The sequence below is a fragment of the Clostridium sp. AF19-22AC genome, from assembly GCF_003479085.1.
GTDB classification, from domain to species: Bacteria; Bacillota; Clostridia; order Lachnospirales; family Lachnospiraceae; genus Faecalicatena_A; species Faecalicatena_A orotica.
Window position 1 is genome coordinate 173,015 of sequence record NZ_QUGN01000007.1, and the last position, 57,671, is coordinate 230,685.

Annotated in this window: 62 protein-coding genes and 1 tRNA gene (2 of these 63 running past the window's edge); 57 read left to right on the forward strand and 6 right to left on the reverse strand. The window is 43.5% G+C overall.

What is annotated here, in order from left to right; translation table 11 throughout:
• The 35 genes from rplB to DWX43_RS10535 form a co-directional block, all read left to right on the forward strand.
• Positions 1-355, forward strand: partial view of a 50S ribosomal protein L2 gene (gene rplB, locus DWX43_RS10365; RefSeq protein ID WP_118620234.1) — the 3' portion only. Its footprint begins 488 nt before the window's first position; the window shows 355 of its 843 coding nt (coding positions 489-843); its start codon lies off the left edge, out of view; the stop codon is at positions 353-355.
• 26 nt (positions 356-381) lie between these two features.
• Positions 382-663, forward strand: a complete 282-nt coding sequence (gene rpsS / locus DWX43_RS10370) for a 30S ribosomal protein S19 (RefSeq protein ID WP_109732260.1) — start codon at positions 382-384, stop codon at positions 661-663.
• Between the two features lie 30 nt (positions 664-693).
• Positions 694-1,080: a 50S ribosomal protein L22 gene (gene rplV, locus DWX43_RS10375; protein ID WP_109732261.1), complete on the forward strand. Its 387-nt coding sequence runs from the start codon at positions 694-696 to the stop codon at positions 1,078-1,080.
• A 14-nt stretch (positions 1,081-1,094) separates the two neighbouring features.
• The gene (gene rpsC, locus DWX43_RS10380) at positions 1,095-1,751 is read left to right on the forward strand and encodes a 30S ribosomal protein S3 (protein WP_109732262.1); all 657 of its coding nucleotides are present in this window, start codon (positions 1,095-1,097) and stop codon (positions 1,749-1,751) included.
• Positions 1,751-2,188 carry a 50S ribosomal protein L16 gene (gene rplP, locus DWX43_RS10385; RefSeq protein WP_109732263.1) on the forward strand — a complete coding sequence of 146 codons (438 nt, stop codon included), beginning with the start codon at positions 1,751-1,753 and terminating at the stop codon, positions 2,186-2,188. Before rpsC ends, rplP begins: the two co-directional genes overlap by 1 nt.
• Positions 2,178-2,378, forward strand: a complete 201-nt coding sequence (gene rpmC, locus DWX43_RS10390; RefSeq protein WP_109732264.1) for a 50S ribosomal protein L29 — start codon at positions 2,178-2,180, stop codon at positions 2,376-2,378. The genes rplP and rpmC overlap by 11 nt, the downstream gene beginning before the upstream one ends.
• A gap of 176 nt (positions 2,379-2,554) precedes the next feature.
• Positions 2,555-2,812, forward strand: coding sequence for a 30S ribosomal protein S17 (gene rpsQ, locus DWX43_RS10395; protein WP_109732265.1), 258 nt, complete (start codon positions 2,555-2,557; stop codon positions 2,810-2,812).
• 93 nt (positions 2,813-2,905) lie between these two features.
• Positions 2,906-3,274, forward strand: coding sequence for a 50S ribosomal protein L14 (gene rplN / locus DWX43_RS10400; protein WP_009001867.1), 369 nt, complete (start codon positions 2,906-2,908; stop codon positions 3,272-3,274).
• A gap of 13 nt (positions 3,275-3,287) precedes the next feature.
• The gene (gene rplX / locus DWX43_RS10405; protein WP_109732266.1) at positions 3,288-3,599 is read left to right on the forward strand and encodes a 50S ribosomal protein L24; all 312 of its coding nucleotides are present in this window, start codon (positions 3,288-3,290) and stop codon (positions 3,597-3,599) included.
• Positions 3,600-3,623: 24 nt separating this feature from the next.
• Positions 3,624-4,163, forward strand: a complete 540-nt coding sequence (gene rplE, locus DWX43_RS10410; protein WP_118620235.1) for a 50S ribosomal protein L5 — start codon at positions 3,624-3,626, stop codon at positions 4,161-4,163.
• A 13-nt stretch (positions 4,164-4,176) separates the two neighbouring features.
• A complete protein-coding gene (locus DWX43_RS10415; protein WP_109732268.1) occupies positions 4,177-4,362 on the forward strand; it encodes a type Z 30S ribosomal protein S14 in 186 nt (61 codons plus the stop codon).
• 128 nt (positions 4,363-4,490) lie between these two features.
• Positions 4,491-4,892 (forward strand): 30S ribosomal protein S8, encoded by a 402-nt coding sequence (gene rpsH / locus DWX43_RS10420; RefSeq protein WP_109732269.1) that lies wholly within the window; start codon positions 4,491-4,493, stop codon positions 4,890-4,892.
• Between the two features lie 177 nt (positions 4,893-5,069).
• The gene (gene rplF, locus DWX43_RS10425; RefSeq protein ID WP_118620236.1) at positions 5,070-5,612 is read left to right on the forward strand and encodes a 50S ribosomal protein L6; all 543 of its coding nucleotides are present in this window, start codon (positions 5,070-5,072) and stop codon (positions 5,610-5,612) included.
• 17 nt (positions 5,613-5,629) lie between these two features.
• Positions 5,630-5,998, forward strand: coding sequence for a 50S ribosomal protein L18 (gene rplR / locus DWX43_RS10430; protein WP_109732271.1), 369 nt, complete (start codon positions 5,630-5,632; stop codon positions 5,996-5,998).
• A gap of 15 nt (positions 5,999-6,013) precedes the next feature.
• Positions 6,014-6,523, forward strand: a complete 510-nt coding sequence (gene rpsE, locus DWX43_RS10435; protein WP_109732272.1) for a 30S ribosomal protein S5 — start codon at positions 6,014-6,016, stop codon at positions 6,521-6,523.
• A 55-nt stretch (positions 6,524-6,578) separates the two neighbouring features.
• Positions 6,579-6,758: a 50S ribosomal protein L30 gene (gene rpmD / locus DWX43_RS10440; RefSeq protein ID WP_109732273.1), complete on the forward strand. Its 180-nt coding sequence runs from the start codon at positions 6,579-6,581 to the stop codon at positions 6,756-6,758.
• Positions 6,759-6,784: 26 nt separating this feature from the next.
• Entirely contained in the window at positions 6,785-7,225 is a 441-nt protein-coding gene (gene rplO, locus DWX43_RS10445; protein ID WP_109732274.1) for a 50S ribosomal protein L15, read from the forward strand.
• A complete protein-coding gene (gene secY / locus DWX43_RS10450) occupies positions 7,225-8,577 on the forward strand; it encodes a preprotein translocase subunit SecY (RefSeq protein ID WP_109732275.1) in 1,353 nt (450 codons plus the stop codon). The genes rplO and secY overlap by 1 nt, the downstream gene beginning before the upstream one ends.
• Positions 8,578-8,658: 81 nt before the next feature.
• Positions 8,659-9,303, forward strand: a complete 645-nt coding sequence (locus tag DWX43_RS10455; RefSeq protein ID WP_109732276.1) for an adenylate kinase — start codon at positions 8,659-8,661, stop codon at positions 9,301-9,303.
• Position 9,304: 1 nt separating this feature from the next.
• On the forward strand, positions 9,305-9,586 hold the full coding sequence (locus DWX43_RS10460; protein ID WP_109732277.1) for a KOW domain-containing RNA-binding protein: 282 nt from the start codon (positions 9,305-9,307) through the stop codon (positions 9,584-9,586).
• Between the two features lie 5 nt (positions 9,587-9,591).
• Positions 9,592-9,810 (forward strand): translation initiation factor IF-1, encoded by a 219-nt coding sequence (gene infA, locus DWX43_RS10465; protein ID WP_109732278.1) that lies wholly within the window; start codon positions 9,592-9,594, stop codon positions 9,808-9,810.
• A 120-nt stretch (positions 9,811-9,930) separates the two neighbouring features.
• Positions 9,931-10,044 (forward strand): 50S ribosomal protein L36, encoded by a 114-nt coding sequence (gene rpmJ / locus DWX43_RS10470; RefSeq protein ID WP_073105013.1) that lies wholly within the window; start codon positions 9,931-9,933, stop codon positions 10,042-10,044.
• Between the two features lie 429 nt (positions 10,045-10,473).
• Complete coding sequence (rpsM, locus tag DWX43_RS10475; RefSeq protein WP_109732279.1) at positions 10,474-10,842, forward strand: 30S ribosomal protein S13; 369 nt, start codon at positions 10,474-10,476, stop codon at positions 10,840-10,842.
• Positions 10,843-10,934: 92 nt separating this feature from the next.
• Positions 10,935-11,330 (forward strand): 30S ribosomal protein S11, encoded by a 396-nt coding sequence (gene rpsK, locus DWX43_RS10480; RefSeq protein ID WP_009001882.1) that lies wholly within the window; start codon positions 10,935-10,937, stop codon positions 11,328-11,330.
• 110 nt (positions 11,331-11,440) lie between these two features.
• Positions 11,441-12,034, forward strand: a complete 594-nt coding sequence (rpsD, locus tag DWX43_RS10485) for a 30S ribosomal protein S4 (protein WP_109732280.1) — start codon at positions 11,441-11,443, stop codon at positions 12,032-12,034.
• A gap of 73 nt (positions 12,035-12,107) precedes the next feature.
• Positions 12,108-13,067, forward strand: coding sequence for a DNA-directed RNA polymerase subunit alpha (locus tag DWX43_RS10490; protein ID WP_109732281.1), 960 nt, complete (start codon positions 12,108-12,110; stop codon positions 13,065-13,067).
• Positions 13,068-13,174: 107 nt separating this feature from the next.
• Positions 13,175-13,711: a L17 family ribosomal protein gene (locus DWX43_RS10495; RefSeq protein WP_109732282.1), complete on the forward strand. Its 537-nt coding sequence runs from the start codon at positions 13,175-13,177 to the stop codon at positions 13,709-13,711.
• Positions 13,712-13,960: 249 nt separating this feature from the next.
• Entirely contained in the window at positions 13,961-15,691 is a 1,731-nt protein-coding gene (locus DWX43_RS10500) for a histidine kinase (RefSeq protein ID WP_118620237.1), read from the forward strand.
• Complete coding sequence (locus tag DWX43_RS10505; RefSeq protein WP_118620238.1) at positions 15,679-17,241, forward strand: response regulator; 1,563 nt, start codon at positions 15,679-15,681, stop codon at positions 17,239-17,241. The genes DWX43_RS10500 and DWX43_RS10505 overlap by 13 nt, the downstream gene beginning before the upstream one ends.
• Before the next feature lie 62 nt (positions 17,242-17,303).
• The gene (locus DWX43_RS10510) at positions 17,304-18,179 is read left to right on the forward strand and encodes a sugar ABC transporter permease (RefSeq protein WP_118620239.1); all 876 of its coding nucleotides are present in this window, start codon (positions 17,304-17,306) and stop codon (positions 18,177-18,179) included.
• Between the two features lie 4 nt (positions 18,180-18,183).
• Positions 18,184-18,990, forward strand: a complete 807-nt coding sequence (locus DWX43_RS10515) for a carbohydrate ABC transporter permease (RefSeq protein WP_118620240.1) — start codon at positions 18,184-18,186, stop codon at positions 18,988-18,990.
• 4 nt (positions 18,991-18,994) lie between these two features.
• Positions 18,995-20,809: a glycoside hydrolase family 43 protein gene (locus DWX43_RS10520; RefSeq protein ID WP_118620241.1), complete on the forward strand. Its 1,815-nt coding sequence runs from the start codon at positions 18,995-18,997 to the stop codon at positions 20,807-20,809.
• A 125-nt stretch (positions 20,810-20,934) separates the two neighbouring features.
• The gene (locus tag DWX43_RS10525) at positions 20,935-22,260 is read left to right on the forward strand and encodes an ABC transporter substrate-binding protein (RefSeq protein WP_118620242.1); all 1,326 of its coding nucleotides are present in this window, start codon (positions 20,935-20,937) and stop codon (positions 22,258-22,260) included.
• 190 nt (positions 22,261-22,450) lie between these two features.
• Positions 22,451-25,069, forward strand: a complete 2,619-nt coding sequence (gene adhE, locus DWX43_RS10530) for a bifunctional acetaldehyde-CoA/alcohol dehydrogenase (protein WP_109732289.1) — start codon at positions 22,451-22,453, stop codon at positions 25,067-25,069.
• A gap of 284 nt (positions 25,070-25,353) precedes the next feature.
• A complete protein-coding gene (locus tag DWX43_RS10535; protein WP_118620243.1) occupies positions 25,354-26,109 on the forward strand; it encodes an aminoglycoside phosphotransferase family protein in 756 nt (251 codons plus the stop codon).
• Positions 26,110-26,208: 99 nt separating this feature from the next.
• On the opposite strand, the gene DWX43_RS10540 is transcribed toward DWX43_RS10535, so the two are convergent.
• A complete protein-coding gene (locus tag DWX43_RS10540) occupies positions 26,209-27,360 on the reverse strand; it encodes a cell wall hydrolase (protein ID WP_118620244.1) in 1,152 nt (383 codons plus the stop codon).
• Positions 27,361-27,556: 196 nt separating this feature from the next.
• On the opposite strand from DWX43_RS10540, the gene DWX43_RS10545 reads away from it, so the two are divergent.
• From DWX43_RS10545 to DWX43_RS10560, 4 genes are read left to right on the forward strand one after another with little or no spacing between them, the layout of a single operon-like run.
• Positions 27,557-28,402, forward strand: coding sequence for a Cof-type HAD-IIB family hydrolase (locus DWX43_RS10545; RefSeq protein WP_109732408.1), 846 nt, complete (start codon positions 27,557-27,559; stop codon positions 28,400-28,402).
• Positions 28,396-29,223, forward strand: a complete 828-nt coding sequence (locus DWX43_RS10550) for an undecaprenyl-diphosphate phosphatase (RefSeq protein ID WP_118620245.1) — start codon at positions 28,396-28,398, stop codon at positions 29,221-29,223. Before DWX43_RS10545 ends, DWX43_RS10550 begins: the two co-directional genes overlap by 7 nt.
• Before the next feature lie 14 nt (positions 29,224-29,237).
• Positions 29,238-29,912 carry a response regulator transcription factor gene (locus DWX43_RS10555; RefSeq protein WP_118620246.1) on the forward strand — a complete coding sequence of 225 codons (675 nt, stop codon included), beginning with the start codon at positions 29,238-29,240 and terminating at the stop codon, positions 29,910-29,912.
• On the forward strand, positions 29,909-31,141 hold the full coding sequence (locus DWX43_RS10560; protein WP_118620247.1) for a HAMP domain-containing sensor histidine kinase: 1,233 nt from the start codon (positions 29,909-29,911) through the stop codon (positions 31,139-31,141). Before DWX43_RS10555 ends, DWX43_RS10560 begins: the two co-directional genes overlap by 4 nt.
• A gap of 46 nt (positions 31,142-31,187) precedes the next feature.
• Here DWX43_RS10560 and DWX43_RS10565 read toward each other — a convergent pair whose 3' ends face one another.
• From DWX43_RS10565 to DWX43_RS10575, 3 genes are read right to left on the reverse strand one after another with little or no spacing between them, the layout of a single operon-like run.
• On the reverse strand, positions 31,188-32,576 hold the full coding sequence (locus DWX43_RS10565) for an extracellular solute-binding protein (RefSeq protein WP_118620248.1): 1,389 nt from the start codon (positions 32,574-32,576) through the stop codon (positions 31,188-31,190).
• 55 nt (positions 32,577-32,631) lie between these two features.
• The gene (locus DWX43_RS10570) at positions 32,632-34,104 is read right to left on the reverse strand and encodes a response regulator (protein ID WP_118620249.1); all 1,473 of its coding nucleotides are present in this window, start codon (positions 34,102-34,104) and stop codon (positions 32,632-32,634) included.
• A complete protein-coding gene (locus DWX43_RS10575; RefSeq protein WP_118620250.1) occupies positions 34,082-35,833 on the reverse strand; it encodes a sensor histidine kinase in 1,752 nt (583 codons plus the stop codon). Before DWX43_RS10575 ends, DWX43_RS10570 begins: the two co-directional genes overlap by 23 nt.
• 266 nt (positions 35,834-36,099) lie before the next feature.
• Here DWX43_RS10575 and DWX43_RS10580 point away from each other — a divergent pair, with 266 nt between their 5' ends.
• The 18 genes from DWX43_RS10580 (at position 36,100) to DWX43_RS10665 (ending at position 56,785) form a co-directional block, all read left to right on the forward strand.
• The gene (locus tag DWX43_RS10580; RefSeq protein ID WP_118620251.1) at positions 36,100-37,413 is read left to right on the forward strand and encodes an extracellular solute-binding protein; all 1,314 of its coding nucleotides are present in this window, start codon (positions 36,100-36,102) and stop codon (positions 37,411-37,413) included.
• Positions 37,403-38,287 carry a sugar ABC transporter permease gene (locus tag DWX43_RS10585; protein ID WP_243099288.1) on the forward strand — a complete coding sequence of 295 codons (885 nt, stop codon included), beginning with the start codon at positions 37,403-37,405 and terminating at the stop codon, positions 38,285-38,287. Before DWX43_RS10580 ends, DWX43_RS10585 begins: the two co-directional genes overlap by 11 nt.
• A 2-nt stretch (positions 38,288-38,289) precedes the next feature.
• Positions 38,290-39,123 (forward strand): carbohydrate ABC transporter permease, encoded by an 834-nt coding sequence (locus DWX43_RS10590; RefSeq protein WP_243099289.1) that lies wholly within the window; start codon positions 38,290-38,292, stop codon positions 39,121-39,123.
• 52 nt (positions 39,124-39,175) lie between these two features.
• Complete coding sequence (locus tag DWX43_RS10595) at positions 39,176-40,195, forward strand: Gfo/Idh/MocA family oxidoreductase (protein ID WP_118620252.1); 1,020 nt, start codon at positions 39,176-39,178, stop codon at positions 40,193-40,195.
• Between the two features lie 36 nt (positions 40,196-40,231).
• Complete coding sequence (locus tag DWX43_RS10600) at positions 40,232-42,229, forward strand: alpha-amylase family protein (protein ID WP_118620253.1); 1,998 nt, start codon at positions 40,232-40,234, stop codon at positions 42,227-42,229.
• A gap of 102 nt (positions 42,230-42,331) precedes the next feature.
• Positions 42,332-43,003, forward strand: coding sequence for a polyphosphate polymerase domain-containing protein (locus tag DWX43_RS10605; protein WP_243099290.1), 672 nt, complete (start codon positions 42,332-42,334; stop codon positions 43,001-43,003).
• Between the two features lie 50 nt (positions 43,004-43,053).
• Positions 43,054-43,725, forward strand: coding sequence for a DUF4956 domain-containing protein (locus DWX43_RS10610; protein WP_118620255.1), 672 nt, complete (start codon positions 43,054-43,056; stop codon positions 43,723-43,725).
• Between the two features lie 11 nt (positions 43,726-43,736).
• Positions 43,737-45,539 (forward strand): CotH kinase family protein, encoded by a 1,803-nt coding sequence (locus DWX43_RS10615; RefSeq protein WP_118620256.1) that lies wholly within the window; start codon positions 43,737-43,739, stop codon positions 45,537-45,539.
• A gap of 211 nt (positions 45,540-45,750) precedes the next feature.
• Complete coding sequence (locus DWX43_RS10620; protein WP_118620257.1) at positions 45,751-46,527, forward strand: transporter substrate-binding domain-containing protein; 777 nt, start codon at positions 45,751-45,753, stop codon at positions 46,525-46,527.
• 14 nt (positions 46,528-46,541) lie between these two features.
• Positions 46,542-47,234 (forward strand): amino acid ABC transporter permease, encoded by a 693-nt coding sequence (locus tag DWX43_RS10625; protein WP_118620258.1) that lies wholly within the window; start codon positions 46,542-46,544, stop codon positions 47,232-47,234.
• The gene (locus DWX43_RS10630; RefSeq protein ID WP_118620259.1) at positions 47,224-47,970 is read left to right on the forward strand and encodes an amino acid ABC transporter ATP-binding protein; all 747 of its coding nucleotides are present in this window, start codon (positions 47,224-47,226) and stop codon (positions 47,968-47,970) included. The genes DWX43_RS10625 and DWX43_RS10630 overlap by 11 nt, the downstream gene beginning before the upstream one ends.
• A 212-nt stretch (positions 47,971-48,182) precedes the next feature.
• Complete coding sequence (gene mutY / locus DWX43_RS10635; protein ID WP_118620260.1) at positions 48,183-49,913, forward strand: A/G-specific adenine glycosylase; 1,731 nt, start codon at positions 48,183-48,185, stop codon at positions 49,911-49,913.
• 125 nt (positions 49,914-50,038) lie between these two features.
• Entirely contained in the window at positions 50,039-50,641 is a 603-nt protein-coding gene (locus DWX43_RS10640) for a TetR/AcrR family transcriptional regulator (protein ID WP_109732301.1), read from the forward strand.
• Positions 50,642-50,668: 27 nt separating this feature from the next.
• Positions 50,669-51,592 (forward strand): diacylglycerol kinase family protein, encoded by a 924-nt coding sequence (locus DWX43_RS10645; protein WP_330582240.1) that lies wholly within the window; start codon positions 50,669-50,671, stop codon positions 51,590-51,592.
• Positions 51,593-51,607: 15 nt separating this feature from the next.
• Entirely contained in the window at positions 51,608-52,426 is an 819-nt protein-coding gene (locus tag DWX43_RS10650; protein WP_118620262.1) for a glycerophosphodiester phosphodiesterase family protein, read from the forward strand.
• Between the two features lie 119 nt (positions 52,427-52,545).
• Complete coding sequence (locus DWX43_RS10655; protein ID WP_109732357.1) at positions 52,546-53,226, forward strand: phosphatase PAP2 family protein; 681 nt, start codon at positions 52,546-52,548, stop codon at positions 53,224-53,226.
• Between the two features lie 232 nt (positions 53,227-53,458).
• Positions 53,459-54,544: a tryptophan--tRNA ligase gene (trpS, locus tag DWX43_RS10660; protein ID WP_109732358.1), complete on the forward strand. Its 1,086-nt coding sequence runs from the start codon at positions 53,459-53,461 to the stop codon at positions 54,542-54,544.
• Positions 54,545-54,565: 21 nt separating this feature from the next.
• Complete coding sequence (locus tag DWX43_RS10665) at positions 54,566-56,785, forward strand: diguanylate cyclase (RefSeq protein ID WP_109732359.1); 2,220 nt, start codon at positions 54,566-54,568, stop codon at positions 56,783-56,785.
• A 244-nt stretch (positions 56,786-57,029) separates the two neighbouring features.
• Here the strand turns inward: DWX43_RS10665 and DWX43_RS10670 are convergent.
• Positions 57,030-57,103 (reverse strand) — tRNA-Arg (locus DWX43_RS10670).
• A 109-nt stretch (positions 57,104-57,212) separates the two neighbouring features.
• Positions 57,213-57,671 carry the 3' end of a 6-phosphofructokinase gene (locus DWX43_RS10675; protein ID WP_109732360.1) on the reverse strand. The gene runs 774 nt beyond the window's last position, so 459 of the gene's 1,233 nt are visible here — the last part of the coding sequence; its start codon lies beyond the right edge, outside the window; it ends in the stop codon at positions 57,213-57,215.

Sequence of the window (57,671 nt, forward strand, 5' to 3'; positions counted from 1 at the left end):
GCTGATGGCTAAAGAAGGAAAGTATGCAACACTCAGACTTCCATCTGGTGAGATGAGAATGGTTCCAATCATTTGCAGAGCATCTGTTGGTGTCGTAGGAAACGGAGAGCACAACCTGATCAACGTTGGTAAAGCAGGACGTAAGCGTCACATGGGTATCAGACCTACAGTACGTGGTTCCGTTATGAACCCGAACGACCATCCACATGGTGGTGGTGAAGGTAAGACAGGTATCGGACGTCCAGGTCCATGTACACCTTGGGGTAAACCGGCACTCGGTCTTAAGACACGTAAGAAAAACAAAGCTTCTAACAAGTTAATCGTAAGAAGAAGAGATGGAAAAGCAATTAAATAATTCAGTTTACAAGGAGGTTAGAACCTATGGCTCGCTCACTTAAAAAAGGACCATTTGCAGACGAAAGCTTACTGAAAAAAGTAGACGCTATGAACGCTGCAGGTGATAAATCAGTTATTAAGACATGGTCACGTCGTTCTACAATCTTCCCGTCATTCATTGGACACACATTTGCTGTCCATGACGGAAGAAAACATGTGCCTGTATATGTTACAGAAGATATGGTTGGACATAAACTCGGAGAGTTCGTAGCAACCAGAACATACAGAGGACACGGAAAAGACGACAAGAAGTCAAAAGTTAGATAATAGCAAGATATTCGAAAGGAGGGCTTATCAATGGCAAAAGGACATAGATCCCAAATCAAGAGAGAAAGAAATGAACAGAAAGATACAAGACCGTCAGCTAAGATTTCTTACGCAAGAGTATCAGTTCAGAAGGCTTGCTTCGTATTGGATGCCATCAGAGGTAAGGACGTACAGACAGCACTTGGTATTTTAGCTTACAATCCAAGATATGCTTCTAGTATTATAGAGAAATTATTAAAATCAGCGATCGCAAATGCTGAGAATAACAACGGTATGAATGTTGAGAACCTTTATATTGAAGAATGCTACGCAAACAAGGGACCAACAATGAAGAGAATCAGACCAAGAGCACAGGGCAGAGCTTATAGAATCGAGAAGAGAATGAGCCACATCACAATCGTGCTTAATGAAAGATAATAAGGAGGGCAATAATGGGACAGAAAGTTAATCCTCATGGCTTAAGAGTCGGCGTTATCAAAGACTGGGATTCCAAATGGTATGCAGAAAAAGATTTCGCAGACAACCTGGTAGAAGACCATGAAATCAGAAAATTCCTTAAAAAGAAATTATACAGCGCAGGTGTTTCAAGAATCGAAATCGAAAGAGCATCTGACCGCGTTAAGATCATCATCTATACAGCTAAGCCTGGTGTAGTAATCGGAAAAGGCGGTTCTGAGATCGAAAAAGTGAAAGCTGAATTAAAGCAGTTCACAGACAAGAAGCTGATTGTTGATATTAAAGAAATCAAGAGACCTGACAAAGATGCTCAGTTAGTAGCTGAGAACATTGCTCAGCAGCTTGAAAACCGTATTTCATTCAGACGTGCTATGAAATCCTGCATGTCAAGAACAATGAAATCAGGTGCACTCGGAGTTAAGACATCTGTATCAGGACGTCTTGGTGGTGCTGATATGGCTCGTACAGAATTCTACAGCGAGGGTACTATCCCGCTTCAGACACTGAGAGCTGACATTGATTATGGATTCGCAGAAGCTGACACAACTTACGGAAAAGTCGGTGTAAAGGTTTGGATTTACAAAGGTGAAGTTCTTCCGACTAAAGCAGATAAGGAAGGGAGCGATAAATAATGTTAATGCCAAAAAGAGTTAAACGTCGTAAACAATTCCGTGGTAATATGAAAGGAAAAGCCTTAAGAGGAAATACCATTTCATACGGAGAGTACGGTATTATTGCAACAGAACCATGCTGGATTCGTTCTAACCAGATCGAGGCAGCCCGTGTTGCTATGACACGTTATATCAAGCGTGGTGGTAAAGTTTGGATCAAAATTTTCCCAGACAAACCGGTAACAGCTAAACCAGCAGAAACTCGTATGGGTAGTGGAAAAGGAACATTGGAGTACTGGGTTGCAGTCGTTAAGCCAGGCCGTGTAATGTTTGAAATTGCAGGAGTACCTGAGGAAACAGCTAGAGAGGCACTTCGTCTTGCAATGCATAAGTTACCTTGCAAATGCAAAATCGTTTCTCGCGCAGACTTAGAAGGCGGTGATAACAGTGAAAATTAATACATTTGTACAAGAATTAAGAGGAAAATCTGTAGAAGAATTAAATGAAGAATTAGTAGCTGCTAAGAAGGAACTTTTTAACTTAAGGTTCCAGAATGCAACTAATCAGTTAGATAATACAAGCAGAATCAAAGAAGTAAGAAAGAATATCGCTCGTATCCAGACAGCGATAACAGAAGCAAGCCGATAGTGTTTAGTGAGGTTTCTCACGAACTTAGCACGTAGGCTGTTCTTGGCTGATAGTGATTAGTGAGGTTATTTACGAACTTAGCACGCAGGCCGTTCTTTGAGATTAGCGAAGTCTTTTCGAGCTTAGCGAAAAGAACTTCATTATGTATATATAAACATCCTGAAAGGAGTAAAACTGTGGAAGAAAGAAATCTTAGAAAAACCCGTACAGGCAAGGTTGTCAGTGACAAAATGGACAAAACAATCGTTGTCGCAGTTGAAGACCACGTTAAGCATCCACTTTATAAGAAGATCGTAAAAAGAACTTATAAACTGAAAGCTCATGATGAGAAAAATGAGTGTAACGTTGGAGATACAGTAAAAGTTATGGAAACAAGACCATTATCTAAGGATAAGAGATGGAGACTTGTAGAAGTTATGGAAAAAGCAAAATAATATGCCCGCATTATGTTGGACACTTTGTCCATAAAGCAGGTTTATGTTGGACATAAGTTCAATAAGCGTATAATTTGAAGGAGGTTTACCTGCATGATACAACAAGAAAGTAGACTTAAAGTAGCAGACAACACAGGTGCTAAAGAGTTACTGTGTATCCGTGTACTTGGCGGTTCTACAAGAAGATATGCCAATATCGGAGATGTGATCGTTGCGACTGTTAAAGATGCAACACCAGGCGGCGTTGTAAAAAAAGGTGACGTTGTGAAAGCTGTAGTTGTCCGTACTGTTAAAGGCGCACGTCGTAAAGACGGTTCCTATATCAGATTCGACGAAAATGCTGCTGTTATTATAAAAGACGATATGAACCCACGTGGAACACGTATTTTTGGACCAGTAGCCAGAGAGCTCAGAGACAAGAAGTTTATGAAGATTGTTTCTTTAGCTCCGGAAGTACTGTAGGGAGGTGCCGAGAATGTCAACTATGAAGATCAAAAAAGGTGACACTGTTAAAGTGATCGCTGGTAAAGATAAAGACAAAGAAGGCAAAGTAATTGCTGTTAATAAAAAAGACGGAAAAGTCCTGGTTGAAGGCGTTAACATGCTGACAAAGCATACAAAACCAAGCGCTGCTAACCAGAATGGCGGTATCATCCATCAGGAAGGACCAATCGATATTTCCAATGTAATGTATGTACACAAAGGAACAGCTACAAGAATTGGTTTCAAGATGGATGGAGATAAGAAAGTACGTTTTGCTAAATCAACAGGCGACGTAATTGATTAATTCAAGGAAGGAGGTCCTTTAACTTTGAGTAGACTGAAAGAAACATACCAGAATGAGATCGTTGACGCAATGATCAAAAAATTTGGATATAAAAATATTATGGAAGTGCCGAAACTTGATAAAGTTGTTATCAACATGGGTGTAGGCGAAGCGAAAGACAATGCGAAAGTATTAGAGTCAGCAGTCGCTGATCTTGAGAAGATTTCAGGACAGAAAGCAGTTCTTACAAAGGCTAAGAACTCTGTCGCAAACTTCAAAATCAGAGAAGGCATGGCTATCGGATGTAAAGTTACTTTAAGAGGAGAAAGAATGTATGAATTCGTTGATCGCCTGATCAACCTTGCATTGCCTCGTGTACGTGACTTCAGAGGTGTTAACCCGAACGCATTCGACGGAAGAGGTAACTACGCTCTTGGTATCAAGGAGCAGCTGATTTTCCCTGAAATCGAGTACGATAAAGTAGATAAAGTCAGAGGTATGGATGTAATTTTTGTTACAACAGCTAAGACTGACGAAGAAGCTCGTGAATTATTGACTCAGTTCAATATGCCATTCACTAAGTAAAGGAGGGAAATTCATGGCTAAGACATCAATGAAAATCAAACAGCAGCGTGATGCAAAATATTCTACAAGAGAATATAACCGCTGCAGAATCTGCGGACGTCCACATGGATATTTAAGAAAATATGGAATCTGCCGTATTTGCTTCCGTGAACTGGCATACAAAGGACAAATCCCAGGTGTAAGAAAAGCAAGCTGGTAGGCATAATTTTCTTAGCGCGCGCAAAGCGCACACTTAGAAAATTAGCCGTTCTTCGGGCTTTATGCACGAAGAACATCCTTACAAAAAGGAAGCTGTCAACTTTAAAAGAAATAGGAGGTCAATAATCAATGACTATGAGTGATCCAATCGCAGATATGCTTACAAGAATCCGTAATGCAAATACTGCTAAACATGATACAGTTGATGTTCCTGCATCAAAGATGAAGATGGCGATTGCTGAGATTCTTTTCAATGAAGGTTATATTGCAAAATATGACATCGTTGAAGACGGAAACTTCAAGACAATCCACATCACTTTGAAATACGGTGCAGATAAGAACGAAAAAGTTATTTCCGGTCTGAAGAGAATCTCAAAGCCAGGACTTCGTGTATACGCTAACAGCGAAGACATCCCGAGAGTACTGGGCGGACTTGGAACAGCAATCATTTCTACAAACAAAGGTGTAATCACAGACAAAGATGCCAGAAAGCTCAACGTAGGCGGAGAGGTTCTTTGCTTCGTTTGGTAAACCGAAAGCAACTTAGTGAATCCAAGCGCTTGCGCGCCGGATGAACTTAGTGCGAGGTTGTTCTTTTACTTTAGCGAGGTTTTTTCGAGCTTAAGAAAAAGAACTTCCATACAACGAAACTGAAAACAGAGAAGCCTTCGCAGCTTCTCCGAGAATTTAAGTTATAGGAGGTACGGTATGTCACGTATAGGAAGACTGCCAATTGCAATCCCGGCAGGTGTTACTGTTGATATTGCAGAGAATAATGTAGTGACTGTAAAAGGTCCTAAAGGAACTCTTTCAAAAGAGCTTCCGACAGAGATGGAAATCAAAAAAGAAGGCGAAGAAATTATCGTCACAAGACCGAATGACCTGAAGAGAATGAAATCTTTACACGGTCTGACAAGAACACTGATCAACAACATGGTTGTTGGTGTAACAGACGGATACCAGAAGGTTCTGGAAGTTAACGGTGTTGGTTACAGAGCAGCAAAAGCAGGAAACAAATTGACATTAAGCTTAGGATACTCTCATCCAGTTGAGATGACTGATCCGGAAGGTGTTGAGACCGTTCTGGAAGGTCAGAATAAAATTACTGTCAAAGGTATCGATAAAGAAAAAGTAGGCCAATACGCAGCTGAAATCAGAGACAAGAGAAGACCGGAGCCATACAAAGGCAAGGGTATTAAGTATGCTGATGAAGTAATCAGACGTAAAGTTGGTAAGACTGGTAAGAAATAATTAAGGAGAGTGTGAAAATGGTTAGTAAGAAATCTAGAAGCGAAGTTCGTAGAAAAAAACACATGAAATTACGTAACCGTTTCAGCGGTACTGCTGAAAGACCACGTTTAGCTGTGTTTAGAAGTAATAATCATATGTATGCTCAGATTATTGACGATACAGTTGGAACTACACTTGTTTCAGCTTCCACTCTTCAGAAAGACGTGAAAGCAGAATTAGAGAAAACCAACAACGTTGATGCAGCAGCATATTTAGGAAAAGTTATTGCCAAAAAGGCAGAAGAAAAAGGTATCACAGATGTTGTCTTTGACAGAGGCGGCTTTATATACCAGGGTAAAATCAAAGCATTAGCAGACGCAGCCAGAGAAGCTGGGCTGAATTTCTAAGAAGGGAGAACACATATGAAACAAGAACGTATTGATGCTAGCCAGATGGAATTAACAGAAAAAGTGGTATCAATTAAGCGTGTTACCAAAGTTGTTAAAGGTGGTCGTAACTTCAGATTCACAGCTTTAGTAGTTGTTGGCGATGGTAAAGGCCATGTTGGTGCAGGTTTAGGAAAAGCTACTGAAATTCCGGAAGCTATCCGCAAAGGAAAAGAGGATGCAGCTAAGAAGCTGATCACTGTTGCAATGGATGACAACGAAAGTGTAACACATGATGTTATCGGAAAATTCGGAAGTGCTTCTGTATTACTGAAGAAAGCTCCGGATGGTACAGGAGTTATTGCCGGAGGACCGGCACGTGCGGTAATCGAGATGGCAGGAATCAAGAACATCCGTACAAAATCTTTAGGTTCTAACAATAAGCAGAACGTAGTTCTTGCTACAATCGAGGGACTCAGAGAGATTAAGACTCCGGAAGAAGTTGCAAAACTTCGCGGTAAATCAGTAGACGAGATCGTAGGCTAAGAAGCTGGAGCTGTGCTCTAGCGCATATGAAGCATTCCGTAGGAGGTAAAATAGGATGGCAAATTTAAAAGTTACACTGGTTAAGTCTACAATCGGTGCTGTGCCTAAACATAAAAAGACTGTTGAAGCTCTGGGACTTAGAAAGCTCAACAAGACAGTTGTATTACCTGATAATGCAGCTACCAGAGGTATGGTACAGCAGGTTAGACACTTAGTGAAAGTTGAAGAAGCATAAATTATAAAAGATAAGGAGGTAATATCATGGACTTATCAAACTTGAGACCAGCAGACGGCTCTAAGCAGAGTGATAATTTCAGAAGGGGCCGTGGACACGGTTCTGGAAATGGTAAGACAGCCGGTAAAGGCCATAAAGGTCAGAAAGCCCGTTCAGGAGCAACAAGACCAGGCTTTGAAGGTGGTCAGATGCCTTTATACAGAAGAATACCAAAGAGAGGTTTCACATGCAGAAACTCTAAAACAATTGTTGGTATTAACTTAAATGCTTTAGAAGCATTTGAAGATGGCGCTACAGTTTCAGTTGAAACATTAATTGAGAGCGGTATCGTAAAGAATCCAAAAGACGGTGTTAAAATTCTTGGAAATGGAGAGTTAACTAAGAAGCTCACTGTTCAGGCAAATGCATTTAGTGCAAAAGCAGCTGAAAAGATAGAGGCCCTTGGTGGAAAAGCAGAGGTGATCTAATGCTAGATACTGTACGAAGAGCATTTCATATCGAAGATATCAGAAAAAGACTTTTCTATACTTTCGTAATGCTGGTCGTTGTAAGACTTGGTTCCCAGCTGCCAACGCCGGGAGTGGATCCGACCTATATTCAGAATTTTTTCGCGAATCAGACCGGTGATGCATTCAATTTTTTTGATGCATTCACCGGCGGTTCCTTTACTCAGATGTCAGTGTTTGCATTAAGCATTACACCGTACATTACATCTTCCATTATCATGCAGCTTCTTACCATCGCGATTCCAAAACTGGAAGAGATGCAGAAAGAAGGCGAAGACGGAAGAAAGAAGATCGCAGCGATTACCCGTTATGTCACGGTTGCACTTGCACTGATTGAATCAATTGCTATGGCAGTTGGATTCGGACGTCAGGGACTTCTTGTAGAATATAACTTTGTAAATGCTGCTATTGTAGTATGTACACTTACAGCAGGTTCCGCATTCCTGATGTGGATTGGTGAGCGTATTACAGAAAAAGGAGTGGGCAACGGTATTTCCATCGTCCTGCTTATTAACATTATTTCCCGAATACCCGATGACTTTGCCCAGCTCTTTACACAGTTTGTAAAAGGCAAGACGATCGCAAAGGGAGGACTTGCAGCAATCATTATCATTGCAGTCTTACTGGTTGTAGTTGTCTTCGTTATCATCCTCCAGGGTGGTGAGAGAAGAATTGCAGTACAGTATTCCCAGAAGGTACAGGGAAGAAAAACATACGGCGGACAATCTACACATATTCCGCTGAAAGTGAATACAGCTGGTGTTATCCCGGTTATCTTTGCATCATCACTGATGCAGTTCCCGACCGTTATCGCTTCCTTCTTAGGAAAAGGGAACGGCACAGGAATTGGAAGCCAGATCCTGAAGGGTATGAATTCCAATAACTGGTGTAACCCTGAAAATTTAATATATTCATTAGGACTGATTGTGTATATCGCACTTACTATTTTCTTTGCATATTTCTACACATCAATTACCTTTAATCCGCTGGAAATTGCAAACAACATGAAGAAGAGCGGTGGATTTATTCCAGGTATCCGCCCGGGTAAGCCGACTGTTGAGTACTTACAGAGGATACTGAACTACGTTATCTTCATCGGTGCATGTGGACTTGTTATTGTTCAGGTAATCCCATATTTCTTCAACGGTGTATTCAAAGCAAATGTTTCCTTCGGCGGAACATCTTTGATCATTATCGTTGGTGTAGTATTGGAGACAATCAAACAGATTGAGGCACAGATGCTTGTACGTAATTATACAGGTTTTTTGAATAGTAAAGGAAATTCCATGAAGAACAGTTTCCTTGGATATTAATTTAAACTATTTAGCTCGCCTGAGTTTTGTCCCAATAAGGATAAAACCGGCGGGTTAAAGTGCTATATGGAGGATACATTTATGAAGATTATTATGTTAGGGGCTCCTGGGGCAGGCAAAGGAACACAGGCAAAAAAAATTGCAGCAAAGTATGATATCCCTCACATTTCCACAGGTGATATTTTCAGAGCTAATATTAAGAATGGGACAGAGCTTGGACAGAAGGCTAAGACCTTTATGGACCAGGGCCTCCTTGTTCCGGACGAACTGGTGGTAGACCTTGTAGTAGACAGAGTCAATCAGGACGACTGCACAAAGGGATATGTACTTGATGGGTTCCCGAGAACAATTCCGCAGGCGGAAGCTCTGGATAAGGCACTTTCAGGTTTAGGACAGAAGATGGATTATGCCATCAATGTTGAAGTGCCTGATGAAAACATTATCCGCCGTATGTCAGGAAGAAGAGCATGTGTGGACTGCGGAGCTACTTACCATCTGGAATATGCTCCGACAAAAGAAGAAGGAATCTGTGATGTCTGCAAGGGGAAACTCATCTTAAGAGATGATGATAAACCGGAGACAGTTAAGAAGCGCCTTGGTGTTTACCACGAGCAGACCCAGCCTTTGATTGAATATTATACAAACGCTGGTATCCTGAGAGAGGTAGACGGAACGATTGATATTGACGATGTCTTTGCAGAGATCGTGAAGATACTTGGAGAATAATATGGTATTTTCACCGGGAATGCTTGTCAGATCTAAAAAAGGACGGGACAAAGGCTGTATATATGTCATAATTGATGTCAATGCTGAATATATATATCTGGCAGACGGTTTGGATAGAACTGTCTGCCATGCAAAACGAAAGAATAAAAAGCATCTGCAGGTAATAAAGAAGACAGTTTGTCCTTCTTATGCAGATGATGAAGCGATTAAGGAAAAGATTAGTAGTTATTCTCGTTTGGACACGAATGAGAATAGTAAAGTGCCAAACGTGCAGGAGGATTAGAAAGTATGTCAAAAGCTGACGTGATCGAAATTGAAGGAGTCGTAGTAGAGAAGCTGCCTAACGCAATGTTTAAGGTGGAGCTGGAGAATAAGCATATTGTGCTTGCACATATCAGCGGAAAACTGCGTATGAACTTCATTAAGATTTTACCAGGTGACAAAGTGACGTTGGAAATGTCTCCATATGACCTGAGCAAGGGAAGAATTGTCTGGAGAGATAAGTAAAAAAAGTATTGACTTTACCGCAAGAACAGTGTTACAATATGAAATGGCTGTTTTTGGATAGGTGTGCCCAAAACCGGCTCGTAACATATGGTAAAGCAAAGGATGGAAGGAGGATTTGACATGAAGGTTAGATCATCAGTAAAACCAATCTGCGAAAAATGCAAAATCATTAAAAGAAAAGGAAGCGTCAGAGTAATCTGCGAGAATCCGAAACACAAACAGAGACAAGGCTAGAGCACTTAGCGAAAGCAAGCTGTAAGCGAAGCTTGAGGTTAGTGCAAAGCCTGTTTGAAGGAACTTAACGAGGTATTTTCGAGTTTAGTGAATCGAACTTCCTTATAAAAGGACCGGAGAAGCAAGGCAATGTTTGTGTAATTAATTAGGCGGCTGACAGCGCGACACGCCAGGAGGTGTGTGGGGCTGTTTAATATACAGTAGGGATACACCGTACTGCTTGGAATGCAGAAAATGCAGTGGTGGTGTCTTTTGTATATTGCTTATAATACCCGGGTGTCATTTGCGGGAAATAAACCGTGCCGGGAAAGGGCGTGCATGAATGTGTGTGCCTGGATGCTTTTGGAGAACAGAAACACCTTTCTGGAAACCAGGGGACATCCCAGTTAGGGACAATATGAAAACAGATTTGAAATGGAGGAAAGACACATGGCTCGTATTGCAGGTGTAGACTTACCAAGAGACAAACGTGTAGAAATCGGCTTAACTTATATCTATGGAATCGGTAGAACAAGCGCAAGCCGTATTCTGGCAGAGGCAGGAATCAATCCTGATACCCGTGTCAGAGATTTAACTAGTGAAGAAGTAAAGAAGATCAGTGAAGTAATCGATGAGACTCAGACAGTAGAAGGTGATCTCAGAAGAGAAATCCAGCTGAACATCAAGAGACTGAAGGAAATCGGATGCTACCGCGGAATCCGTCATAGAAAAGGACTTCCGGTACGTGGTCAGAAGACTAAGACTAATGCAAGAACATGCAAGGGTCCTAAGAGAACTGTAGCGAATAAGAAAAAATAATGTGCCTGAATTAAGCTGCATCTGCTATGCGGCTTAGAGCACATGACAGAAAATCGAAAATAACAAGTATTCAAGAAAGTAGGTTAGTTTAAATGGCTAAGAAAGTTACCAAAAAAGTGACAAAGAAACGTGTCAAGAAAAACGTTGAACGAGGACAAGCACACATCCAGTCATCTTTTAATAATACAATCGTTACATTAACAGATGCACAGGGAAATGCTCTTTCATGGGCAAGTGCAGGCGGTCTGGGATTTAGAGGTTCAAGGAAATCTACTCCATATGCAGCACAGATGGCAGCTGAGACAGCAGCAAAAGCAGCATTAGTACATGGTCTGAAAACGGTAGACGTTTTTGTAAAGGGTCCAGGATCAGGAAGAGAAGCAGCAATCCGTGCGCTTCAGGCATGCGGTATTGATGTAACAAGCATCAAGGACGTAACTCCGGTACCACATAACGGATGCCGCCCACCGAAACGCAGAAGAGTATAGTGATCGAGAGATATCAGAGTCGATAACAGATATTCAGGAGAAACTTTTGTGCGGATGCAAAGCCCCTGTGAGGGATATGATTTTCCGCTGATATTTTAGGAGGAAGCGAAATGGCAGTAAATAGAGTTCCAGTTCTTAAAAGATGCCGTTCATTAGGTATGGACCCAATCTATTTAGGAATCAACAAAAAATCTAACAGACAGTTAAAAAGATCAAACAGAAAAATGAGCGAGTATGGTCTTCAGTTACGTGAAAAACAGAAAGCTAAATTTATCTATGGTGTATTAGAGAAACCTTTCAGAAACTACTATGCTAAAGCAAAACAGTTAGAAGGTATGACAGGTGAAAACCTGATGATCATTCTTGAGACCAGACTGGACAACGTAATGTTCCGTATGGGATTCGCAAGAACAAGAAAAGAAGCAAGACAGATTGTTGACCACAAGCACGTACTTGTTAACGGCAAGCAGGTAAACATCCCATCTTACCTTGTAAAAGCCGGAGATACTATTGAAATCAAAGAAAAGCACAAAGGAAGCCAGAGATATAAAGATATCTTAGAGGCAACAGGCGGAAACATGGTTCCTGAATGGTTAGATGTAGATGCAGAAAACCTGAAGGGTACAGTAAAAGAGCTTCCAAGAAGAGAAGCAATTGATGTTCCTGTTGATGAGATGTTAATCGTCGAGTTATATTCTAAATAATCTTTAGGTATAGCTTGTGACGGAGACATCGTACCCCCTCAACATATTTTAACCCATAAGGAGGGTCTGTGTAGTGTTTGATTTTAATAAACCTAATATTGAAATTACAGAAATTTCAGAAGATAAAAAATATGGAAGATTTGTTGTGGAACCTCTTGAGAGAGGATATGGAACGACCCTCGGCAACTCCCTGAGAAGAATCATGCTTTCTTCTCTTCCGGGAGCAGCTATCAGTTCTGTAAAGATCGACGGAGTTCTGCACGAATTCAGCTCCATACCGGGTGTAAAAGAAGATGTGACCGAGATTATCATGAACCTGAAATCACTGGCAATCAAGAACACATCAGAATCAGACGAAGTAAAGACTGCATATATCGAATTTGAAGGTGAAGGCGTTGTAACAGGTGCTGACATCCAGGCGGATTCCGATATCGAGATTATGAATCCTGAACAGGTTATCGCTACATTAAGCGGTGGCAAGGACAGCAAGCTGTACATGGAACTTACCATTACAAAAGGCAGAGGATACGTAAGCGCAGACAAAAACAAGAGCGAAGACTTACCGATTGGTGTTATTCCGATTGATTCCATCTATACACCGGTAGAGCGTGTGAATCTGACAGTTCAGAACACACGTGTCGGCCAGATTACTGACTATGACAAACTTACATTAGATGTATGGACAAAGGGAACATTGCTTCCTGACGAGGCTGTCAGCCTTGCGGCTAAAGTCTTAAGCGAGCATCTGAAGTTGTTCATTGACTTGTCAGAGGTGGCTCAGGCTGCTGAAGTCATGATTGAAAAAGAAGATGACGAGAAGGAAAAAGTACTGGAAATGAGCATTGATGAATTAGAGCTTTCAGTACGTTCATACAACTGTCTGAAGAGAGCCGGCATTAATACCGTAGAGGAGCTTACCAACAAGACACCTGAGGATATGATGAAGGTGCGTAACCTTGGACGTAAGTCACTGGAAGAAGTGCTGGCTAAGCTGAAGGAATTAGACCTTGAGCTGAACCAGGGTGATGAGTAATATTATTTGAATTATCCTGTCAGTAAGACCGAAGGGCATGGCGGGAGCATTTGATTAATAAGACCGAAGACGCATAACCAAATGTTTAAAAATGGAGGATAAGAACAATGGCAAAGTATAGAAAACTCGGCAGAACATCAAGCCAGAGAAAAGCCTTAATTAGAAATCAGGTAACAGCATTACTGAACAACGGTAAGATTGTTACAACAGAAGCGAAAGCAAAAGAGATCCGCAAAGTGGCAGAAGGATTAATTGCTATGGCTGTAAAAGAAAAAGACAACTTCGAAGAAGTTACAGTAAAAGCTAAAGTTGCCCGCAAGGACAAAGACGGCAAGAGAGTGAAAGAAGTCGTTGATGGAAAGAAAGTTACTGTATATGACGAAGTAGACAAGAAGATCAAAAAGGACATGGCAAGCAGACTTCATGCAAGAAGAGAAATGCTGAAAGTTCTTTACCCTGTAAAAGAAGTTCCTACAGCAGCTGCAGGAAGAAAGAAAAATACGAAGGAAGTTGACCTTGTAGAGAAATTATTCTCAGAGATCGCTCCGAAGTATGCAGACCGCAACGGTGGATATACAAGAATCGTAAAGATTGGCCAGCGTAAAGGTGATGCAGCTATGGAAGTTCTGATCGAATTAGTTTAATTCTACCAGCAATTAGAAAATATAGAGAACAGAGATATGAAGAGATTCATATTTCTGTTCTTTTTTTGTCTCTTGAAATATTCTTTTCCTGATGTATAATCTCCTGAATAGCATCGGGCTCCAGTAAATGTTATGCAAGAGGGGCTTAAGGACACAGCAAAAAAGAAGAGTAATACGCAAAGATTTATATAAAATATTTGCATGAATTCGGTTATAATGAAAAAAAGGTGTTTATGAGGAGGGGATAACATGAGAATCAGAAATAAGATACTGCTTACATGGATGGCGACATTGCTATTTATTGGAATTATAATTACAGGCATCTGGTATCACACCAGTTCAAGACTGTCGAATACCTATCTGAAAAACGTGTCTGAAAGTGCGATGAGGGATGCCTACCACGCGTTTGAGTACCTTCTGACAGATACCTCCTACATGACGACATTGGTTGCCACCAATGAATCAAATATTATTCAGCCCGTAGTCAGGCTCAATAGCGAGGAGATCAGCCAGAAAGGGCAGTGGAACCAGAACTATCTGAATAACCGCAGGACAATCATGGATTATATCAAGGGGCTGAACGGGTATAAATACTATATATCGGGAATCGCTGTTGCGGCCAATCAAGAGTGTGTTTTTTCTACAAATTATATTATTCAGGATAAAAAGAAACTTTATGATGATATTACAAAGCTGGACCAGGAGAAACTGAAGTATTCTATGGTAATGATGGAGCCCCTCCACCTTGAAGGGCTGAAGTCTACGGTTTCCAGTGATTACGTGCTGCCGGCGGTCCGGGGAATCGTAGATGACAAAGGGCAGGTCAAGGGGTATGTCATTTTATATTTTGACTATGGGGTTATTGACCAGATGTTTTCTGCCAATCTTCCGAAAGGAAGCTTTTTTCAGGTGGTCAACGAACAGGGAGCTGTTATCTTTTCAAATGATGAAAGCAAGGCGTTTGATGCTGATTCTCTAGAAAATGGCTATGCAAAGAATACCTATCGGGCAGAGAGCGTAGGGTGGACCTTTCATATGGCAATCCCTTCTAAATTTTATACAGCAGACATCCAGCGGACAGCCCTCATGAGTGCTCTCATTACGGCGGCTATTATTTTTCTTGCCCTGCTAGGGTCGGCAGTCTTAATATCCCGGATGACAACGGAAATCAGCGTATTAAGCAGTAAAATGAAACGTGTGTCCACAGGGGATCTGACGGTCAGCTATGAAGTTAAAGAGGAGGACGAGATAGGCCAGATGGGGAGGACGTTTAACCATATGGTGCTGCGCATCCGGGAACTGATGGACCGTGTGACAGAGGAGGAAAGGGAAAAAAGGCGCAATGAGATGGCATTTCTGCAGGCACAGATTAATCCCCACTTTGTTTCAAATGTAATGAATAACGTAGTCTGGATGGCGAAAATTCAGCATGCGGATAATATTATCCCTTTAGTGAACTCTTTGAATGCACTCTTGCAGAATGTTATGCATCAGGACAAGGAACTCATCCATCTTAAGAACGAATTGGAATATGTGGATAATTACCTGACGATTATGGAGTACAGCGGAAGCTATGATTTTCTGCTGAAAAAAGACGTAGATGAAGATACGCAGTCTTTGTTTATTCCAAGGTTTATCCTGCAGCCTATTGTTGAGAATGCTATTTATCATGGAATGCCAGAGGATCTATCCAGACAGGGGAGGATTGTGATTTCAACAAAGATACAGGACGATTTCCTCAAAATTACTGTAGAGGACAATGGAGAAGGAATCTCTATGCAAAAAGCGGAAGATATCCTGAAAAAGGGGAAGCAGAAAAACAGGTCATTTAATGGAATCGGAGTTGTGAATGTCAACCAGAGAATCCGCTTATATTTTGGGCAGCCATATGGACTGGATTATGAGAGTGAAAAGGGGAAGTATACCAGATGTATTTTAACACTTCCGGTGATAAAGGAGGACACCCGATGGCAAAAATAAAAATCGTGCTTGTGGACGATGAACTGACCGCGCGAAACACCATAAAAAGATATCTGGAAGGCAGCAGCACCTATGAAGTAGTAGCCGATTTTGCAAATGGAAAGGCTGTACTGGAATGGTTAAGGAAAAATAAAACTGACATTTTGCTCTGTGACATGCAGATGCCCGAGATAAATGGCGTGGAGCTGATGAGAAGTGTCCATATCATTGACGAATACCTGCCTGTAATTGCAATCAGCGGCTACGATGATTTCAATTATGTCAGGGGGAGCCTGATTAATGGGGCTGCGAACTATCTGCTCAAGCATGAGCTTACAAAGGAACAGCTTCTCAAGGTATTGGATCAGGTGCGGGATAAATACCGCATTGTGCCGGAGGGGAAGGAGATCTACCGGAAAAAGGGATACTGTATCTATGAAGAATCTGAATTTTTGCCGGAAAGAATACAGAAGCTGGTAGAAGAGGGAAAAGTTGATTTTAGCACCCAGAATACTGTGCCGGTAGCCATAAGCCCTGATTTTAAATTGCATAAGGGCGTTAATCCATCCGAATATAAGCAAGATATATGCAAGGCAATTCTTGACATGCTGGGACAGATTCTGGCGGATAAATATCCCTATTTGATTTATGTAACAAAGAAGAACCATATGATACTCCTGCTTTCTTTTAAAGAAGAACGCAGCATGCTTTATATGATTAATTCCCAGAGCAATCTGGTGGACCGCCTGCAGAGGCAGGTCATAAGGATGCTGGATACTACCATTACGGTAATCAGTGGCGAAATCCACGGGAATCTGGAGAGTGCAGTCTCAGAAGCGTTAATGATGGAAAAACTGCTGGAAGACAAACTGTATCTGGGAGGGAACCGTATTCTTTCTTTTGCTGTGGCGAAAGGAATCACGTATTATAACGGGGAGCTGCCGGGAAAATTGTGGGAACAGCTCGTATTTGAATTGTCAAAACATATGGGGAGCTGCCTTGACACTATATACGATATGCTGGAGTTCATGGAGCAGAAACGTTTTACGTGGGAATGCGTTTTCCAAAGCTGTTGGACAATCCTGAATTTACTACAGCAAGAAGAACTTTTGGAAGAAAAAGAGAAACAAGATACGCTCTCAATCATGAAGGAGTATGAGGAATATGAGCAGTTTCGAAGCGAAATACTGGAGCAGTTCCGCAGGAGCATCCAGTCTTTCAGAATGGAAAGGAAACAGCGGTATTCCTCATCAGTAGGACAGATTATCGAATATATAGGGCAGAACATCGCGGGTGATATCTCTTTAGAGAAGTGTGCGGAACTGGTGGACTGCAGTTATACGTATCTGAGCCGCGAGTTCAAAAAAGAGACGGGAATGCGGTTTGTAGAGTTTTTAAATCATCAGAGAGTAAATCAGGCAAAAAGCCTTTTGATTCGTGGGGACATATCTATGAAACAGATTGTGGAAATGTCCGGGTTCCGGAATTACAACTATTTCTTCAAGGTCTTTAAGGAGATAGAGGGCATGACGCCCAGTGAGTTCACAGCAAAAAAACAGAGTAATAGCTAAAATTATGTTGTCTTTTTTGCCTTCGTTTGCCTTTATACTTTTTTCATGGAGGTGAAAGGTAAATGAAGAAACTAGGAAAAAAGAATGAGAAGATAGCGTATCTGTATATCCTGCCTTTGCTGGTGTTGTCCTTTGCGCTGGTGTATTACTGCATTATTGATACGGCTATTGTAAGTTTTACGGACTGGGACGGCATGTCTGACAGCTTTCAGTTCGTGGGATTTAAAAATTACACAAAGATGCTGGCAGACAGTGTTTTCTGGAAATCCGTGGCCAATAATATCATTTTCTTTGTGGGAACGGTGTTCATCCAGGCACTTCTGGGCTTTATTCTGGCAGTTTTCTTGAAAAGAAAGCTATTTGGTTCCAATGTCTTTAAGGCCATCTATTTTCTGCCGATTGCAATGGCTACATCCATCATTACAGCCATATTTAAGATCATCATGGACCCGACCAACGGGACGCTCAACCAGTTCCTGCGGGCAATCCATCTGGGGGGACTGGCACAGAGCTGGCTGGGGGATCCGAAGATCGCCTTGATTTCAGTTATCGTGGTCAACATCTTTCAATGGATGGGATTTTCCATGATTACCTATTATGCCGGGCTGATGGCCCTGCCGGATGATGTCTACGAGGCGGCGAAGATTGACGGGGCAGGCTTTTGGAGGACCACGTTCTCTGTGACATTCCCTATGCTGAAGGGAACGACAAATGTACTCATTATCCTTGGCATTGTGGGATCGCTGAAGACCTTCGACTTGGTCAAGCTGCTGACAGGTGGCGGTCCGGGACGGGCAACGACAGTCATGAACACGTATCTGTATGAGAAGGCTTTCAATGATTTTAATGCGGGAGGCGCGGCATCCATTGGAGTTGCCATCCTGATCATTGCTATGATCATGTCATTCTTACAGATTAAATTGGGAAAGGAGGATTAAGGAGATGAAATTAAAAAAGAAAGTGAAATCAGTTTTGCCGACCTATGCAGTCCTGATATTCTTTGCCCTTATCTGGATTCTGCCGCTGATCATTGCTCTGACAAAATCCTTTACGATCAATGGTTTTGGAAATTATGCTTATGTATTAAACTACGAAAAAATAAATTATTTCCGTGTCATTTCTAACAGTTTATTTATTGGAGTGGTGACAGCGGTTACAGTAACCGTGATTACCGCATTGGCAGCTTTTGCGTTTTCCAAAATGCACTTCAGAGGGCAGAAGATTATATACGGAGCCATGCTGGCATGTCTGGCAGTCCCAGTGGCGGCTGTGACAAGCCCATTGTTTGCAACTATTAAGAATCTAGGAATGCTGGATACACATTTTGGCGTAATCCTCCCGTTGATTGCCTTTAATTCGCCCATGATGCTTCTGATGCTGAAGAACTATTTTGACACGATTCCAGATGAACTTCTGGAGAGCGTACGGATTGATGGGGGATCAAGCTTTTGTATCTGGCGCCAGTTCATGATTCCTCTAAGTGTCCCGATGGTGGCCAATGTACTCATCCTGACCTTTATTTATTCATGGAATGATTATCTGGTCCCCCTTCTGGTTATGAGGAGTGAGGAAAATTATCCGGTTACCCTTGCGGCCCAGTATTTTATGTCCAGCACGTATCAGAGCCCGGTGGATGTGGCGAGGATTTATGCAGTCATGATTATGCTGGCACTGCCATCAATACTGGTTTATCTGGTCAGCCAGAAGTTTCTGGTGGCAGGTATCACATCTGGTTCAGTGAAAGGATAGAGAAATGAGAGAGAATAATATGTTTTGTAATCCCGTGGTCTTTTCAGACGGAAAAAGACACACGAATCCAGACCCCTATATCCTGCGATGGTGTGGGAACTATTACTGTTACGCTACGGATGAGTCTGGCGTGAAGGTCAGCATATCCAAGAACCTGACCGACTGGTGCTATGAGGGATATGCAATAAAGGAAGATACTTACAGAAATTACTGGGCTCCCTCAGTTATCTATATCAATGGCACTTTTTACATGTACTATTCCAATGTGCCTGCTGAATCATCAGACCGCCATGAGGAATGTCTGAAGCTTGCCATTTCGGACCGTCCGGAAGGACCGTTCTTCTGGAAGAAAACGTTTTTTGAAAAATTTTCCATTGACTCCCATCCGGTGATGTGGAATGGAAAACAGTATATGTTCTATTCCGTCAACGATTGGATCGGGACGGATGAGAAGATTGCCGGAACCTGTATTCTGGTGGACGAGATGGTATCACCGGAGCAGTTTGCAAAAACTCCAAGGAAAGTAATTCTGCCTACTCTGAAACAGGAAATCTACGAGGAGAACCGGTTCGGTGACGGCCGCGACTGGTACACCATTGAAGGGGCGGCTCCCATTGTGCGGGGACAGCGGTTCTGGCTGCTTTATTCTGCGAATGCTTATGTAAACGAAGATTATTTTGTTGGTACAACCGTTGCTGACAGCAAAGACAGACTGATGGATATGAACTGGAAGAAATATCCGTCAGATGATATCTGGTATCCTCTCCTGAAGAAGAATGAAATGGTGGAGGGCACCGGGCACAACACAGTAGAGAAAGCACCGAATATGCTGGATGACTGGATTATCTACCACGGAAGAAAGGCAGAGGAGATACTTGATCCGGATATAGAACAGCGCGAGATGTATATAGAACCGCTTTATTTTAGCGGGGATAAAGTGGTCTGTTTCGGTCCTTCTTCTCAGATGCAGGAAAGTCCCGGGAATCCCGAGGTCCAGATAAAGAATGCGTATATTACAGAAAAGCAGATGCTCTGTCCGGGCAGCCCCTTTTACATTGCTGAATTCTGGATATCTGCCCAAAACAGCCATACGGGAATGCGTTATGGCATCCTGACCGACTATAAAAATGAAAATAATTATCTGGAAATCCAGATATGCAGCGGGAAAAATGAAGTAAAGGCCATACAGAATGCGGATGGAATCAAGGGCTGTGTTCTGACCGAAAAATTAGAACAGGATTTTGAACATACTGTGCCCCATCTGATCCGGATCGAAAAGAAGTTTCACAGGTATGAACTCCGGATTGACTATGCGCCTGAGATATCCTTTGAAGTCCATGCTGGTGACATGGATCAAAGAGAAAGTACTGTGGGTATCATTTCTCATTTTTCAAAGGTGAGGATGCATAGTTTTACTTTGACAAGGGGAGTGGTTCTGGAGGGTAAAGGCCTGCAGGATCTGGGGAAAATATACTGTGTGAGCCCGGCAGTGGCTGATAAAGATGGCCTGCGCAGCTTAGAAAATACGTTAAAATTGGAGAAAAAATGTGAAGCTCTGGACTTTACGGAGGAGCTTCAGATTGAAGCGGCTTGTGCCTCTGATAACAGCACAGTTTTCAAATGGAATGACGGACAGAGTATTTCTATCGAGCATGAAGACCGTGCGTATTCTGTATATTACATTCGCCGCGGAGGTAGGGAATGGCTGATTGCAGACGGCAAAAAGCTGGAAATCCGGGAGAGTACCGGCAGAGAGAGGACTGTGCAGATTTGTCTGACAAACAGCAAAATAACAGAATACAGGTTTGCAAAAAATTAAAAGAAAAGGCAAAAAAATAGAGTGAATGCAGGGGAAAAATTCGTGTATTCTGAAAATACAAAAAACAAATGCTGGAAGTTCATAGTTCAGAACAGTTACAGCAAACTTTTAAGGAGGAAAAAGTAATGAAGAGAATGAAAAAATTTCTTGCCTTGTTTACCGCAGCAGCAATGGTTATGTCACTAGCCGGATGTGGGGGGAATAGTAAGGAAACAAAAAAAGGGGATGCAGATGGGGATGGGAAGGTTACACTAAGTTTCTGGTCCTGGCTCCCGACGAACGACCAGTCGGACGCTTTGATTGAAGGATTTGAAAAAGAAAATCCGGATATTAAAATTGATTATACCCGTACCGAGCAGGATGACTTTTTTGAAAAGCTACAGGTAGCGATGGCTTCCGGTACAGGTCCGGATCTCTACGGTATGACGACTGGCTCCATGATGGAACAGTATGCAAAGTTCTCTGTAGACATGAAGGAAACGGCAGATGAATATTGGGAAGGATGGTCAGGCAAGATTAACGAGAACGCAGTAGCGCAGTGTACAACAGAAGATGGCACAATGGCAGGCATGCCGCTTCTGGTTGCAGGTATGACGACGATGATGTATAACAAAACACTGATGGATGAGTGCGGCATTGATAAGGTCCCGACTACATATGCTGAGCTGAAGGATGCAGCGGCAAAGGCAAAAGAGCATGGCTATGTATGTGTGGCAGCAGGGGCGGCCGATGACTGGGTAAACTCTGACTGGTTTGTACAGGCATCCAATGAATTTGAAAACGGTGCCGTATATGAGGCTGAAAAGGGTGAACGTAAATGGACGGACCAGTGCTTTGTGGATACAATGACAGCATGGCAGAAACTTTTCACGGACGGGGTTTTTGAGGATGGCGCCCTTGGCGTGGCAACTTACCCAGATGCACGTGACCAGTATTTCTTTGCAAGAAAATCAGTATTCTTCATGACCGGCTCCTGGCATTTAGGACCAACATCCCCATCTAATTCAGAGCTGGAAGGTACGGCGATCCAGAGCAGCAAAGATGTCATCGGCATGGAACCGTTCCCATCTGTATCAGACAGCGATGAAATCCTTGGAACGTCAGGTGTGGATGTAATGATCAGCATGAACAATGATTGTAAAGAAAAAGAAGCGGCCATGAAATTCATTGAATATCTGGCAGACGGCGAGGGACAGCAGTACTGGGTAAATTACCTGCAGGGGTCTCCCGTATCTAATGAGATCTCCTACACTGGAGATGTGGATGGAGAACTGCAGCAGCAGTCTATCGATAATGTTAATAAATATGTGGCAGATGCAGCAGGAAACAGAAAACTTGCAAACAGTGAACTTGAGAAAGCAATTCAGGTTGCGATGCAGAATGTGGCAGCAGGGGGAGACCCGGTAAAAGAACTTGCGACTGTCCAATCGGTGGCAGATGCTCAGGAATAGCGGTAAAAAAACAAGTCAAAAGGTCGAACATTAGTTTTGAATAGGGGCTGTTTTGTGCAATATATACAATAAATGTTAAAAATATAACGTTAAAAGTTTGACAAAAGGCGTATTGACAATATTTTAACGATAGGATATACTGATACCTGTAATTAAGAAAAACAATTCAATTACGGGAGGAAAAATTGAAATGGCAAAGAAGGATAAGGTCGTAGTACCTGAGGTAGTTGACAGCGTGGAAACACTGGAAGCAAAAATGAAAGCAATGCGTGAGGCGCAGAAAGTATTTGCTACTTTCACACAGGAGCAGGTAGATAAGATTTTTTATGAAGCAGCCCTTGCGGCTAATAAGATGAGAATTCCGCTTGCTAAGATGGCAGTAGAGGAAACTCAGAGAGGTATTGTAGAAGATAAGGTTATCAAGAACCACTATGCAGCAGAATATATCTACAATGCTTATAAGAATACCAAAACATGCGGTGTTATCGAAGAAGATCCTGCATTTGGTATTAAAAAAATTGCAGAGCCGATCGGTCTGGTAGCAGCAGTTATCCCGACGACAAACCCGACTTCTACGGCAATCTTTAAGACCCTGATTTGTCTGAAAACAAGAAATGCTATTATCATAAGCCCACATCCGGCAGCTAAGGCTTGTACAATCGCAGCAGCTAAGGTTGTTCTGGACGCAGCTGTAAAAGCAGGTGCACCGGAAGGAATCATCGGATGGATCGATGTTCCGTCACTGGAACTGACAAACACTGTTATGAAGGATTCTGATATTATCCTCGCAACAGGCGGACCGGGAATGGTTAAGGCTGCATATTCTTCAGGAAAACCGGCACTCGGTGTTGGACCTGGAAATACACCTGTAATTATTGATGATACAGCAGATGTGAAGATGGCAGTAAACTCTATCATCCACTCTAAGACATTTGATAATGGTATGATCTGTGCTTCCGAGCAGTCAGTTACTGTACTGGACAGCATTTATGACGAAGTAAAGAAAGAATTCGCTTACCGCGGATGCTACTTCCTGAAGAAAGGCGCAGAACTGGATAAGGTTCGTAAGACAATCATTATCAACGGCGCCCTGAATAACAAGATTCCAGGAAAGTCAGCATATGAGATCGCTAAGCTGGCCGGTGTAGATGTTCCGGAAGATACAAAGATCCTGATCGGTGAAGTGGAATCAGTTGATATATCAGAAGAATTTGCACACGAAAAATTATCTCCTGTACTTGGTATGTATAAAGCAAAAACTTTTGATGAGGCACTTGAAAAGGCAGCCCAGCTGGTAGCAGACGGCGGATATGGACATACAGCATCACTTTACGTACATCCTGCACAGACAGAAAAAATAGCAAAACATGCGGCAGCAATGAAAACTTGCCGTGTACTTATTAATACACCTTCTTCTCACGGCGGTATCGGAGACCTGTACAACTTCAAGATGGCTCCGTCCCTTACACTGGGATGTGGTTCATGGGGCGGAAACTCCGTATCTGAAAACGTAGGAGTAAAACACTTACTGAATGTGAAGACAGTAGCTGAGAGGAGAGAAAATATGCTTTGGTTCAGAGTACCTGAAAAAGTTTACTTCAAGAAAGGCTGTATGCCAGTGGCACTGGATGAGCTTGGAACAGTTATGAATAAAAAGAAAGCATTTATCGTAACAGACTCATTCCTGTATAAGAACGGTTATGTAGCGCCGATTGAAGCGAAACTGGACGAGATGGGAATTCAGCATACATGCTTCTACGAAGTAGCTCCGGACCCGACACTGCAGTGTGCACGCAAGGGTGCTGACCTGATGCGGTCCTTCGAGCCTGACACAATTATCGCACTCGGCGGTGGTTCTGCAATGGATGCAGCAAAGATTATGTGGGTAATGTATGAGCATCCGGAAGCAAACTTCGAAGACATGGCTATGGACTTCATGGACATCAGAAAGAGAGTATTTACATTCCCTAAGATGGGAGAGAAAGCTTACTTTGTAGCGATCCCTACTTCTTCAGGAACAGGTTCCGAAGTAACACCGTTCGCAATCATCACGGACGCTGAGACAGGCGTTAAATGGCCGCTGGCAGACTACGAACTGCTTCCGAATATGGCAATCGTTGATGTTGATAATATGATGACCCAGCCGAAGGGACTGACAAGCGCGTCCGGTATCGATGTTATGACACATGCAATCGAGGCATACGTTTCTATCATGGCAACAGACTTCACAGATGGTCTGGCTATGAAGGCTGTAAAGAGCGTATTTGATTACCTGCCGTCAGCATATGAGAACGGGGCTAATGATCCGAAGGCACGTGAAATGATGGCAAATGCTTCCTGTATGGCAGGTATGGCATTCGCAAACGCATTCCTCGGACTGAACCACTCTATGGCTCATAAACTGGGTGCTTTCCACCACCTGCCACACGGTGTTGCAAATGCAGTTATCCTGACAGAGGTTATGAAATATAACTCAGCAGAAGTACCAACCAAGATGGGTACATTCTCACAGTACCAGTATCCACATGCACTTGCTAGATATGCTGAATTAGGACGTTTTGCAGGATGCACAGGAAAGGATGACCAGGAAGTATTTGATAACTTCATCGCTAAACTGGAAGACCTGAAAGAGAAGATCGGTATCAAGAAGACAATCAAAGACTACGGTATCGATGAGAAGTACTTCCTCGATACACTGGATGACATGGTAGAGCAGGCATTCAATGACCAGTGTACAGGAGCTAACCCGAGATATCCATTAATGAAGGAAATCAAAGAGCTCTACTTAAAATGCTACTACGGCAAATAAGCCTTTCAAAACTTATTGACCCTGGTAGTCCAATAAGGATAAATTTTTTCTCACGGGCAGGAGCGCGGCATTTAGGTGCCGCGCTCCTGCATTTGTGCGTGATAGAGAAAACCTCCCGCCTTCTGCATGGGTAATTTATTGGTTAAAAAAATAACAATATATAAAATATAAAAAACTTAGTTAAAAATTGCACAAAATTTACACAGGGGGCTTACATTGTTAAAAAAGTTGATGTATAATAAAAACAACTTAAAAAACGGCAGCAAAATCAGGAGGAATAACTTATGAAGCTGGAAGAAAAAAATTTAATCGTAGAACGTCCTTATAAGAAAGTATACAAATGTGATGACAGCGTAGTCAAAGTATTTGAAACGACACATCCGAAGTCAGATGTATTTAATGAGGCATTGAATACAGCAAGAGTGGAAGATACCGGTCTGGATATACCGAAGGTTAAGGAAGTCACCCAGATTGACGGCAAATGGGCGATTGCAATTGAATACAAGGCAGGAAAGACACTGGAAGAGATGATGGAAGGCGACAGGGGCAATCTGGAGAAATATATGGAAGACTTCGTAGACCTCCAGATTACGGTACACAGCAAGACATCTCCGCGCCTGAATAAACTGAAAGATAAGCTGTCAAGCCAGATCAACAGCCTGAAAGAAGTGGATGCAACGACACGCTACGAACTTCTCACGAGACTGGAAAGCATGCCGAAGCATAATAAAGTCTGCCACGGAGATTTTAACCCGAGCAATGTTATCGTTGCAAAGAACGGCAAGATGACAGTGGTCGACTGGGCACATGCCACACAGGGAAATGCAAGCGCTGATGCAGCTATGACATATCTCCTGTTCGCCCTGAAGGATCAGGAAGCGGCAGATATGTATATGAAGATATTCTGCAGAAAGAGCGATACTGCAATGCAGTACGTACAGCAGTGGCTCCCGATCGTCGCAGCCGCACAGCTGACAAAGGATAATGAACTGGAAAAAGATTTCCTTATGAAGTGGATTGACGTTTTTGATTATCAGTAAGGAATGAAGATAAATTAAAAATAAAAGAAGCACTGTATTATGGCATGCATAGTAATATGCGCCATAGTACAGTGCTTCTTTTTAAGCCGGATTTCGTGCCTACCAGCCCTGGAAGAACAGGTTATTGCCAATATTAACGCCGGGCCTGTCCGTTGCCCCTGCATAGAGGAAATAGTAACAGTCCTGTACTGCGGCAAGCCTTGCCCCATTTATCGCATCCTGTGCCACGGTATATGCCAGATCACTGGCGCCGCTCGACAGTACAGCATCGAGCCTTCCGGACCAAACCGGTTCGAACTGCCCGGAAGCATAGACAACGTCTGTAATACTATTCGGGAATATAGGACTGTAAACACGGTTCATAATCACCGTTGCGACAGCAAGCATGGAGTTGTAATCATGCATCGCTTCACAGTCCAGTATAGCTGCGAATACATCCAGATCACTTCCGCCGACATTCGTGGCTCCGCCATTTACAACACTGTCATCATACCCGCCGCCTCCGGAATTGCCGCCGCCTGAGCTGCCGTTGTCGGAATTATTATTACCGGAAGTACTGGCGTTGGCTTTTGCATTTGCCTCCTCGGCAGCTTTCGCTTTTGCTGCAGCTTCGGCAGCAGCCGCGGCTTTTGCTGCCTCTTCTGCCTTAAGCTTTTCGAGCTGTGCTTTGTATGTTTCCAGATCGGTTGAGGTTTCCTTTGCCTTCTGCTTAAGCTGCTCCTCCTGTTTCTCCAGATCTTTCTGGATCGCCACGAGGGAAGTCTGCTGTGCTTCCAGCGTTTCTTTCTTATCTGCAATTTCCTGACGTGTCTTCTGAAGCTCGGTCAGCATGTCCCGGTCATAGTCGCTGATATTCTGGATAAAATCCGCCTTGTTTAAGAAATCTGTCATGCTTTCTGCTGAAAACAGCATTTCTAAAAGTGTTGCGTTGCCGGTTTCGTACATATACTTAATACGGGTCTTCATGTCATCGTATTGTTTAGCCTCGTTAGCCTTGGCTTCATCTAAGGAATCTTTCGTTCTTAGGATTTCACCATTAGTTATTTCGACCTGCATTTCGGCAGTGGAGATCTCGTCACTTATGGCCAGAAGATCCTTGTTGATGCCGCTAAGCTGATCCTGCAAATCAGAAGTTTTGCTTTTCAGACTTTCCTGGTCCTCTGCATATACGGGGAAAACGGAAAGTACTAATACGAGAGAACAAACAAATGCCAGTATGGCCCGTCCTCCGCGTTTTGAGCGCAATTTCATAATTTCCAAATCCTTTCTTAATTGTTTTTTACTTCCTGCCGGCAAGCCTGTACAGGGTAAAAATTGTTTTGCGTTTGTATTATACTATAAATTGCTTTAATACGCAAATTTTGATAAAATAAGTTATACTTATTTCATAAATCGGGAGATTAGTAAATTATAAAAATATAAGAAAAGTATGAGGAATGGGAATCAGATGAAATATAATATAAAGATGATCGGGCTGGACTTAGACGGGACATTGTTAACGGAAAAGAAGGAACTTCTGCCTTACACAAAACAGATACTGCATGAGGCGATAGAAAAGGGGATTATCGTATTGATGGCGACAGGCAGGCCGTTCATGGGAATACCGGAAGAACTCAGGCTTTATCCGGGCATCCGGTATGCACTTACATCGAACGGGGCAAGGGTAGTTGATATGCAGGAAAATAAAGTCCTGATTGAAAAGCTTCTTCCTCTGGAAAAAGCGAAGAAAGCATTGGAAACTCTGGCAAAATATGATACATTACAAGAGGTATACTTTGACGGACAGGGGTACGCTGATGCAGATAAGATGAAGCATATCGGACGTTATCATCACAACCCGTATATGTGGGAATATCTGCTGACGACAAGAAAGGCGGTGCCCGATATTATGGGGCTGGTGAACGAACAGAACAGGGACATGGATAAGATACAGGGGCTGTTTGCTGATATGGACGAAAGACAGGCGGCATGGGCTGAACTGGAGCAGCAGGATGGTCTCGCCCTGGTCGGTTCTCTGGGCTATAATATTGAAATTAATGCGTCTGGGGTCAATAAGGGTACAGCGCTCGTAGAACTTGGAAGAATGCTGGGAATAGAGCGGGAAGAGATTATGGCATGCGGAGACGGAGACAATGATGCCGATATGCTGAAAGAGGCCGGTTTGGGGGTTGCTATGGGGAATGCCATAGAAAAAGTGAAAGAAGCTGCTGATTACATAACGGTATCGAACGATGAGCAGGGGGCGGCAAAGGCGATAGAAAAATTTGCTCTTAGAGGAGGAGAACTATGTTAGAAGCATTAAAAGTAATTTTTCTGGGGATTGTAGAAGGAATAACAGAATGGCTGCCGATCAGCAGCACGGGGCACCTGATTCTGGTGGAAGAGTTTGTAAAGCTGAAGATGAGCGAAGGCTTCATATCCATGTTTAACGTGGTGATCCAGCTTGGGGCGATTCTGGCGGTTGTTGTGATTTATTTCCATAAGTTAAATCCGTTTTCCAGTACAAAGACACAGAAGCAGAAGATGCTGACACTGCAGTTGTGGGTGAAGGTATTGATTGCGTCCGTACCGGCTGCTGTGATTGGTCTTTTGTTCGATGATTTCATTGATGCACATTTGATGAATTACGTTGTAGTGGCAATTACACTGATTCTCTATGGTATAGCTTTTATCGTGGTAGAGAAGCAGCACGAGCATAAGAAACCGGCAGTCAGACGCCTGTCGGACCTGACGATTCCGATGGTCCTTATTATCGGATGCTTTCAGGTACTGGCACTGATCCCCGGAACATCACGCTCCGGTGCGACGATCATCGGCGGACTGCTGGTCGGGGCCGCCAGGGGAGTTGCTGCGGAGTTCACATTCTTCCTTGCGATTCCGGTCATGTTTGGGGCCAGCTTTTTGAAAATAATTAAATTTGGATTTAGCTTTACAGGGATGGAAATATTCCTGCTTCTGCTGGGATGTGTGATATCTTTCGCAGTATCTATATTTGCGATTAAGTTCCTGATGCAGTATATCAAGAACCATGACTTTAAGGCATTTGGTTATTACCGGATTGTACTTGGTGCGATTGTCCTGCTCTACTTCGGACTTACAGCAGCATTTGCTTAAAAGGCGGGACGACTATGAAATTACTGTTTGCTGAGGATGAGTCCGAGATGTCAGAGGCAGTTGTGGATATTCTGACGTTTCATAAATATGTAGTGGACGCTGTTTTTGACGGGGAAGAAGCGCTTGCCTATGCGCGGGAAGAGCATTATGACGGGATTATACTCGATATTATGATGCCAAAGAAGAGCGGGCTTGAGGTGCTGGCGGAACTTAGAAAGGAAGGCTTAAGGACACCGGTCCTGCTTTTGACAGCGAAAGCCGAGGTGGAAGACCGGATACAGGGGCTGGACCTCGGGGCTGACGATTACCTTCCGAAGCCATTTGTGATGGGGGAACTTCTGGCAAGAATCCGGGCAATGCTGAGAAGGCGTGAGGAATTTACCCCGGACATTTTAAAATGCGGCAATATTGAGTTGAATCTGCACAGCTATGAACTGAGCGGGAATGGTCAGGCTTTCGTACTACCGAAACTGGAATATCAGCTGATGGAGCTCCTGATGCTGAATCAGGGAATCTATCTTTCTTCAGAGGACCTTCTTGTCAAAGTGTGGGGATACAATACAGATGCAGAGCTGGGGACCGTGTGGGTTTATATTTCCTATCTCCGCAAAAGGCTGTCGGCCTTAAATGCAAATGTGGAAATCAAGGCAAAACGCAATATTGGTTATACTCTGGAGGTAAACGAATGATAAAGACGCTTCAGAAAAGATTTGTCACGACAGCCATGCTGGCTATAACCATACTGCTGCTTGTCCTGTTAGGGGCGATTAATTTAGGTTATTCCCTTATATCAGGACGGCAGGAGGGTGTGATGCTTGATATGCTTTCCCAGAACGAGGGGATGGCTCCGCCGGATATGGCACCTCAGGGAAAAGAAAAGAAGGGGTTTCTGGAGCCGCCTATGAACGAAGATACAGCCTTGTCGGCGAGATATTTCCTTGTGCGCCTGAATGCAGAGGGGGAAACCGTACAGGTTGATATAAGCCGGATTTCGTCTGTGACAGAGGCTCAGGCTGTGGAGTATGCAAAGGAAGCGGTACAGCGTACCGGTGATACAGGCAGCATACATTCATTTAAGTACAAATCAGCCCCTGCACGTGACAATAGGGGACAGGTTATTATATTTCTGGATACGACCCTCCAGCGCCATTCTACGATGATGGTGCTCTTTCTTTCCATATTTATAGGAATTCTGTGCTGGGGCTGCATGCTCCTGCTCGTAATTCTGCTTTCTAAGAAGGCGATTCTTCCGATAGCAAGAAATATGGAGAAGCAGAAGCAGTTTGTTACGAATGCGGGACATGAGATCAAGACACCGCTGGCCATCATCATGGCGAATACAGATGCAATGGAACTGCACGGCGGGGAAAGCAAGTGGAGCCGTAACATCCGTAATCAGACGATCCGCTTAAATGGCCTGATGCAGAATCTGCTGACACTTTCAAAGATGGACGAGGCAGGGCCTAAGCTTATGAAAGAGGATTTTTCCGTCAGCAGGCTTCTGGAGGACACGCTGCACCCGTTCTATGAATCCGCGGCATTAAAGGGGATTTCCATTCATGAGGACATCCAGCCTGATGTGATGATCCATGCGAATCGTGAGAACATCATGCAGCTGATATCAATCCTGATGGATAATGCAGTAAAGTATACGAACAAAGCTGGCGAGATCGGCGTAATCCTGAGAAAGGATGACCGTAAAGTCAGGCTGCACGTAAATAATACCTGTGACAGCCTGCCGGAAGGGACACCGGAAAAGCTGTTTGACAGATTTTACAGGGGAGACAGCGCAAGGACCCAGAAAAGCGGGGGCTACGGGATTGGGCTGTCAGTTGTTGAGGCGATCGTCGAGGCACATAAAGGAAAGATTTCCGCAAAATATGAGGACGGCGGGATTAGTTTTCAAATTGAATTATAGGAGAAATGCTATGCCCGTTCCCAGACATACTCCGGTATTCCCTTGATTAATCGCTGTACATTTCTACCTCTGCATCAAGTTCCCTGCCAGCTTGTTCAGGAGTCAGCTGTCCGCTTACCAGCGCAGAACCTACATCTCTTATTTTGGCCAGCATGGTAGACACTTTATCGTAATTAGTTACATCTGTCATTGCTGCATCCGCATTGTTCATGACATCGACAAATTTGCTGTACAGACGGTTTACCTTTTCAGGATCTATCTCAGCGTATTGATTTGCTGCAAGCCCGCCATTACTATTAGCCAGATTTGTCTGACCTTCGATGCCGCTCAGAGCCTTGCCAAGTTTCCATGATGCTTCAATTTGTTCTTCAGAAGCATTTGCTGCAATTCCTAGTGCAATTTCGCCGCCGCCAAAATTGTTTTTAGAAAATTGCTCTTTACCCTCAAAAACAGGAACCTCAAAAAAGTCTATATCATTAGCTACATCACATTCTGTGCCTATATATTTTTCTGCATATGCAAATATTCCAAAAGTCATAGCGGCTTTTCCGGTCTGCATCAAAGTCGTTTCATAAGAAAAATCTACTGATGAAGGTTCCGGTCCAAATGCCTCCATATCAACCAGTTTTTGTATCTCTTCCCATGCGGCAACTGCTTCAGGCGAAGAATATTTCAAACTTCTGTCTCCTAGTTTTTTGGCCCCTTCTACTCCATTCAACCGATAGAAAATAGCAGAATACAAATGTTCTACCCGTAATCCTTCTTTTGCCCCCAGTGCCCACGGGATGACGTCAATAGCTTTCAGTTTTTCAACACAATCCAGAAGTTCATTCCAGGTAGCGGGGGGAGCTGTGATTCCGGCTTTCTCAAAGAGTGCCTTATTATAGTAAAAACCTCCGGATACGTTAGAAAATGGAACGCCCCACAATCCATCCATATCATCATATCTTACACTTTGGGATGCCATAGTTACCTCAGAAAATTGTCTCCTGAATGCGGTATCCTTATCCATTTTTTCGGTGAGGTCAATCACTTTTCCAGACTGTATAGCTTTATACATTTCAGGACCGCCCCAGTGCATAAATACATTAGGCAGTGTATCTGACATAATATCTGAAGCTAGCTTTTCATGATAACGGCTGTCATACTGGACCTCAAGCTCTACTTTTATGTTTGGATTACCCTTTTCAAATTGTTCCACAATTTCCAACACGGGTTTATTTCCTGATTCTGCAATACCTTTTGAATAAAATTCTGGTCCAATCTCCTCCAGACTTGGATAAAAGCCTGGCTTAATTTCCCCTATGCATGAATAAAACCTAATAGTTACGGTTTTATCTGATGGGACTGGTTCTGTTTTAATGCTGCTGCAGCCTGCAATCAATGAAACAATCATTACTGTGGCGGCAGACATGTTTAACACTCTTTTCCACATTCTTATATATACCTCCTCTGATCCCGATGGGTCTTTACCTGTCTTTCAGGGTCCCTTAGAGATTTCTGAATTCATTAGGGGTTAAACCTGTTGTTTTCTTGAAAAGTTCATTAAAGTAGCTGGCATCCTCTATCCCCACTTCTTTTGCTATAGAATAATTTTTCAGGGAGCTGTGTCTTAACAGGGATTTGGCACGTTCAATCCGTACCTCATTCAGGTAGGTTTTAAACGTTTTGCCTGTCTCTTCTTTAAATATTTTGCAAAAATGGCTTTTGCTGAGAAAGCAGGCATTGGCAACATCTTCAAGTGTAAGGGGTTCTTTTAAATGCTGCTCGATATATTTGCGGGCAGATGCGGAAGTCGAACAATTTTCCTGCCTCCTGATTTCGGTTAACTGCTGCTGGGCATTAAGCAGGGTCTCTTTTATACTGTATAAGATATCCTGCCAGAAATGCCGGTGCTGGATCTGGAATAGAATATCATCCCAATTGCAGTAATTAAGTTTATAATTTGAAAACTCTCTTTTACAGTTTACTGTCAGTTCAGTTAGAATTTGATAAATTATATCAATATCCTGACCGGAAAGATAAGTTTCAAACCACGTAATATATTCATGTATTTCGCCCGGATTATGCTGATAGACAGTTTCCGTCAGATTTTTTTCTTCTGCAAGAGGATAGGGGATTGCAGGTACCTCTTTCGTGCAAATCTGTTCATAATCGATAAATTCATTGTATGGTAGTGCTTCATAAAATCTAAGCGCATGCCGCGCCTGTTTCATGGATTGGTTAATATCCATCATACTGGAAAAGATCAATCCGATACCTATCCTGACGGGAATGTTCTTTCCGGAAAAATAAGACTGTATTTCAGTGACGATTTCTATCCGGTCCCGTTCGGGGTCATCCAGACTGGTTATTAAATAAAGGTATGTATCCAATATGAAACAGCAGCAGGGGTACAATATTGTTTCTAACTCAAACTGAAAATCTGCGATTAAATCTTTGGCAGGTGTACATTTAAAATCTGTACAGCAGGCAAATATTTTATGCGAGTTAAGCAAAGCAGAGGGCATTTCATCAGAAAAATGTACGTAGCCATTCTGCTGCAGGGCATCGAATTTATGAGATTTCAGGATGTTACGCTTATTTTCCTCTTCCCGGATGGTGCGCACAGATTCTTGAAGGGCATCGATAAGTTCACTGGTAACGAGAGGCTTCAGCAGGTAGGAAACGGCGCCATGCTTTAACATGTGTTTTGCATATTCAAAATCATTGTATCCGCTTATTACTATAGTCTTTACACGTATTCCTTCTTCCTTTATTTTAGTTACGAGTTCCAGGCCATCCATGACAGGCATTCTGATATCAGTAATTAAAATATCCGTTTTATGAGAATGCAGATAGTCTAATGCTGACTTTCCGTTTGGGGCTACATAACAGATTTCAAAATCCTCCTGTGCGGATATGATTTTACGCAGTGCTTTTTGCAGTAATACTTCATCTTCAGCAATCAGTATTTTGTACATTACAAATCTCCTTTACCTTTGGAAATTGAATGGTGACAGTTGTCCCCATATTTATTGTACTCTGGAACTGGAAAGAACAGTTTTCACCATAATACAGGCGCAGCCGTTCATTAACATTGTAAAGACCTACAGAGCAGTCTTTTCCCGGCTTTTTAAAGCTGGCCAGGTTCTCCTGTATCTCCTTTTCAGTTTTGGAATCAACACCAATCCCATCATCAATAATCTGTATATGGATTGTATCCATTTCATCCCACACATGGACCTTGATGTGGCCCTTGTCCTCCTTAGTTTCAAAGCCATGATAGATACAATTTTCAATCAGAGGCTGAAGAATCAGGCGGATTACAGGGAAATGAAGGGTACTTTTTTCGATGCAGAATTGTACATCAAATTTTTCATTATAGCGGACTTTCTGGATAGTCAGATACGCTTTTATATGTTTAATTTCATCTTCTATTGTCACAAATTCTTCCGGCTGGCCGATTGAAAGGCGCAGCAGGTGAGCCAGAGAAGTAGTCATGTCAGAAATATCAGTGTCGTCATTCAAAATTGCAAGCGCGTTGATTGAGTCCAGCGTATTATAAAGAAAATGGGGGTTGATCTGTGCCTGTAAGGCGAGGAGTTCAGCTTTACGTTTCTGCTGGTTTTCCTGTGTGTTCTTCTCCATTAATAGCTGGATACGTTCTGTCATATCCTGAAAGGAATGATAGAGTATATCTGTTTCCTCAGTCCCCTTTACTTTAGGGAATGAATGATTGTATCCGTCCCAATTCCTGACATATGCAGACAGGGCTGTTACAGGGGCTGTCAGGCGGTTTGAAAGCCGTACACTAATGATGATGCTGATTATCAAAAAAAGTAGGATAATACTTAACATTGTATACAAAAGTGGAGCCGCGGATTTTGTGACATTGGATAATGGAATGTAAACCACAGTACAAAGAGAAGTATCACTTAAAGGGTAAGTGGATATGATATATTTTTCTTTGTTCAGGTTTACTGTAAAACCAGACTTATCTTTAAAACTATCTGTCTTAATTAGCTGGTTCATATCCTGCGTGAATGTTTCGTTTACTATAGTAGAGTATTGTACCGAACCATTTGCATCAACAAGACAGACACCGCTTCCTTCACCAAGGTCAACCGAGTCCAGCATTTCAAAAATATCATCTATGACCATACTGCCGACTAAATAGCAGTTGCCTTTCATAGAAGAATCTGATACAGATTTTATACAGGAAAGAGCCGGATGTCCGTTATTGTTATAGTGTATCAGCGGGACAAACTTGGCATCGAACATAACTTCATTTTTATCATAATAACGACATAGTTCAAGCAGGCTCTTTTCATCGTACATATTAAATAGAGAAATACTTTTTTTATTATCATAAATGATGGAGATATCATCAAGTTCTTTCTGGCGGACAGAACTCCAAAAAACCTTTTTTACTGCGCTTCGTGAAGGAGAAACCTCCGGAGTAATAAACCGGCTGCCATAAAACCGGATTTCAGATGAATAAGACAATGATTCGATTTCATCATCAATACCATTCATAAAAAGTTCAATATTGTTACAAAGCTGATGAACAATTTGGTTGTTATATTCCATAGATATTGAAATTATATTTTGATATATAAAACCGTAGCTGAGGAGTGCCATAAAGCCGGAAATAAACAAAACAAAACCGATTGTGAAGGCTGTCAGCTGTCGTCTGAAAGAACGGAACATAAGAATCTCCTTTCATATGGAAGTTAACTTTAGCGTATAACATTTGAAGAAAATATGCAATTAATTTGAGGCGCTAAAACCTGAAAAAATAATTTAGCCATAGAAAATAAGAATCTGGTCACTTTCGTTTTAAAACCATATCCAATATACTTCTATTCATAGATAGCCCAAACTTCCCATCTTAAAAGAAACGGGATTGTAAAATCAAAAAAGCGGATGTTTAGGGTTTGAACGACTAATCAAAGCAAAATGAAAGGAGTTAAAAAATGAAAAAGAGAGTTTTAGCAATTATGATGGCAATTACACTTGCCGCGGGGAGCCTGGCGGGGTGCAGCGGAGGAAGCAAATCAGGAGATTCTAAAGAGGATATTGTAATAAAAGTAGCCGGCAGATATTCAAATGATACACCGACAGAGAAATATTACAGACAGAAGGTCGAAGAATTTAATGAGATGGACAATGGTATTAAAGTAGAGATGGACAACATTTCTACAGAAGCAGATTATATTGACAAGCTCAGGACCTCCTTTGCGAATGGTGATATTCCAAATGTATTTGTTGAGTATGGAGGAAGCCGCTGTCTGGATTATCTTGAGGCAGACGCCCTGGTTGATTTGAAACCATATCTGGATGAGAATGATAGTGAGTGGCGTAACCAGTTTTATGATTCTATGTGGGCGGCAACAGAATATGAAGGTTATGAAGGGACTTACGCGGTACCATTCGGAAGCTATTTCATTTTACTGTACTATAACAAAGCGCTGTTTGAAGAAGCTGGTGTACAGCCGCCGGAGACGCTGGATGAATTAATGGTGGTTTGTGAGAAATTAAAAGAAAAAGGAATACTGCCGTTTCAGATTGGCGGAAAAGAATCATACCGTTTCGGGCACTTAAATAATAACTTGATTATTAAAACTTTAGGCATAGACGCGGTAGATCAGCTCGCATCCAGAGAACTGTCTTATGACAGCAGTGAAATGATCCAGACATATCAATTTATAGCAGACATGCTGGAAAACGGATATCTGGGAGAAGATATTCTGGATACAGATGCGACTGCGGAAAATGTAGCTTTTACAGAGGGAAAGGCAGCAATGCATTATGATGGTACCTGGTTTGCGGCGAATGAATTTTCAGACCCGGAAATCTATAATAATATAGGTGTCATACCATTCCCATATGGGGATGAGTCATGTAAATATTATGCGCAGGGCGGCGCAGCTGATTTATTTTATGTTTCTAAACTAAATAAGTCAGAAGAGGAAATAGAGGCATCTATAGAATTCCTGAAATATGTTACGTCTCCCGAGTATTTCAGAGGTCTGGATGAAAAGATAAGAACAATAGCACCTGTAAAATTCGAGAAATCCGATAAGGCAAAGGATGATCCGCTTACGGATGAAATAATTGCCATACAAAGCGAGATAAAAGGGCTGCGCACGGATGTACAGAATTATGACCCGCAGTCCCACATGATAGATACTGTAAGATCATCTCTGCAGGGGCTTGCAATGGGGGACAGTGCAGAGAAATGCGCTGAGAACATCATGAAACGAATGGAGGAATACAGTGAAGAGTAAAAAGATTAGTTCTAAAATGACTATTATTCTGTTTCTGGCGCCTGCCCTTATTTTGTTCGTGGCGTTTATTCTCTATCCTGTATGCAACACAATTTATTTATCATTCAATAGCTGGAAAGGAATTTATGGAACGCCTGTAACATTTGTAGGTTTAAAAAATTACCAGCAGGTTTTGTCAAACGAAGCATTCTGGCGCTCACTGCTGAATTCAATATTTTTTATGATCGGCGGTTTTGTGGTCCTAATGCCTCTGTCCTTCGGACTGGCACTTTTGATTACCTCAAAGCTTAAGGGAACAAAAATAATGAAAACTTGTTATTTCATGCCGGTTATGCTTTCAACGACGGCGGTTGCCCTGATGTGGGTATACATATTAAATCCTACATACGGCGGCCTCAATGAAATTTTAAGAGCGGTTGGACTGGGAAATCTTACGCAGGAGTGGCTGTCAACGCCTGTTTTGAATATATGGTGTGTAATTCTTGTAAATGAGTGGATGTTTGCCGGATATAATATGCTGCTTTTTGCAGCGGGACTGGTGGCCATACCCGGAGATATCCATGAAGCGGCATTATTGGATGGCTGTGCCGGCTGGAGAAAATTACGCTATATAACAATACCCCTGTCAAAAGAATCTTTTAAGATATTCTCCATACTTTGTGTCACGGGTGCTTTAAAGTGTTTCGACCTGGTATGGGCAATGACAAAAGGCGGGCCGAACCATACATCAGAAGTCCCTGCTTCGCTATTATATAATGAAGCGTTTACATTCAAGTTCTTCGGAAAGTCCAGCGCAATAGGCGTATTGCTGCTGATATTAGGTATTACCCTCAGTATTCTGATGAATAAATTATTGAAAAGGGAGGAGGCGTAAGTGTGAAAACTAAAAGAATAAAACCGGGAAAGGCGGCTGTTTATGTATTTGCTGCTTTCTGGGCGGTGATAACTATTTTCCCGCTATTTATTACTTTTTTGTGTTCTGTAAAAGATAATGCCGGTATCACTCTTGGTATGTTTACATGGCCCAAAGAGTTTATCTGGTCAAATTATGTACAGGCATTTAAGAGCGCCCATATTCTTCAGGCCTTGGGAAATTCGTTGTTTTTTGCGGCATCATCTACAATTCTGACCATTGTTTTCGGGATTTTGGCAGCGTATGTGCTTTCACGTAAAAAATTTAAAGGAAGAAATATTATTTATACTGCATTTTTGATTGGGGTTATGGTGCCGGTACATTGTACGATTATACCGATTTCTTCGATGGCAACAACCGTACATGGTAAAAACCAGAGCTGGTATCTGATTCTGGTGTATACCGCGTTTGCACTGTCACAGGCTGTTTTCCTGTTTACCGGGTATCTGGACAGTGTAAGCAGGGAATTAGATGAAGCTGCAACAATTGACGGCTGCAATGATTTTCAGATTCTATTTCGTGTCCTTCTTCCTGTCTGCACGCCGATTATTTCGACAGAGGCGATACTGGCATTTGTTGCCGGTTATGGAGAATTGATTTTTGGCATGGTCTTGATGTCTGACCAGAATAAATATACCGTGGCACGTGCCATGCTGACGTTTACCGGAGGTTACAAAGTCTCGCTGGGACCGATTTTTGCCTGCATTATTGTGGCAGTAATACCTATGATAGTTATTTATATTGCTTTCCATGAAAAAGTACAGTCGGGCATGCTGTCAGGAGCCATAAAAGGATAACCATATCAGGGAAGTTTATTAGATTAAATATTTTATAAAGAAGGTTGGGATTATGGGAAAAATTAAAATTGGAATTGCCGGTCTGGGACGATTAGGCAAAGTACATGCTAATAATATTGCATTTAAGATTCCAAATGCGGAATTGAAGGCGGCATGTTCTATTGTCCCGGAGGAATTGGAATATGCAAAGGAGAGATTCGGAATTAAAGATGTGTACAGCGATTATAAAAAGATGCTGAGTGAGGCAGATATTGACGCTGTGGCAATTGTGACAACAAGCGGTGAACACTGTTGGCAGATCGCGCAGGCGCTGGATGCAGGAAAACATGTATTTACAGATAAACCGCTGGGAGTTACCGTGGAAGAATGCAGACTGGCCGAGGCGGCGGTTGAACGGAATCCTGACCGTATTTTTTTCCTTGGATTTATGAGGCGTTTTGATCCGTCTTATGCATATGCGAAGCAAAAAATTAAAGAGGGGGCAATCGGAACTCCTTACATGGTAAAAGCGACAGGCATAGATCCGGAAGCTTTGGTTGAGGGGGCAATCAGATTTGCGGCAACAAGTGGTGGAATATTTATTGATATGGCCATACATGACATAGACTTGATGCGCTGGTTTCTGGATTCAGATCCTGTGGAAGTATATGCGGCAGGAGCTACTTTCAAACATCCGGAGTTTCGGAATGCACAGGATGATGAGACAGGAGCCGCAATGTACCGCTGTGAGAATGGGGCACTTGGTTTCGTGCATGTCGGGCGTACTGCTGCACACGGCTATCATGTTGAAACTGAAGTGATTGGAACAGAAGGCAGTCTCCGCATCAGTCCTGTACCGGAGAAAAATCTATGCATGGTTTATGATAAGAATGGCGTTGTGACAGAATGTGTCAGCGGTTTCCCGGAACGCTTTGCAGAAGCCTACCTGCTCGAAATGCAGGAATTTGTAAACTGTATTGAAGGGGGCAGGATGCCGGATGTGACAGTTTATGACGGGACGAAATCCACACAGATAGGATTTGCAACTACAGAGGCTTGGAAGAGCGGGGAAATTGTAAAAATCAAGTATTGATGAGCAGAAATATAAATGAACAAGGCGGTAGGTAGAATGAGTTTACGTTATAGGCAGGTACATTTAGATTTTCATACCTCGGAACATATATCCGAAATAGGAGGTCAGTTTGAAAAGAAACAGTTTCAGGAGGCACTGAAGATGGGAAGGGTGGACTCAGTGACACTTTTTTCCAAGTGCCACCACGGCTGGTCTTATCATCCGACAGCGGTGAATGAGATGCATCCCCATTTGGCATTTGACTTGTTGGAAAAGCAGTTGGAAGCCTGTGAGGAGATTGGAGTAAAAGCACCCATATACATATCGGCGGGATATGATGAGAAAGATGCGGTCAGGCATCCGGAGTGGCTGCTCCGTGATATAGATGATTCCACTCCTGGCACTGCGGATTTTGTCCAGAGGGCAGGATACCATTTGATGTGTTTTAATAGTGGCTATCTCGATAAACTGCTGGCAGAAGTAGAGGAGGTCATGCAGCGGTATCATCCATGCGGAATTTTTTTAGACATTTCCGCAGTGAGGCCCTGTTACTGTTCAAAATGCAGGCAGGATATATTGGACAGGGGGAAAGACCCACGCGATTTGGAAGCTGTCATGGAGCAGGCTGAGGCCGTATACAGGAACTATACCCAAAAAGTAATGCAGACAGTACATAAATATGATAAGAATTGTACCATATTCCATAATGGGGGACACATACCCAAGGGAAGAACTGATATCGCAGGGTATAACACCCATCTCGAACTGGAAAGTCTCCCGACCGGCGGATGGGGATACCAGCATTTTCCGATGTCGGCAGCTTATGTCTGCAGTCTGGGGATGGATTATCTGGGTATGACAGGAAAATTTCATAATGCATGGGGAGAGTTCGGCGGGTTTAAGCACCCTAATGCCTTAAGATATGAGACTTCGCTCAATCTGGCATTAGGTGCAAAATGCTCCATAGGGGACCAGCTCCATCCGTCAGGAAAGATGGATATGTCGACTTATGAGCTGATTGGTAAAGCATACCGGGAGGTAGAAGCAAAAGAACCCTGGTGTGAAGGCAGCAGGCATTATTCCGATATTGGAATTATATCGGAAGAGGCTGTAAACAGCAATGTGTCAGACCGGGCAAACAGGTTTTGGGGAGATATCGGGGTAAACGGGATACTTCTGGAAGGAGGTTACTTATATAGTTTTCTTGATAAAGACTCGGAGCTTGGACATTATAAGCTAATCATTCTTCCGGACACGATCCGGCTGGATAGCGAATTACAGCGAAAAATTTCTGAGTATATCAAAGGCGGCGGAAAGGTTCTTGCCAGCGGAGTAAGCGGGCTCAAGGAAGGAGAGGAGAGGTTTGCTTTGGATTTTGGCGCAGACTTTCTGGGAGAAAATCCGTACAGCCCGGATTATGTACTGTGGAAGGGCAGTTCAGAAAAGGAAACCGGAGCCAGGGTCATGTATGGCCAGGGATACTGTATTCAATGTAACGGCGGCAGGGAAATCTTACGCAGACAGAATCCGTACTTTAACCGGGATATCCGTCATTTCTGTTCCCACCAGCATACACCAAATGATAGCTCTAAAAGTTATACGGCGGGTGTAATGACCGAAAATACGGCCTATATTGGCTGGAAGATCTTTACAGATTATGCCAGAATGGGAAGTGTACATAATAAGCAGATTGTGCTGTCGGTAATTGACATGCTGCTTGCATGGGACAAAACTGTACAGACAGGCCTTCCGGACAGGGGGATCGTAACACTGACACAGCAGGAGAAGCAGGCAAGATATGTGTTGCATCTGTTGTTTGCACATACAACCATACGGGGAGAAGTCTCACTTGATGATATATCCTATCCGATGGAGGTTATTGAGGATATTGTACCTCTCTATAATATACCGGTCTGTGTGAATGTACCCGAAAATATCAAACGTATATATCTGGCGCCACAGATGGAGGAAATCTCATTTAAGAAGGCAGACGGGATGATATGTTGTCTGGTTCCCGAAATCGAATGCCACCAGATGGTTGTAATGGAATATTGAGCAGGACGATAAACAGCAGGGCTTTTGGCCCTGCTTTTTTAAGGTTCATCTAAGGTTGCCCATGTAAAGTGTGTGTTAAATAATTATGAAAGGAGTGTTTACATGAATTACAGGCATGAGTGGAAGCACGAGATTAATTTCTCTGACCTGATTATCCTCAGGCAGCGCCTGCGGGCTGTCGCAAAGATAGATGAGAATGCGGCCAATGGAAAGTATGAGATCCGGAGTCTGTATTTTGACAATCCTGCGGATAAGGTCCTCAGGGAAAAAATAGATGGGGTAAACATGCGTGAGAAGTTCCGGATACGTTTATATAATCATGATGTTTCTCTGATTCATCTGGAGAAGAAGAGTAAATACAATGGTCTTTGCCGGAAAGAAATTGCAGAATTGTCTGTATGGGAAGCGCAGGCGATTGCCGGCGGGCAGTATGAATGGATGGCGGACAGTAAACGGGAGCTTGTAATAGAGCTATATTGTAAAATGATGCAGCAGGGGCTCAGGCCCAGAACAATTGTAGATTATATGAGGGAGCCCTTTGTATACGGTCCCGGAAATGTGCGGGTTACTCTGGACTACAATATCCGCACTGGTTTAAGGTGTACGGATATTCTGGATCAGGACTGCATCACGGTCCCGGCGCCGGGAGATCCGATTATCCTGGAGGTGAAATGGGATGCTTACCTGCCCTCGGTAATACGCGATGCCGTGCAGCTTCAGGGCCGCCGTACCGCAGCCTTTTCTAAATATGCGGCCGGCAGGGTCTGGGGATAGTATGGTGCGGAGAGTGAAAAAAATACAGTAAATTAAAGGAGAATTATAAAATGACTTTTAATGATATTTTTAAATCTAGTTTTCTTGAGAATGTTTCCAGTATCAGTATTTTAGATATGCTGATTGCCCTTGTGCTCGCATTCGGGCTCGGGATGTTTATTTTTCTTGTTTATAAAAAAACGTTTCAGGGAGTAATGTATTCTTCCAGTTTCGGGGTAACCCTCATTGCACTCACAATGATAACGACTGTCGTTATTCTGGCGGTAACATCAAATGTCGTGCTGTCACTTGGTATGGTTGGTGCTTTGTCTATCGTACGTTTCAGGACCGCGATAAAGGAACCACTTGACATTGCATTTTTGTTCTGGTCAATTGCTGTGGGGATTGTTCTGGCAGCAGGGATGATTCCGCTTGCTGTAATCGGGAGCGTCGTAATCGGTGTAATCCTGCTTGTGTTTGTGAATAAGAAATCCTATGTGAATCCATACATCGTTGTAATCAGCTGTGAGAGTCATGACAGTGAGATAAAGGCAAGGGATTTTCTGGATAAACAGGTACAGCGGTGTGTGGTTAAGAGCAAGACTGCGCAGAAAGGGGCGATTGAGCTGAACATGGAGATCCGCATGAAGGAGGAAAATACGGATTTCATTAATATACTTTCTGAAATGGACGGTGTGAACAGTGCCGTGCTTGTCAGCTATAACGGAGAATATATGGGATAGGAGGCGGTGCCATGTCTACACACAGACATATTGATAAGATCTGCTGTGCCGTCCTTTTGGCTGTCTTCATTCTGACTGCCGTATTCTGTAATGCAGAAGCTCTCGGAGTCGAGACTGTCTCGTCTGCTTTTGGGTATGAAGGGAAACTGTTCGATACTTCGTCGGTCCATACAATTGATATAGTAATGGATGACTGGGACGGATTCCTGGAGACATGTACGAATGAGGAATATACGATATGCGCTGTAGTGATTGACAACGAGGCGTATAAAAATGTAGGAATCCGTGCAAAGGGGAATACGTCTCTCAGCTCGGTGGCTGCATATGGAAACGACAGGTACAGTTTTAAGATAGAGTTTGACCACTACGATGACGCAAAGACCTACTATGGTCTTGATAAAATCAGCCTTAACAATATTATTCAGGACAATACCTATATGAAGGATTACCTCTCATATCAGATGATGGGCTATTTCGGTGTGGATGCGCCTCTTTGCAGTTATGCGAATATTACAGTAAACGGCGAAGAATGGGGCCTGTATCTGGCGGTCGAGGGCGTGGAAGAAAGCTTTCTTACGCGGAATTATGGCAGTGACTACGGAGAACTCTACAAACCTGACAGCATAAGCATGGGCGGCGGACGCGGTAACGGCGGCGGATTCGACATGGAGGACTTCGAAGAACGGTCCGGACAGGACGGGGAGGCAGATACGGAGGAAGACAGCGGCAAAGACACGTCCGGAAAAGCCACGCCTGGCGGCGGGATGAAGCCGGGAGGCCGCGGGCAGCCGGAAGACGGGACGCTGCCTGATATGGATGATATGCCTGATACGGGAACAATGCCGGAAAAAGGTGCCATGCCCGATATGGGTAACATGCCGGGAGATGGTGCCATGCCCGATATGGGAGACATACCGGAAGATGGGACGATGCCTGAAATGGGTGACATGCCGGAAGATGGGATACTGCCTGAAATGGGTGATATGCCGGGTAACGGAGCCATGCCTGCCAACGGGGGCGGCATGGGGATGGGCAGCGATGACGTCTCCCTGATTTATTCTGATGATGATCAGGACAGCTACAGCAATATATTTGATAATGCGAAAACAAAAGTGTCAGACGCGGACAAGGAACGTCTGATTGAGTCCCTTAAGATACTCAATGAAGGCGGGGATATTGAAAGTGTCGTGGATGTGGACGAAGTGATCCGGTACTTCGTGGTGCATAATTTTGTCTGCAATTTTGACAGCTATACCGGTTCTATGATTCACAATTATTACCTCTACGAGGAGGACGGTGTTATGTCTATGATACCGTGGGACTATAATCTGGCCTTCGGCGGTTTCATGTCAGGTTCAGATGCAGAAAGCCTTGTCAACTATCCGATAGATACCCCTGTATCGGGCGGCACGGTAGAATCAAGACCCATGCTTGCATGGATTTTCAAGGAGGAAGCTTACACGGAAATGTATCATGAGTACTTTGCGGAATTTATCTCAGAATATTTTGACAGTGGTTACTTTGAGGAAATGATTGATTCCGTCTCTGAGATGATTGCTCCGTATGTGGAAAATGATCCAACGAAATTCTGCACGTATGAGGAGTTTGAGGAAGGTGTATCGACATTGAAGGAATTCTGCCTGCTGCGGGCCGAAAGCATAAACGGACAGCTGGACGGCACGATCCCGTCGACATCTGACGGGCAGGGGGAAGATGACAGCGCGTTGATAGATGCAGGAGACATCGAGGTCTCTGCGATGGGGTCTATGGGAAATATGATGGGGATGGGAGGCTCTAAAAATAAAGGCAGATAAGATATTGTACAGGGAGGTCCGTCAGTGGGCCTCCCTGTACTGCTTACATGAGATGTATCCGGATTCCAGAGAGACACCTTATTAATGATAAGTTTTGCAGAATATTAATGGAAAAATAAGGCTACGTCTTGTTTTTTGGAAAAAACATGATAAAATATAGAGATAATGTGCATTATTATGCATATCAAGAGAAATTTGGAGGAATGAAAAGATGAAGAAGAAAGTTTTAAGTTTATTATTAGTGACAGCATGTGTATTATCTATGACCGCCTGCGGTTCAAAGAAGGAAGCAGATACATCCGATTCAGGAGATTCTGCAAAGAAAGAGACTCTGATTATGGCAACAAACGCAGAATTCCCGCCGTATGAATTTCACGAGGGAGATGAAGTAGTCGGAATCGATGCAGATATCGCTGCGGCAGTTGCAGAGGAGTTGGGAATGGAACTGAAGATTGAGGATATGGCATTTGATTCCATTATCACGGCCGTTAACAGCGGTAAAGCTGATATCGGGGCAGCAGGTATGACTGTAACAGAAGACCGTCTGGAAAATGTTGATTTTACGGATACATATGCAACCGCAACACAGGTTATTATTGTAAAAGAAGACAGCGCTATCACAGGGCCGGATGATCTGGCAGGCAAGAAGATCGGTGTTCAGCTTGGAACAACGGGCGACCTTTATGCAGATGATATCGAAGACGCAGAAGTAGAGCGTTACAACAAGGGATTCGAGGCTGTCCAGGCTGTACAGCAGGGCAAGATTGACGCAGTTGTGATCGACGGTGAGCCGGCGAAAGAATTTGTAAAAGATGCAGAAGGATTAAAGATTCTGGACGAAGCTTTTACAGAAGAAGAGTATGCAATTGCAGTGAAAAAAGGAAATGACGAACTGAAAGAGAACATCAACAATGCACTTGCTACATTAAAGGATTCCGGAAAGCTGGATGAAATCGTAGCAAAATATATCAGCGCTGACGGCGAGTAAAAGAGGCACCCATTATGTTGCAGACATTCCAGGATAAGTTTTATCAAAATTTTATAGAAGATAACCGCTGGAAATATATAGCGGAAGGACTGGGAGTTACACTCGAGGTAACCTTCTTCGCAGTTATTATAGGTATCGTCATTGGTTTTCTGGTAGCGATTGTACGTTCTACATATGATAAGACCGGAAAATTAAAAATACTGAATGTTATCTGCAAGATCTATCTGACCGTGATCCGGGGGACCCCGGTTGTTGTGCAGCTGCTGATTATTTACTTTGTTATTTTTGCAAGCACAGATGTGGATAAAGTAATAGTTGCAATCATGGCGTTTGGATTGAATTCAGGTGCTTATGTTTCTGAGATTTTCCGTTCCGGAATCATGTCGATTGACAACGGGCAGTTTGAGGCAGGACGGAGTCTCGGGTTCAATTATGTACAGACGATGATCTATATCATTATGCCGCAGGCTTTCAAGAATGTACTGCCGGCGCTCGGCAACGAATTTATCGTACTGTTAAAGGAGACATCTGTTTCCGGGTACATAGCGCTCCAGGATCTGACAAAGGGCGGCGACATCATACGAAGCCGTACATATGACGCATTGTTCCCGCTGCTGGCCGTAGCCTTCATTTACCTCATCATGGTAATGATATTTACAAAGCTTGTAAATATGCTGGAGAGGAGGTTAAGAAGCAGTGACCACTAATGGAGATGTATTAATAAAAGTAAAAGACCTTCATAAGGTTTATCACAACAGGCTTCACGCATTGGACGGGGTGTCAGAAGAAATCTTAAAGGGCGAGGTTGTTGTTATCGTAGGGCCGTCAGGCTCCGGTAAGTCTACGTTCCTGCGTTCCCTGAATCTGTTGGAAGTACCGACGACAGGGCAGGTTTATTTTGAAGGCGTGGATATTACGAGTAAAGAGACAGACATAGACCGACACCGCCAGAAGATGGGGATGGTATTCCAGCATTTTAATCTGTTTCCTCATAAGACGATCCTTCAGAACATTACGTTAGCGCCCGTCAAGCTCTTGAAAAAGAGTAAAGAAGAGGCCGAGGCACGCGCAATGGAGCTTTTGAAACTGGTCGGGCTGGAAGAGAAGGCAAACGCTTATCCGTCCCAGCTTTCCGGCGGACAGAAGCAGCGTATCGCAATCATACGCTCCCTTGCAATGGACCCGGATGTAATGCTGTTCGATGAACCGACGTCAGCACTGGATCCTGAGATGGTAGGGGAAGTACTGGAGTTGATGAAAAAACTTGCGAATGACGGCATGACGATGGTTGTTGTGACACATGAGATGGGATTCGCAAAAGAAGTGGCGACAAGGGTCATTTTCATGGACGAAGGAAAGATAAAGGAACAGGGGGCGCCCAAAGAATTCTTTGAGAATCCGAAGGAACCGCGGTTAAAAGATTTCCTCTCCAAGATATTGTAAAATTAAAATATAAGATTCGGTACGGCATTCACTGCCGGCCAGAGGGAGAACCCCGGAGCGATTGATATGCTCCGGGGTTTTTGCAGATGAAAGGGGATTTTTGAGGGAAGGGAATTTCTGAGAAAAGGGAAATTCTTTTTACAAAACATGTGTTCCGTGCTAAACTTATTTCATAACAGATAAATGATAGGAAAAGGACTAAGATAGGATATATGAGATATGAAAGAATAGATAAGGCTGTATTTCTGGAACGCCCGAACCGGTTTATTGCATATGCGGAGATTGGCGGAAAGAAGGAAACGATCCATGTTAAGAACACTGGGCGATGCGCAGAACTTCTGAAGCCTTTGGCACCTGTTTATGTACAGAAGAGTGATAACCCTGAGCGGAAGACGCAGTGGGACCTGATTGCCGTAGAAAAAGGAGATATTCTTGTGAATATGGATTCCCAGATTCCGAACCGGGTCGTTCAGGAATACATAGAAAAAGGGAATCTCTTCGGTGAGAAGCCATATGTAAGGCCGGAGACAACATACGGCAATTCCAGATTTGACCTGTATGTGGAATCCGGGGAAAGAAAAATCTTTATCGAGGTAAAGGGAGTAACGCTGGAAGAAGACGGTGTGGCACGTTTCCCGGATGCCCCGAGTGAGCGGGCGGTCAAACATGTTGAGGAATTGTGTCTTGCTGTAAAAGAAGGGTATGAGGCTTATATTATATTTGTGATCCAGATGAAGCCGATCCGCTATTTTACCCCGAATATGGATACGCATCCCGCTTTCGGGGAGGCTTTGAAGAAAGCAAGGGCTTCTGGTGTCAAAGTGCTTGCCTATGACAGTATAGTGACCCCGGAGAGCATCGAACTGGATCAACCAGTGCCTGTTGTGCTGGGGAATCCGCTCTTAAAAGAGGCTGCACTCCCGCTGGTGGAATGGTACAGAAGCAGCAAGCGCGACCTTCCGTGGCGGCATGATATAAGTGCATACCGTGTATGGGTTTCTGAAATTATGCTCCAGCAGACCCGTGTGGAGGCGGTGAAGCCGTATTTTGAGAGGTTTTTAAAGGAACTGCCGACAGTGAAAGATCTGGCGGAGGTTCACGAGGATAAGCTGCTTAAGCTCTGGGAAGGACTTGGTTATTATAACCGTGTCAGGAACATGCAGAAAGCAGCCCAACAGATAATGACAGATTTTCACGGGAAATTCCCTGAAAGTTATGAGGAGATCCGGTCGCTTGCAGGTATTGGAAGCTACACGGCAGGTGCCATCAGCTCCTTTGCCTATGGAGTGCCGAAGCCGGCTGTTGACGGAAACGTGCTGCGGGTCGTATCGCGTCTTCTTGCAAGGGAAGATGACATTATGAGAGCGAGTGTGAAGACTGGTATAGAGAAAGAGTTGGAAGAAGTGATTCCACCAGGCGCACCGGGAGACTTTAATCAGGGGCTGATCGAACTGGGTGCCATCGTGTGTGTGCCAAACGGAGAGCCTAAGTGTGAACAGTGTCCTCTTTCACATCTCTGTCAGGCCCATGAGCAAGGGATTGAGACAGAACTGCCTGTAAGGACAAAGGCAAAGGCCAGGAGGATTGAGAAGAGAACAGTCCTGATTCTGAAAGACGGGGATACACTCGCCATTAAGAAGCGTCCCGGAAAGGGGCTTCTTGCGGGATTATATGAACTTCCCAATGTGGAGGGACATCTTACGAGAAAACAGGTCATAGAATATAGTAATTCCATCGGACTTGCTCCGATCCAGATTAAAAAGGCAGAGAGTGCCAAGCATATATTCAGCCATGTAGAGTGGCATATGATCGGATATGAGATTAAGGTGGATGAATTGGAAAAAAACTGCAGTGAAGAAATGATATTTGCCCGGAAAGACGAAATTGAAGAAAAATACTCCATTCCGTCGGCCTTTGAGGCATACAGGAGATATGTACTTTAATTTAGAGTCCGCTCTGTTTTCTTGAAACCCGTATTGATTTATGGTACAATTGCTGTAATAACTTGAAGGGGTATTATGAGGAACGGTTAAGACTGTATGGCACAACATAAAAGGAGTGTACAGCTATGGGCGATAAAACGGAGTTATCCAGACAGCAGCAGAAGTCTAAAGAGACGAAGGAACGTATCTTCAGGGCGGCCAAACGTATTTTGCAGAAGAACGGATATGAGGAGCTTTCTATAAAGAACATTTGTGAAGAGGCAGGCGTTTCTAACGGTAGTTTTTACCATCACTTTAAGACAAAAGATGACCTGCTTTCCTATTATATAGAGGATCAGCCGAATATCAACCCGGACCTGCTTGATCTGCCGAAGAATGCAGATGAGGCTAAGATTGCTATTATTCATGTATATCTGAACTATGTGGAGTATTGCAGGGAGCTGGGGGTGGAATTCATATCCGGCTATTATGACACGAAGAACCAGGCCCTCAACCCTGCAATCCGCACGGAGCGGCCATATCCGATAGTTACGGTGCAGACATATGTAGAGAAAGCAATACGGGAAGGGATCATTCAGATAAACGTGCGCATTGAGGAGTTTACTACGGATATCCGCATGATTGTAATTGGCAATGTATTTGAATGGTGCCTGAGGAACGGTGAGGCTGATTTTGAGGGAAATATGCGCCGTTCTCTAGGGAAGTATCTGGACAGCACGGTTTCTTAATGAAAGGATAACTGCAAAGGGGTACAGATGATGAAATATACATTTATATTGAATCCAAATTCACGTTCCGGCATGGGCGGCATGATATGGGAAACCATAGAGCCTGAACTGATAAAAAGACAGGTAGAATATGAATGCCTGCGCACGGATTATCCGGGGCATGCCATGAAACTGGTCAGAGAGCTTACGGCTGACCGTGAGGAACATATACTGGCAGTGCTCGGCGGGGATGGCACGGTTAATGAGGTAATTAACGGAATCTGCGATATCAGCAAGGTGACCCTTGGTTATATCCCAACTGGATCAAGCAATGATTTTGCGAGGGGGATGAAGCTTCCGAAGGACCCGCGAAAGGCGTTGGAAGTGATACTGAATCCCGGGGAAATAAAGAAGATGGACGTAGGTCTTCTGACACGCGCCGGAAAAGAGCGCAGATTTGCTGTGAGCACGGGTATTGGCTTCGATGCGGCAATCTGCCACCAGGCAGCCGTTTCTAAGCTGAAGGTGCTGCTGAACCGCCTGAAGCTTGGAAAGCTCACCTATGTGGGGATTGCGCTGAACCGCTTGTTCCATGATAAGCCGGTGAAGGCGGAAGTGACGCTGGATGATGGTGTGACGAAGCAGTATAAGAAGGTATATTTTATTGCCGCTATGAATAATCCTTATGAAGGCGGGGGATTTTATTTTTGCCCGGATGCCAGAAGCAGCGACAGGCAGCTGGACGTGATCATCATATCCAACCTGCCGAAACTGGCCGTACTCCTGCTGCTTCCCACCGCATATAAAGGGTGGCATGTGCATTTCCCGGGAATATCTGTCATGCAGTGCAAAAAGGTGTGCGTGAAGATGGAACGTGCGCTGCCAGTCCACACGGATGGTGAGCCTGTATTTTTAAGGAAAGAAATCAAGGCTGAACTTTTAAAAGAGCAGATCAGAGTTATATCAGCCTGAAAGAAGGAACGCATTATGGCTGGAATTATTACAGCAGTTGTGATCGTATATTTATACTTATTTATGATAGCACCGCGGATGACACAGCGCGGACTGATGAAGCCTTTTCTGGGAACACACTGGGCCCACAGAGGGCTTCACTGCATTGAAAAAGGAATACCTGAAAATTCTATGAAGGCATTCCGGATGGCGGTAAAGGAAGGGTTTGGGATTGAACTGGACGTGCACCTGACCAGAGACGAAAAATTAGTTGTCTTCCACGATGACACACTGAAGCGGGTATGTAAAAGATCAGGAAAAGTGGAAGACATGACCTACGAAGAACTGAAAAGCTGTTACCTGAGCGGGACTTCGGAACGGATTCCGCTTTTTTCGAGCGTTTTGAAATATGTAGACGGCAGAGTTCCGCTTTTGATCGAAGTAAAGCTCCCAACACAGGACACAAAGATCTGTGCCAGACTGTCGGAGGAACTGGCGGATTACAAAGGAGCCTTCCTGATCCAGTCCTTTAATTCCCTTGTAATCCACTGGTATAAGAAACACCGTCCGAAGGTCCTTAGAGGGCAGCTTTCTTCAAATTTGGTGAAAAGTGACAGGAGCCCGCATTATCTGCTTCGTTTTTGCGTAAAATATTTGTTAAGTAATTGTTACACAAGACCTGACTTTATTTCATACAAATTACAAGACAGCCATAACCTGAGCCTGTGGCTCATACAGCACCTGTTTCTTTCGCCGGTGGCGGTGTGGACACTGAAAACGGCGCAGGAGGCGGAAGAAGCAGAGCGGCGGTTTGATATGTATATTTTCGAAGGAAACGGCCGGCAGAGTGTGTAAATTCAAAAGATTTTGTTAAGGTTTTATGAACAGTGTTGTTGTCCACAGAAATTCGTGCTATAATCGGGGCAAGTTAGAGGGATTCAGTATAAGCATTCGGCAAAAAGGGAGCGTTCGGTATGAACATGAAAAGCAAGGCGGCAGCCTTCATTAAAAAATATAAACATGCCTGGGTATTTATGTACATTTTGATTTATATGCCCTGGTTCATGTATCTGGAGAAGCACGTAACAAGTAACTATCACGTAATTCATTCTGTGATTGACGATAAGATACCATTTATAGAATATTTCATTGTTCCGTATTTATTATGGTTTGTATTTATTGCCGCCGTATTCCTTTACTTTTTCTTTACCGACGTAGAAGGGTTTTATAAGATGGCAAAGCTGATGTTTACGGGAATGACGATTTTCTTGATTATATCAACGCTTATGCCGAATGGACTGCACTTGAGACCCATGTTTTTTGCGCGTGACAATGTATTTGTAGACATGGTAAGAATGCTTTACCGGGCTGACACCCCTACAAATGTTATGCCCAGCCTTCATGTATTTAACTCTATAGGCGCATGTATCGCAATCTACAACAGCAAGGCGCTGCGCAGACATAAGATTATTTCATGGAGTGCCTATATTCTGGCGGGTTTGATTATCCTTGCGACTATGTTTTTAAAACAGCATTCTGTAATAGATGTCATGGCAGCATTTTTAATGGCATATACGCTATACCAGTTTGTCTATGTGACACATGGGAAAAAAGTACCGAAACTATCCCGCCAGACGGCTTTTTGGCTGAAGTAGGCTGTATCCGTCAGGCGGTTTGAAAGAACAGTGAAGTTTGAAGAGAGCGAGAGACACCCGCCCGGGAGCCTCCCGCTCTTTTAGCATTTTGGCTGCTGTGCACGGCATGCACAGTAACGCATTTTGTACTGCCTGGCCCCATTTTTCTGTTTATGTAGTAGCCAAATAAGCGGGGTTAGTGGTATAATGTGAGCAGATTACGAGAAATGGATTAGGAGGAACATTATATATCATGGGAAAGATTATGTTAACAGGTGACAGACCTACTGGAAGACTGCATGTGGGGCATTATGTGGGCTCTTTGAAACGAAGAGTGGAGCTGCAGAATACAGGAGAGTTTGAAGATATATTTATTATGATAGCTGATGCACAGGCGCTGACTGATAATGCGGATAATCCGGAAAAGGTCCGCCAGAATATTATTGAGGTGGCTCTGGACTACCTTGCATGCGGACTGGATCCGGAGAAGTCAACATTGTTTATCCAGTCACAGATTCCGGAGCTCTGTGAGTTGTCTTTTTACTATATGAATCTGGTAACTGTATCCAGACTGCAGCGTAACCCTACGGTGAAGTCGGAGATTCAGATGAGGAATTTTGAAGCAAGCATCCCGGTCGGATTCTTCACATATCCGATCAGCCAGGCGGCAGATATCACTGCTTTCAAGGCAAATACCGTGCCGGTTGGTGAGGATCAGCTGCCGATGCTGGAGCAGACGAAGGAGATTGTAAGAAAGTTTAATTCGATTTATGGCGATACTCTTGTGGAGCCGGATATCCTGCTTCCGGAGAATACGGCATGCTTAAGGCTTCCGGGGACTGACGGGAAAGCAAAGATGAGCAAGTCACTGAACAACTGCATCTATCTCTCAGAGGAGCCGGATGAGATTAAGCAGAAAGTATTCAGTATGTTTACGGATCCAACCCATATTAAGATTGAGGATCCGGGAAAACTGGAGGGGAATACAGTGTTTACCTATCTGGATGCATTCTGCAGACCGGAATATTTTGAGGAATTCCTGCCTGATTATGCGAATCTGGATGAATTGAAGGCACACTATCAGCGTGGCGGCCTCGGTGATATGAAGGTGAAGCGTTTCCTGAACAACGTTCTTCAGGCGGAATTAGAGCCGATCAGAAAGAGAAGAAAAGAATATCAGAAGGATATCCCGTATGTATATGAGATACTGAAGAAGGGCAGCGAAAAAGCTGAGAGCGTAGCGGCCCAGACATTGAAAGATGTAAAGGAAGCCATGAAAATTAATTATTTTGAGGACCAGGAATTAATCAATGCGCAGGCAGAAAGGTTCCGGGGATAGACTTAAAAAGGGGTCATTAAGATGCAGGATGTGAAGAATTCAGAGGAATACAGACTTCTTCTGGAAAGAGCGAACTACGATGATCTGACCAAGGTACTCAACCGCAGGGCGGGGAAAGAATATCTGGAAGGACTTCTTGAAAAAGCTAAGTCCGAGAAGAAGATGCTTGTTGTAGCACTCTGTGATATCAATGAACTGAAACAGGTGAATGACAGATTCGGGCACAGAGAAGGCGACCACATGCTTCGCTATGCAGCATCGTCAATGACACGGCAGCTGGCAGCATATGATCTGGTTTTCCGGCTGAGCGGTGATGAGTTTGTGATGGCATTCTATGACGAGGACCAGAAAAACGCAGACAGCCGGATGAAGATGATTCTGTCGGATTTAGAGGAGAAGAGGACTGGGAATGGGATATTCTATGATGTTTCCTTTTCCTATGGCCTCATGGAGATATATCCGGAAGAAATGTATACGGTTTCTGATGTGATTGCGAAGGCTGATTCCAAGATGTATATCCAGAAACGCAGTTACCATATCATGCGGGCAAAACAGAAACTGGAAGAGCAGCAGGAACGCATTTCCGGGATCCGCAATTTCGAGTATGATAAGGAGCATCTCTATGATGCGCTTGTAAGCAGCACGGATGACTATATTTTTGTCGGGAGTATGAAGACGGGAATCTTCCGGTATCCGCCGGCGATGGTGGAGGAATTCGGACTGCCGGGACAGATTGTCGAGAATGCAGCGGCCTTTTGGGGGACGATTATCCATCCTCATGATGAACAGGGGTTTCTTGAAAGCAATCAGGAAATCGCGGACGGAAGGACAGAGTACCATGATATAGAATACAGGGCTCGCAACGTCAGAGGAGAGTGGATCTGGCTGCGCTGCCGCGGCAGGATGATACGCGATGAACAGGGGGCACCGAATCTGTTTGCAGGCATGATCACGAATCTGGGGCGCCGGGACCAGATTGACCATATGACAGGACTATATAACCGCTTTGAATTCGAAGGGGATGCAAAGAAGTATCTTGTAGATGGCAAAGGCACAAAAGAGCTTGGTATTATGATTCTTGATATGGACAGTTTCCGCAATATTAATGATCTGTACAACCGTTCTTTCGGTGATGAGATTCTCAGGGTGACAGCGCAGAAGATAGCAGCTGTTCTTCCTTATAATGCAAAAGTATACCGTCTCGACGGGGATGAATTTGGCATTCTGATTCTGAATGGAAATGAAGAAGAAGCCCTGGAGATTTTTAACCGTATCCAGCAGAAGTTCCAGAAGCAGCAGGATTATAATGGAAGAAAGTATTATTGCACCATTTCAGGCGGGTATGTTATCAGTCCGAGAGATTCAGAGAATTATCAGGAATTGCTGAAATATGCCAATTATTCTCTGGAGACATCGAAATCTATGGGGAAAAATAAAATAACGGTATTTACACCCCGGATATTACAGCAGAAGGAAAGAAAACTGGAAATGACCGAACTGCTCAGAGAAAGCATGGAGCGGGAGTGCGCCGGGTTTTCTGTCAGGTACCAGCCGCAGGTGGATTCCGCGACTAAAGCCCTGTACGGTGCAGAAGCGCTGGCCAGATGGAACTGTACGTCCTTTGGACAGGTCTCCCCGTTGGAATTCATCCCGATTCTGGAGCAGAGTGGTATGATCATTCAGGTGGGCAAGTGGATTTTCCGAAGGGCAGTGGAACAATGCCGTGAATGGAGAAAGCTGAAACCGGATTTCCACATGAGCATCAATCTGTCTTACCTCCAGCTTCTGGAGGAAGATTTTATCATATTCGTTGAAGAAACACTGGAGGTGCTCGGTGTACCATACGAGAACATCACTCTGGAGCTCACAGAGACATATCTGATTGAACAGGATGGAACTGTGCATGATATGCTGCAAAGCCTTCAGGAAAAAGGCATACAGGTTGCAATGGATGATTTTGGTGTTGGGTATTCGTCTCTGTTTGAGTTGAAGAATACACCGGCAGATATTGTGAAGATAGACAGAGGATTTGTAAAGGGACTGACTTCCGATGTATTTACGGCGACATTTATCCGCTCTATTACAGAGTTGTGCCATAATGTCGGAAAACAGGTCTGCATGGAAGGGGTAGAGACGTCGGAAGAGTACGATATTGTAAAAGACATCGGGCTCGATCTGATACAGGGGTTCTATTTCGGGCAGCCTATCGTTCCGGAGATGTTTGAAAAACGGTTTTTCTAAAGAAGAGAAAAGAGCACGGTCTGCTTTCGGTACGAAAACGTGGAACAGCCAGAAGCAAGCTCCATCGCCAAAGGCGATTTTCATGGGCTTGCTTCTGGCTGTTCATGGTCCTGGACAGTTCCAACGATATTTATAATCGTAACGTTAAAATAAGAAAATCCCATGAAAGATCAAGTGCTAAAAGCCCTGAATCCCATAGGATCTTCTTTTTCTTTAATAAAGAGCCCAAATGACTCAATACAAACGTGCGCGAGAAGATTCGAACTCCCGACCTTCTGGTCCGTAGCCAGACGCTCTATCCAGCTGAGCTACGCGCACATGCTGCTATAACTCGTTCACAGCGAAATTTAGTATATAATAGATTTCGACATTTGTCAAGCGATTCCGGGAAAAAAGTTAAAAAATCCGGAACCGCCTGATACAATTCTTATATATTGCGGAATAAGTGTCTCGGAATTCCGTCTACCATAACAGGTGAAACGTCGCCCTGAATCAGCGGGCGCACATAATTTACAAATTCATCTGTTACATAGCTGCCGTCCTCGTTGACCCACTCTCTCGGGACAAGCTTCTCGTCATTGGCAATCTTGTGTACATCCTTTACCTCGGTTCCGCTCTGGTATGGATCATCAGACAGTCTCTGGATGACAACCATTTTACCGGAATCTCCCTCGTCCGCCGCTTTTACGGCGGCACCGCCTACCTGATATGCCTCCAGAATATCTACACGGGAAGCACAGTGGGAAGCAGAACGCTGAAGGCTGCTCAGCTCAATTGCGCGGGTCTTGCTGCCAATCTCTCCTGCGATATAGCTTGCCAGATAATTCGCAGTACCGGAGAGCTGTTTATGTCCAAATGCATCTACAAAGTCTATGCTCTGTCCCAG

Coding starts and splice junctions, on each gene's coding strand:
- rpsS (WP_109732260.1), top strand. CDS start 382: ATGGCTCGCTCACTTAAAAAAGGACCATTTGCAGACGAAAGCTTACTG.
- rplV (WP_109732261.1), top strand. CDS start 694: ATGGCAAAAGGACATAGATCCCAAATCAAGAGAGAAAGAAATGAACAG.
- rpsC (WP_109732262.1), top strand. CDS start 1,095: ATGGGACAGAAAGTTAATCCTCATGGCTTAAGAGTCGGCGTTATCAAA.
- rplP (WP_109732263.1), top strand. CDS start 1,751: ATGTTAATGCCAAAAAGAGTTAAACGTCGTAAACAATTCCGTGGTAAT.
- rplN (WP_009001867.1), top strand. CDS start 2,906: ATGATACAACAAGAAAGTAGACTTAAAGTAGCAGACAACACAGGTGCT.
- rplX (WP_109732266.1), top strand. CDS start 3,288: ATGTCAACTATGAAGATCAAAAAAGGTGACACTGTTAAAGTGATCGCT.
- DWX43_RS10415 (WP_109732268.1), top strand. CDS start 4,177: ATGGCTAAGACATCAATGAAAATCAAACAGCAGCGTGATGCAAAATAT.
- rpsH (WP_109732269.1), top strand. CDS start 4,491: ATGACTATGAGTGATCCAATCGCAGATATGCTTACAAGAATCCGTAAT.
- rplF (WP_118620236.1), top strand. CDS start 5,070: ATGTCACGTATAGGAAGACTGCCAATTGCAATCCCGGCAGGTGTTACT.
- rplR (WP_109732271.1), top strand. CDS start 5,630: ATGGTTAGTAAGAAATCTAGAAGCGAAGTTCGTAGAAAAAAACACATG.
- rpsE (WP_109732272.1), top strand. CDS start 6,014: ATGAAACAAGAACGTATTGATGCTAGCCAGATGGAATTAACAGAAAAA.
- rpmD (WP_109732273.1), top strand. CDS start 6,579: ATGGCAAATTTAAAAGTTACACTGGTTAAGTCTACAATCGGTGCTGTG.
- rplO (WP_109732274.1), top strand. CDS start 6,785: ATGGACTTATCAAACTTGAGACCAGCAGACGGCTCTAAGCAGAGTGAT.
- secY (WP_109732275.1), top strand. CDS start 7,225: ATGCTAGATACTGTACGAAGAGCATTTCATATCGAAGATATCAGAAAA.
- DWX43_RS10455 (WP_109732276.1), top strand. CDS start 8,659: ATGAAGATTATTATGTTAGGGGCTCCTGGGGCAGGCAAAGGAACACAG.
- DWX43_RS10460 (WP_109732277.1), top strand. CDS start 9,305: ATGGTATTTTCACCGGGAATGCTTGTCAGATCTAAAAAAGGACGGGAC.
- infA (WP_109732278.1), top strand. CDS start 9,592: ATGTCAAAAGCTGACGTGATCGAAATTGAAGGAGTCGTAGTAGAGAAG.
- rpmJ (WP_073105013.1), top strand. CDS start 9,931: ATGAAGGTTAGATCATCAGTAAAACCAATCTGCGAAAAATGCAAAATC.
- rpsM (WP_109732279.1), top strand. CDS start 10,474: ATGGCTCGTATTGCAGGTGTAGACTTACCAAGAGACAAACGTGTAGAA.
- rpsK (WP_009001882.1), top strand. CDS start 10,935: ATGGCTAAGAAAGTTACCAAAAAAGTGACAAAGAAACGTGTCAAGAAA.
- rpsD (WP_109732280.1), top strand. CDS start 11,441: ATGGCAGTAAATAGAGTTCCAGTTCTTAAAAGATGCCGTTCATTAGGT.
- DWX43_RS10495 (WP_109732282.1), top strand. CDS start 13,175: ATGGCAAAGTATAGAAAACTCGGCAGAACATCAAGCCAGAGAAAAGCC.
- DWX43_RS10500 (WP_118620237.1), top strand. CDS start 13,961: ATGAGAATCAGAAATAAGATACTGCTTACATGGATGGCGACATTGCTA.
- DWX43_RS10505 (WP_118620238.1), top strand. CDS start 15,679: ATGGCAAAAATAAAAATCGTGCTTGTGGACGATGAACTGACCGCGCGA.
- DWX43_RS10510 (WP_118620239.1), top strand. CDS start 17,304: ATGAAGAAACTAGGAAAAAAGAATGAGAAGATAGCGTATCTGTATATC.
- DWX43_RS10515 (WP_118620240.1), top strand. CDS start 18,184: ATGAAATTAAAAAAGAAAGTGAAATCAGTTTTGCCGACCTATGCAGTC.
- DWX43_RS10520 (WP_118620241.1), top strand. CDS start 18,995: ATGAGAGAGAATAATATGTTTTGTAATCCCGTGGTCTTTTCAGACGGA.
- DWX43_RS10525 (WP_118620242.1), top strand. CDS start 20,935: ATGAAGAGAATGAAAAAATTTCTTGCCTTGTTTACCGCAGCAGCAATG.
- adhE (WP_109732289.1), top strand. CDS start 22,451: ATGGCAAAGAAGGATAAGGTCGTAGTACCTGAGGTAGTTGACAGCGTG.
- DWX43_RS10535 (WP_118620243.1), top strand. CDS start 25,354: ATGAAGCTGGAAGAAAAAAATTTAATCGTAGAACGTCCTTATAAGAAA.
- DWX43_RS10540 (WP_118620244.1), bottom strand. CDS start 27,360: ATGAAATTGCGCTCAAAACGCGGAGGACGGGCCATACTGGCATTTGTT.
- DWX43_RS10545 (WP_109732408.1), top strand. CDS start 27,557: ATGAAATATAATATAAAGATGATCGGGCTGGACTTAGACGGGACATTG.
- DWX43_RS10550 (WP_118620245.1), top strand. CDS start 28,396: ATGTTAGAAGCATTAAAAGTAATTTTTCTGGGGATTGTAGAAGGAATA.
- DWX43_RS10555 (WP_118620246.1), top strand. CDS start 29,238: ATGAAATTACTGTTTGCTGAGGATGAGTCCGAGATGTCAGAGGCAGTT.
- DWX43_RS10560 (WP_118620247.1), top strand. CDS start 29,909: ATGATAAAGACGCTTCAGAAAAGATTTGTCACGACAGCCATGCTGGCT.
- DWX43_RS10565 (WP_118620248.1), bottom strand. CDS start 32,576: ATGTGGAAAAGAGTGTTAAACATGTCTGCCGCCACAGTAATGATTGTT.
- DWX43_RS10570 (WP_118620249.1), bottom strand. CDS start 34,104: ATGTACAAAATACTGATTGCTGAAGATGAAGTATTACTGCAAAAAGCA.
- DWX43_RS10575 (WP_118620250.1), bottom strand. CDS start 35,833: ATGTTCCGTTCTTTCAGACGACAGCTGACAGCCTTCACAATCGGTTTT.
- DWX43_RS10580 (WP_118620251.1), top strand. CDS start 36,100: ATGAAAAAGAGAGTTTTAGCAATTATGATGGCAATTACACTTGCCGCG.
- DWX43_RS10595 (WP_118620252.1), top strand. CDS start 39,176: ATGGGAAAAATTAAAATTGGAATTGCCGGTCTGGGACGATTAGGCAAA.
- DWX43_RS10600 (WP_118620253.1), top strand. CDS start 40,232: ATGAGTTTACGTTATAGGCAGGTACATTTAGATTTTCATACCTCGGAA.
- DWX43_RS10605 (WP_243099290.1), top strand. CDS start 42,332: ATGAATTACAGGCATGAGTGGAAGCACGAGATTAATTTCTCTGACCTG.
- DWX43_RS10610 (WP_118620255.1), top strand. CDS start 43,054: ATGACTTTTAATGATATTTTTAAATCTAGTTTTCTTGAGAATGTTTCC.
- DWX43_RS10615 (WP_118620256.1), top strand. CDS start 43,737: ATGTCTACACACAGACATATTGATAAGATCTGCTGTGCCGTCCTTTTG.
- DWX43_RS10620 (WP_118620257.1), top strand. CDS start 45,751: ATGAAGAAGAAAGTTTTAAGTTTATTATTAGTGACAGCATGTGTATTA.
- DWX43_RS10625 (WP_118620258.1), top strand. CDS start 46,542: ATGTTGCAGACATTCCAGGATAAGTTTTATCAAAATTTTATAGAAGAT.
- mutY (WP_118620260.1), top strand. CDS start 48,183: ATGAGATATGAAAGAATAGATAAGGCTGTATTTCTGGAACGCCCGAAC.
- DWX43_RS10640 (WP_109732301.1), top strand. CDS start 50,039: ATGGGCGATAAAACGGAGTTATCCAGACAGCAGCAGAAGTCTAAAGAG.
- DWX43_RS10645 (WP_330582240.1), top strand. CDS start 50,669: ATGATGAAATATACATTTATATTGAATCCAAATTCACGTTCCGGCATG.
- DWX43_RS10650 (WP_118620262.1), top strand. CDS start 51,608: ATGGCTGGAATTATTACAGCAGTTGTGATCGTATATTTATACTTATTT.
- DWX43_RS10655 (WP_109732357.1), top strand. CDS start 52,546: ATGAACATGAAAAGCAAGGCGGCAGCCTTCATTAAAAAATATAAACAT.
- trpS (WP_109732358.1), top strand. CDS start 53,459: ATGGGAAAGATTATGTTAACAGGTGACAGACCTACTGGAAGACTGCAT.
- DWX43_RS10665 (WP_109732359.1), top strand. CDS start 54,566: ATGCAGGATGTGAAGAATTCAGAGGAATACAGACTTCTTCTGGAAAGA.